This window comes from Gemella sanguinis ATCC 700632, assembly GCF_000701685.1.
GTDB classification, from domain to species: Bacteria; Bacillota; Bacilli; order Staphylococcales; family Gemellaceae; genus Gemella; species Gemella sanguinis.
This window is the reverse complement of record NZ_JNJO01000011.1, coordinates 1-51,017: the sequence shown is the minus strand read 5'-3', so window position 1 is coordinate 51,017 and position 51,017 is coordinate 1. Positions and strand designations below refer to the sequence as shown.

Here is a 51,017-nt window from a genome sequence, read left to right as displayed (position 1 = left end):
AGCATGAAGCCCCCCTCGAGATGAGATTTCCCACGGATATTAAGACCCCTTGAAGACGACAAGGAGAATAGGTTAGGAGTGTAAGTGTGGTAACACATTCAGCTGACTAATACTAATAGGTCGAGGACTTAATCAAGTGAAGTTCTTTTGGTTAAGTGGTTGACAAAGGAATAAATGATGATATAATAGATGTATGAAGTTTTCGTCTGGTGGCGATAGCGAAGAGGACACACCTGTACCCATACCGAACACAGAAGTTAAGCTCTTTAGCGTCGAATGTAGTTGGGTTTACGCCCTGCGAGACTAGAACGTTGCCAGGCTTCAGAGGTCTTTAGCTTATGCTTTAGACTTATAATTCCACAGTAGCTCAGTTGGTAGTAGCATCTGACTGTTAATCAGAGGGTCGTAGGTTCGAGTCCTACCTGTGGAGCCATTTTTTGGCCCGTTGGTCAAGTGGTTAAGACACCGCCCTTTCACGGCGGTAACACGGGTTCGAATCCCGTACGGGTCACCATTTGAACGGAGGTTTAGCTCAGCTGGGAGAGCACTTGCCTTACAAGCAAGGGGTCAGCGGTTCGATCCCGTTAACCTCCACCATTTTAAATATTTCGGGAAGATAGCGAAGAGGCTAAACGCGGCGGACTGTAAATCCGCTCCTTAGGGTTCAGTGGTTCGAATCCACTTCTTCCCACCATTCTATTATTGGGATATAGCCAAGCGGTAAGGCAACGGACTTTGACTCCGTCATTCCCCTGGTTCGAATCCAGGTATCCCAGCCATGAGCCATTAGCTCAGTTGGTAGAGCATTTGACTTTTAATCAAAGGGTCGAAGGTTCGAGTCCTTCATGGCTCATTAAATGAATAAAAGGCTATCTAATAGCCTTTTATATTTTTTGGCCCGTTGGTCAAGCGGTTAAGACACCGCCCTTTCACGGCGGTAACACGGGTTCGAGTCCCGTACGGGTCATCTTAACCAAGTCGTAACTTATGTTACGGCTTTTTTTTTATGTTTTCAAAAAATATAGCATATATAATTATATATGCTATACTTTTAATACATTTATTTTAAATTGTTTTTAGTAAAACTTAGCGGTAGTACTTCTTTAAAGAAGTTATACACTTCATAATTATTTTCAGATGTTCCTAGAATTAGTTCAAAGTTCTCATCTGCGAATTCGGCAATTACTTGTCTGCAAACGCCGCATGGAGGACAATATGTTTCTATATTTCCTTTTGGCCCACCAACTACAGCAATTTTTTTGAATTTAGTAATGCCTTCACTTACTGCTTTAAATATTGCTGTACGTTCTGCACAGTTTGTAGGTGTATAACTAGCATTTTCAATATTACAACCTGTATAAATTTCTCCGTCTTCAGTTAGAAGCGCTGCTCCTACTTTGAATTCAGAATAAGGAACATAAGAGAATTTTGTCGCTTCGATAGCTTTGTTAACTAATAATCTATTAATTTCTTCGTCTTTTTGGTTGTTATGAATACCTAGTAGTTCAAAGATAGTATCTGCAACACCTGCTTCGTCATTGTTCTTTTCAGTTGTATATTTCGCTATTTCTTTAAGATGAGGGTTTGCATTTTGCATAGCTACGCTATATTCTACTATTTTAAGCATAGCCTCATCATTTAAGTTATCTCCTATAGCTAACGTATTTTTTAGTGATATTTTGTATGCTTCTGATACTTGTTTTAAAGCATGTCCCTTAGTTGCATTTTTATCCATAATTTCAAGGTTATTGGAACCTGACGAAGTTACAGCAATATTTTCATTTTCTGATAATAGTTTTTTAGCCTTTTTTAATTTATCAAGGTCATTTGATATTCCAATTATTTTTATTGATGGATTATGCTCTTGGTTTAAGTAAAGTTCTATATTTTCTACTTCTGTAACATGTCCATTTTGTAGTCTTTTTTTTGATTCAGTTCTTAAATATTCTAAATCTGGAGTCGAACCTATAGAGCGTATAAGATCAGCATATGCTTGAATATCAGTTTCGATACTGTGAGTATATACAGTATTTTTTGTATAAAGTTGGTAGCTGATATCTAAACTTTTAAATATTCCTATCGTATAATATAAATCTTTTACTTGTATTGGAGTAATACTTATAATCTCTTTATTTTTATTGTAGACAACCCCTCCATTAAAACTAATAACATCACAGACAATATTATTTTCTTCAAGAGCAGGTGATGCTTCATAGTAAGCTCTTCCTGTTGCTACTACGAATTCAATGTTATTATTTTGAGCATATTTTATTAATTCTACATTTTTTTCAGGTATTTTATGTTCATTATTTAGCAGTGTACCATCCATATCACTAGCTATTAATTTAATCATATATTGTTTTAAGATACTAGAGAAGATCTAGTTCTTTCTCCTTTCCTCATATATAGTTAGATTATATCATAACTAGATAATTATTGTAACCTAAAGAAAAAATATATTAATATTAGAGTAATATTTCTACTATAATTTTATTATTTATGATAATATAAGAGTTAATCAAATTATTTATAGAGAGTGATTAGATATGGAATTAAAAAATATTATAAAAGATAATAATTTAGAAGAATTGTTTTCTAAAGTAACAATAGGAATAGAAAAAGAAGGACAAAGAATTTTAGAAAATGGTCATATTACAAAAACAGATCATCCTAAAGTTTTAGAACCTCGACATGAAAATCCATATATTCAAACAGATTTTGCGGAGTCTCAAATCGAGCTTATAACATCACCAGAAAGAAATGAGAAAGATGTTATTAGAGTTTTAAATGCTATTCATGAAGTAGCTTTAAAGAATATTCCCGAAGATGAGTATATATGGCCTCTAAGCATACCTGCTGTACTTCCTGATGATAAAGATATAAAAGTAGCTCAATTTGAAAAAGAATGGGATATTGTTTATAGAGAATACTTAGTTGAAAAATATGGTAAATATAAACAAATGGTATCAGGTATTCATTATAATTTTCAAATTGATGATAATTTTATGAAAAGTGTTGCCAATATTACAAATAACGATGTTGTTAATGTTAAAAATGATATATATATGAAATTAGCACGTCAATTTTTAAGATATCAATGGTTACTTGTATACCTATATGGTGCCTCACCATTTGCTGAAGATAAATATTTTACAGATGGAAAGAAACCTGAAGGCTTTGTGAGAAGCTTAAGAACAAGCAGATATGGGTATGTTAATGATGATGATATCGTAGTATCTTATTCTTCATTAGAAAAATATATTTCTGATTTAACGGGCTATGTTAAAGATAAAAAATTAATAGCCGAAAAAGAATTTTATTCTAGTGTTAGATTCAGAGGTGCTGAAACCGTAGCGGATTTACCAAAAAAAGGTATTAAATATATAGAATTTAGATTATTTGATTTAAATCCATTTGCTCCTTTTGGAATATTAGAAAAAGATGTTAGATTTATTCATTTATTTATAAAATCTTTAGTATGGATGGAAGAAGCAGATAAAAAAACTTCAGAATCTAAAGGAAAAGAATACAGTGAGAATATTGCCTTATCTCATCCATTTGAAATGCCAATCTACTTGGAAGAAGGTTTAGAACTTCTTGATAATATGAAAAACATGGTAAGAGAATTGAGCTTACCTGAAAGTGATATATTATTAATAGAAGAAAAAGAAAATGAATTAATAGACCCATCACTTACACTGGCTGCAAAAATAGTAAAAGAGTATGAAAAAGATGGTAATATAATAGAGTTAGGGGTTAGTCTAGCTAAAAAATATAAAGAAGAAGCTTTAAGAGAATATTATTCGTTAAGTGCATATAGTAACATGGAATTATCTACTCAAGCAGTAATTGAAGATGCTATAAAAAATGGTATAAAAGTAGATGTTATAGATGAAAATGATCAGTTTATTCGCTTAGAAAGTAATGGAACTGTAGAATATGTGAAAAATGGTAATATGACAAGTAAAGATACTTATATATCTCCATTAATAATGGAAAATAAAGTTGTAACTAAGAAGGTATTATCGGAAAAAGGATTCAGAGTTCCAGGTGGTTATGAAGTATCAACATTAGATGAAGCTTTATTAAAATTTGATTATTTAAAAAATAAACCTATAGTTATAAAACCTAAAAGTACAAATTTCGGATTAGGAATCTCTATTTTTAAACATGGTACAGACGATGTAGAAGACTTTTCAAAAGCTATATTGTTAGCTTTAAAAGAAGATAAGGATATTTTAATAGAAGAGTTTATAGATGGAACAGAATATAGATTCTTTGTTATTGAAGGTGAAACAAAGGCTGTTTTACTTAGAGTACCAGCAAATGTAGTAGGAGATGGAAAACATACAATTTCTGAATTGGTAGAGATAAAAAATGAAAATCCTCTACGTGGAGATGCTAAGAAAACACCACTTAAAAAGATAGAGTTAGGTGAGATTGAGAGCCTACAATTAAAAGAACAAGGGCTAAGTTTTGATACTGTTCTGGATGAAGGTCAAATAGCATATTTAAGAGAAAACTCTAATATTAGTACTGGTGGAGACTCTATAGATATGACTGATGAAGTAGATGATAGTTACAAAAAGCTAGCTGTAGAAATATCTGATGCTATGATGGCTAAAGTATGCGGGGTAGACCTAATTATTAAGGATATTAAACAAGTAGCTACAGATCAAAATTATGGAGTAATAGAAGCTAATTTTAATCCAATGATGATGATGCATATTTACCCTCATAAAGGTAAATCAAGAAGGTTATCTCTGGATGTATTGAGAATGTTATTTCCGGATAGAATAATAAATTAAAAAAGCTAAAATTTGATAATTGACCAAATTTGATATATAATAGCAAGTGAGGTATAAAATAGGAGGTAAGAAAATGAATTTAATTCCTACAGTAATAGAGCAAACTTCTCAAGGAGAAAGAGCTTATGATATTTATTCAAGACTTTTAAAAGATAGAATTATTATTTTAGGATCAGAAGTTAATGACCAAGTTGCTAACTCAATTACAAGCCAACTTTTATTTTTAGAAGCACAAGATAGTGAGAAAGATATTTATTTCTATATTAACTCTCCAGGAGGTAGTGTAACAGCTGGTTTTGCGATTTATGATACTATGCAACATATTAAATGTGATGTAGTAACAATTTGTATGGGTATGGCTGCAAGTATGGGAGCATTCTTATTAGCGGCAGGAACTATCGGTAAGAGATATGCATTACCAAATGCAGAAGTTATGATTCACCAACCATTAGGTGGAGCACAAGGACAAGCCACTGAAATTGAAATTGCTGCTAAACACATATTAAGAACACGTGAAAAATTAAACAAAATTTTAGCGGACAGAACAGGTCAAACAATTAAAGCAATTGAACGTGATACAGAACGTGATAATTACTTAAGTGCAGAAGAAGCTTGCGAATATGGTTTAGTGGATAAAGTAATGTATCCAGAAAATAATAAACCACAAAAAAAAGAAAAAGTAAAAAAAGCTGCTAAAAAAGCAACTAAAAAATCAGAATAATTCTAATTCAAAAAAAACTCTCTCAGATTTCTGAGAGAGTTTTTTATATTATATTTTCCAAATTTTACCTATTGCATTACGGAATTCGTAGTTATCCATAAAATATTCTACATTTCCGTTAAAATGACGTTTGAATTGAAGAACACTATAATCAGTAGCATCTTCAGAAGTGAACTCTTTAGAAGTTCCAAAGAAGTTGAAAATTTTGAAGTTATTTCTAATAGCATATTTTATCATAGTATACATTACTAAATATGAGCCATTAAATCTAGAGAATTCTTTTTTCATTCCTCCAGTGAAGTAAATAAGATCTTGTTTTGTTTCTATAAAACTTGCGCACGATAGATAAATAGTATTTCCATGCTCCTCTTTTAAAGAAGAGATTTTTGCTATTTTATCATTGTTAAAAGCAATTGATTCATCTATTCTAGCTATTTTATTCATAGTTTTTTCAGGATTTACTTTTCCACTTTCAAGTTTTTCTGTTAATTTAGTTTTTTCAGAATTGAAATCTTCAATTTCTTTATTTAGTTTAGAAATAAGTGAATCACAATCTAAGTAAGAAACCATAAGGTGAAGTTTATCACCTAATGCGGTTTTTAGATTTCTAAAGTACTCACTAGTTCTAATTTGGAAGTTGATTCTATCTTCTGTACTTTTGTTTATTGAATCAAAGATTGCAGCATCTTCATCATTAAAAATGTCGATTTCTTTTACAGTTATTCCTTCTTTTATAGCTTTGTTAATTGAACGTTTAGCCATTGTTGAAACAGTTTTTAATAGTGTATCTTCAGTAAGAGTTTCTTCTAGTTCTCTTGAATATATACAACGAGAAGCTAGAGTAGGGTTTGTAAATAAGTCATCATTAAGTGGTTTATACCCTAGTGAAGTTAATATTTTATCTGTTTCTATAGATTCTTTAGTAGTTTCAACATATTCGATATCTTTGTAAATACGTTCATTTAAGAATGGATTAACCCTTACGCAAAGAACACGGAAGTCTTTAGCGAAATATTTTTTTAACTCTGTCATATAAAATCTAACTAACTCAGTATTTGAATAATCCATTATTGGACCATGTTGAGCTGTTACTTTAAAGAAGAATTTTTTATAAGGGAAGTAAATAAATGTTGCATATGCTAACACTTCGTCATTTTCTTTTACAGCAAGTATTTTTGTTTTTAGGTTATTGAAATTTTGCATTTTACTATATACAGCAGCTTGTTGTAAATAGTAACGATCATTATTTTTTTCTTGAACCTTTTGTAGTTCGTCACTGCTAATTTCTGTAAATATCATTAATATGCTCCTTATATAAATTTTAATACATACCCATACGATTATATAACAAATAGAAGAAAAAAAAAAGTAATAACTATTATTTAAACTGCTTACAATAAATGATATAATAAGGATATAAATGTCTGGGAGGATAATTTATGAGAGAATATCAATTAAGAAATAAAAATTATAAAATTAGATATAATGATTTTCCTGGTGAAGGAATACCAATAATATTTATTCATGGATTAGGATGTGCAGGTTCTTTTGATTATGTTGAGATAGCAAATAGGAAAGAGTTCTTAGGTCATAGAAAAATATTAATAGATTTACTAGGAGCAGGTTATAGTGATAAACCTCTTGATTTTGAATACAAAGTTAAAAATCATGCGAAGTACTTAAGTGAATTTTTAGAAGATCTGAATTTAAATAAAGTTATATTATTTGGGCATAGTTTAGGAGGGGCTATCTCTATAGAACTTTGCGGTCTTTGTAAGGAAAAGATAGATCGATTAATACTAACAGAACCTAATTTAGATCCTGCGACTAAAGGAAGAACTAGTTGGGCTGTTGCTCAGTATACTGAAGAGAATTATAAGAGTAGAATAAGTAGCTTAATAGAATATTGTGCAAGTGGAAAGAATACAATGTGGGCAGCAACATTAAGAAATTGGTTGCCAGAGGCAGCATATCAAATATCAAGGGATGCTATAGAAGTTAGAGAAGTCCCTTGGCGTGATATGTTCTATAGTTATAAGATTCCTCGATTCTTTATCTTCGGTAGTAAAACATTACCAAGTGATGATTTAGAAGAGTTACCAAAGAATAATATAGAAGTAAAAATAGTAGAGAATGCTGGGCATTCTATGGCATGGGAAAATTCAGAAGGATTAGCTCAAGTAATATATGAATGTCTTAAATAAAGAAAAATAAAAAGTTTGGATACTTCCAAACTTTTTATTTTTATATTTTCTTAATTTTTAAATTACTTACCATTAAGTATGAACAGATTATTAGTAATAATAGGTTTATAATGCTTGGTAAGTTAAATAATGATATTATAGCTAAAACTGATCCACATGTTGTAATAGGTACACCTTGATAATAACCATCTTTCATTTTAGTAACATTAAATCGTGCTAATCTATAAGCACCACAACAAGCATAGATGGCACTAAGGATAGCTACTATCACTATTAATGTAGAAGTTGGTTTATCAATAGATACAAATTTTTCAAAAATTAGTATAGCAGGAGCTACACCAAAACTTACAACGTCACATAAAGAATCTAAATCATGACCGATGTCAGAAACGACACCAAGTTTTCTTGCTACAATACCATCGTATCTGTCTGCAAGCATTGCTAATAAAATAAAGACAGTTCCCCAAACATAATATCCATGTACAGTAACTAAGATTGATAAAAAGCCACAAAAGATATTACACAAGGTAAGATAATTCGGTATAAAATTTTTATTCATTAAGTTATCCTCCAATGATTGATATTATAATTATAGTACAAATTGAAAGAAAAGTCTAAAAAAAAATAAAAGTTACAATATGAAATTTATTAATTACTTTAATTTACATAAAAATTTTGCGAGAAGTGTTGTTTTTAAAAATATTACTTGATATAATGTATATGTAATTTATTATGGGAGGGGTATTATGTCGCTAAAATTAGATAAAGTTGATATAAAGAAAATTGCGAAAGAGTTAATATTTATTTGTCTTGGTTGTGCTATTTATTCATTTGCGATAATGCACTTTAATGTACCGAACAAACTTGCAGAAGGTGGAGGAACAGGTATTTCCTTGTTACTACTTTATGCATTTGGATTACCAGTATCAACTGGTACAATATTGGTTAATATACCATTATTAATTATTGGTTTTAAAATGTTAGATAGAAAAACTATGATATATACTTTATATGGTATTTCTATGTTAACTGCGTGGTTGAAATTTTTTGAAATATATAATGTTAATATTGATATTGGTGGAGATAAGTTATTAGCTTCTGTCTTTGGTGGTATTATCGCAGGTATTGGACTAGGAATAGTATTTTTAGTTGGTGGTACAACTGGAGGAGTAGATATTGTAGCTAAAATTATTCAACTTTATACAGGAAATTCAATTGGAAGAATTATTCAAGTATTAGACGGTGTTATTATAGCTCTTACGTTTGTAGCGGTAAAAAGTTTCCCAGCAATCTTATATACTCTTTTCTATATATTTATTAGTACTAAGTTAATAGACTATGTAGTTGAAGGTGGGGTATCTGGTAAAGGTGTAATGATTGTTTCACCAAAAATAGAAGAAATAACTAAAATAGTTCAAGAAGATATGGAACGCGGTTTAACGTATTTTAAAGGACAAGGTAGTTATACTAGAAAAGATATGGATATTGGTTATTGTGTTGTATCAAGAAATGAAATAAGTAGACTGAAATCGCTCGTTTTTGAGATTGACCCACGAGCCTTTGTAACCATAACAGAGGTTCATGATGTAATGGGCGAAGGATTCAGTTTTGATCAACCAAAGAAAATCAAAGTAGGTATAAAAAAAGATAAATAATAATAGGGAGTAACCTAATATATTATATTGTTAGGTTACTCTCATTATTTGAAAGGTATTAAGATGATAAAAAACTTTTATTTTAGAATAATATTAATAATAGGACTAACTACCGTATGTTGTTCATTTTTTGGGCAAACACTTCTATTTTTAATTAATATTAGTAAAAATTACTACCAATATTTAATTCTCTTAACACCGCTAGTGCTTCTTTTTGCAAAATATAGTAATAAGATAATTAAAACTCATGGAGTAGGTATGAAGTATTTTGTAGAAGCTGCTAATAAAGACAATGATAAGGTTAGCTGGTTTTTTCCTATTGTTCTTACTATAAATACTCTGCTTGCTCATGTATTTGGTGTAAGTGTGGGAAGAGAGGGTGTTGCAGTTCAATTAGGTGGAGCTATTGGAAAAAATATGACGACTAATGATTTAAGTGATAGACAAAAGAAATATTTTGTTCGTTTAGGGATGATTAGTGGTTTTGCAGCTCTATTTCAGACTCCACTTGCAGCAGTATTTTTTATATTAGAAATAATTGGGAAAAAGATAAGAGTTACTGCTAGTTCTATTTATGAGTTCGTTAGTTATATAGTTGCAGCATTTATTTCAGCAAAGCTATCTCATATTTTAGGTTTAGAGAAATTCTTTGTAGAAGTTAATGTTAGTAATAATGATATTAATTTAGTAAACATATTAAAAATAGCTTTTATAAGTATAACATTAATTTTTACCGGGATATTATTTGTTATTATTCAAAAAAAATCTAAAGTGGTTGTTGCTACTTACAAATATCTTACATGGGTTTTATTAGTATTATTTATAGTAATGAGCTTTATACTAAACTTTAGATATGCTTCACTAGGTACTAATTTAATAGACATCTCATTTAATGATTATAATAATATTAAAGCGTATGATTTTATTTTAAAATTAATATTAACGGCAATTTGTACAGCTATAGGCTTTAGTGGGGGAGAGGTTACACCGTTATTTGCTATTGGGGCAAGCAGTGGCGTTGTATTAGGAATATGGTTAGGGCTGCCTGTGTTAATGGTAGCTGGCTTGGGATATTGCTTAGTATTTTCTTCAGCAACAAAAACATGGATAACTCCTATATTTTTGGCTTTAGAAGTTTTTGGATATAAACTGATGTTAATAATGATATTACCAGCAGTACTATTGTACTTTATAAACAAAAAATACAGTATTTATAGTTAGTATATAAAAATACCAAGAGAAGTGTAGTTTTCTCTCGGTATTTTTTAGTTTATTGTAAATACTATTCAGGATTTATTTTTTTAGTGACCAACTTTCCTCAATTAATGGAATCATCTTTGTTAAAGTATCTTTATCACCTTCTATTGAAGTATAATGAATTTTACCATCGTCTGCTTTAAAAATATATGTAACAAAATATTTTCCAGTATTAGTTAAAGTATTAATAACATAAGCATCATAGCCACCGATTTTTGATTTAGTACCTGATATTTTTTCAAACATTTGACTACTCTGTTGCCTACTATATACTGAATTTGCTACTTGCTTAGGATCGATAGATGCATACTCTGCTTCAGATATTCCAAGTTGACTTGGACGGAAAATGTTTAATGTAACAACATTATACGCAGATGTATCACTAGATTGTATGTCATTACCACCATTTATATCTTTAAAATTAACCCAATCTTTAGGGACTTTAACATATCCGTACTCGTCAGAACCAATTACTTTAGTATCCTCTGCTTTGATACCTGTTGAAGATGAACTTTTATTTGATGAATCTGAATCTTTTTTATTAGCTTCTTCTTTTTTATTTTCATCTTTTTTCTTAGAGTCCTCTTGTTTATTTGACTCATTCTGTGTTGTCTGCTCTTTATTTTGGTCTTTATTTTCGTTTTTATTTGCTTGACAAGACACAAGTAGTACGGAACTTAATAATAACATTAGTATACCTTGTAATTTTTTCATATAGAAACCCCTTTCATTTGATTATAATTTTATTATATCATGTATATAAGAAAAATTATATATATTTATCAATATATATTAATAAATTATTAAAAAAGAACAGAATCAGTAAAGTCTGACTCTGTTCTTTTATTATAAACCTAGAAGTTTTAAAATTTCTCTTTTATATTTTAATTTTTGTTCATCAACATTTTCACCATTTAGTTGAACTTTTATTTCTGAAATAATTTCACCAGGTTTATTTTTAATAATATATATTCTGTCACTAAGTTCTATTGCCTCATCTATGTCATGTGTTATTAGTAGGGTTGTAAGATTAAACTTTTTACAAATATCTAAATACCAAGAATGTAATGATATCTTTGTTATTGCATCTAGGGCACTAAAAGGTTCGTCTAGTAAGAATAATTCTTCTTTAAACATATAAGTTCTTAAAAGTGCAACCCTTTGTCTCATACCACCACTTAATTCACTTGGATATTTATCTTTATAATCATAAAGATTAAATAGTTTTAAGTTTTTTATGGCTTCAGCTTCAGCCTCTCTTTTATTAACTTTTTTTATAAGAAGGGGAAGTATAATATTTTGAATTACAGTCTTATGTTCTAAAAGTAAATCTTTTTGAAGCATATAGCTGACTTTTCCTTTGAAATTAGAATCTCCTTGAATTTCTATAGTTCCAGATTGAAGTTCGTTGATACCTGCAATTAAATTAAATAAGGTAGTTTTTCCAACTCCGCTTCCACCTAGAATTGAAACAATTTCACCTTGGTCGACATGAATATTAATATTTTTTAATATACTATTATTTGGGTAATTGAAAGATAAGTTTTTTATTGTTAAGACACTCATTATTTTATGTAGTCATTGCTAAATCCTGTATTGTCTGCAAGTGGTTTTTCGATAATTTTGTTATCGTTAACCCAATGGTAAAATGCGTTCCATCTTTCAGCATCGAATTCTCCCCAATGCTCTTTATTTGAAGCATATTGTTGAGAGATATATTTTTGTGATGCTACTACGAAATCACGTTTTTCTTTTAGTTCCGGTGCATTTTTTATTAAAATATCTGCAGCTTCTTCAGGATGCTCCATAGCGTAGACATATCCTTTCTTAATAGCTTTAAGAACTTTTTTGGCTTCTTCTTTGTTATTTTTTAGATAGTCATTATTTGCGATAATTACTGGTGAATAGTAATCAAGTTTTTTATCAAAATCTCTTAAGTAGAAGAAGTTTGTTTCTAAATTCATACTTTCTGCTAATTTACCATCCCATGCATAGTAAATCCAAGCAGCATCAAAAACTCCGTTTTCAAGAGGTGTAATTGAGTTACTATCACTATTTGGTACTAACTCAATTTTATTATAATTTCCACCTTGTTTTTCAATTAGAGATTTAATCATAGCTAGTTCAACAGGATCATTCCATGTTCCATATTTTTTACCTTCTAAAGCTTTAGGATCAGTAATATTGTTTTTCTTAGGTGAAATGATACCTGAAGTATTGTGTTCAATAATAGCAGCTACAGCTGTAATTCCAGCTCCTTTAGAAAGTTTACTAGCCATTGTATCTTGATAATATATTCCAAAAGGTGCTTTATTATTAATTATTAAATCTGATGTGCTATCTTCTGGTGCTGGTTTAATATCAAGATCTATTCCTTCTTCAGCAAAATAACCTTTTTCTTTTGCGACATATAATCCTGTGTGGTTTGTATTAACTGCCCAGTCTAATACAAAGTCGACTTTTTTTAAATCTTTATTATTTGAACTATTATTAGCAGAACCACATGCTGTAAGTGTTACTGCAAGAATAATAGAAAATATACTAATTAGTATTTTTTTCATGATTTTCTCCTATATATTTCCATTTAATAAATTTTTTTTCGCTTAGTTTAACTAATTCTATACTTAGTAAACTTATAATAGATACCAATATAATAATTGCGAACATAGTATCGTATTCAAATAGTTTTTTTGCTTTAATCATATAAACACCTAGGCCTTCAAAACCTCCTAACCATTCAGCTACAACTGCAGCTATAAATGCATAAGAAACACTTACTCTAAGTCCTGCATAGAAGTAACTTAAGCTAGTTGGTATTTTAACATGCCATAGTATTTGTAATTTACTAGCATTCATAAGTTTTAATAATGTGATCATATCGTTATCACAATTTCTAAATCCATCTAATATACTAACGACAATAGGGAAGGTTGTAGTTAAAACTATTAAAACAATCTTTGGTGTTAATCCGTACCCAAGCCAAAGAACCAAAATAGGTGCAATAGCAATAGTAGGAATAGTTTGTGTTAGGACTAGTAGAGGATAAATAGCTTTATTAAATACTGGGATGCTGTCCATAATTAAAGCTAGAGTCCAAGCTATTATAATACCAAGTAGTAAACCGATAATAGCTTCTAGGAGGGTGATTTTACTGTGGAAAATTAATTGTTTATAATTTTTAATGAAAGACTGTACTATTTCTATAGGAGTAGGAATAATATACTTAGGAAGTAAATTTAAATATCCAGCCCCCTGCCAAATTATAATAAGAATAAGCATAGAAATAGCGGCAGCATATTTATTAATTAAATTTGCTAAGCTTTTCATCTATAGTTAAAATATTCCCGTAATTAATTTTCACATTAGCAAAAATATTTTTGCTATCCTCACCCGCAATTAGCAAACATTCTTTTAGAGTATCCAATAATTCATTGAACTCTCCTTCTATTACTGTTTCAAAAGGAGAAACAACGACATTAGAATGTTTATTCTGAAGATAATGAATAACATTATCTATTATTTTTATTTTTTCTTCATTTTGTTCGCTCAATGGAAGAATTTGTAATGCAATACTGCAATTTGACAAAATAAAAAACCTCCTTACAATTTTAAGGGGTCTAAGTTAGGTCTTAAAGAATACTACCTACGCTGGCATTACCCAGATCAGGTTCGGTCGAAATTTATAAATATTTCCTCTCAGACTGTTCACAGACTCCCGTATTTATGATTATATCATATACATTATTTAAATCAATAAATCTGTTTAACGATTTCAAGTTTAGAGTGTAGTTCGAAAAAAGAGATACAAGAAATATAGTATAATATAGTTATTATTTTTAGTTATGATTAATGTATATTTAATATAATTAGTAAATAGATTTAATAATTTACCTATATATACTTAGATTAAAAAGATATTTTTGATTTTTGACTAGATATGTGGTAGAATAAAAAATCATAATAATATAAAATTTAAGAGGGATAACGAAGTGAAATTTTTAAAAGAAATATTTGAATGGATTATAGTAGTTGTCGCATCTATAGCAATTTACTTAGTTTTAAGTACTTATGTAATAGCTCCATTTACAGTAAAAGGACATTCTATGGACTATACATTTGCTGATAATGACAAAGTTTTTGTTAATAAACTTAGTAAAAACTATGAACGTGGTGACGAAGTAGTATTCCATGCAAATGAAACAGATGATTATATTAAACGTGTAATAGGTGTTCCAGGAGACACTATTGAATATAAAGATGATGTATTATATGTTAATGGTGAAAAAGTGGATGAGCCTTATTTAACTCAAAAAATTAAAGAAGCTAAAGAATCAGGAACAGCACCATTTACACCAGACTTTAATATAGAGTACTTAAGTAGTACTAAATCAAAAACAGTTCCAGAAGGAATGTATTTTGTAATGGGTGATAATAGACAACATAGTACTGATAGTCGTGTCTTTGGATTTGTTAAAAAAGAAGCGATGATTGGTAAAGTAAGTCTAAGATACTATCCATTTAGTTCATTTAAGTTCTTCTAAAATTCAAAATATTTTAGTTGAATAAAATATGATGTTATGCTATCATAATATACGGGCACTCTAAAAGAGTGATAGAAGAAAACCACCCCCTACGATTTACGTAGGGGGTTTTATTTTTTATAAAGGAGATTAACATGACAAAGTATATTTTTGTAACAGGTGGAGTAGTATCATCATTAGGAAAAGGTATTGTAGCTGCATCAGTAGGTAGAGTACTTAAAAATAGAGGATTAAAAGTAACACTTCAAAAATTTGATCCATACTTAAATGTTGACCCAGGAACTATGAGTCCTTATCAACATGGAGAAGTTTTTGTAACAGAAGATGGAGCAGAAACAGATTTAGACTTAGGACACTATGAAAGATTTATTGATGTTAATCTAGGTCAATATTCTAACGTGACTGCGGGTCGTGTTTATTCATCAATTATTGAAAAAGAACGTCGCGGAGATTATTTAGGAGGAACAGTTCAAGTAATTCCACACGTAACAAATGAAATTAAATCACGTGTACTATTAGCTGGAGAATCAAGTGATGCTGATGTAGTAATTACAGAAATAGGTGGGACAACAGGAGATATTGAATCATTACCATTTTTAGAAGCAATTCGTCAAATTCGTAGTGACTTAGGTCGTGAGAATGTATGTTATATTCACTGTACACTATTACCTTATATTAAAGCAGCTGGTGAGATGAAAACAAAACCTACACAACAATCTGTAAAAGAATTACGTGGTTTAGGTATTCAACCAGATATTATTGTTGTAAGAAACGAACTTGCATTAACAGATGAATTACGTGCTAAAATATCTCTATTCTGCGATATTCCAAAACAAAATGTTATTGAAAGTCGTGATGTAAGTAATTTATATCAATTACCATTAAATCTAAAAGCACAAAAAATCGATGATATCGTTCTAAAACACTTCAATTTAACAGCTAAAGAGGCGGATATGGAAGAGTGGACATCACTTGTAGAACGTGTAGATAACTTAAAAGATGAAGTTAGAATTGCCTTAGTTGGTAAGTATGTAGAATTACATGATGCTTATATTTCAGTAGTTGAGTCATTAAAACATGCAGGGTATAAACACAATTCTAAAGTTAAAATCGATTGGATTCAATCAGAAGATATTACTGAAGAAAATGTTCATGAGTATTTAAAAGAAGCTGATGGGATTTTAGTTCCTGGTGGATTTGGAGATCGAGGTGTTGAAGGAAAAATCACAACTATTAAATATGCTCGTGAAAATAAAATACCATTCTTTGGAATCTGTTTAGGTATGCAACTTGCAGCTGTAGAGTTTGCAAGAAATGTTTGTGGATTAACTGGGGCTCACTCTTCAGAATTAGATCCAAATACACCGTACCCAATCATTAACTTACTTCCTGACCAAGAAAATGTAGTAGAAATGGGAGGAACTTTACGTCTAGGAAGTTATCCTTGTACATTAACAGAAGGTTCACAAGCGCATAAAGAATATGGTGAAATCAACATAACTGAAAGACACCGTCACAGATATGAATTCAATAATTTCTACCGTGAAAGATTAACTAATAAAGGATTAGTTCTATCAGGTGTTAGTCCAGATGGAAGATTAGTAGAAATAGTAGAATTACCTGAACACCCATGGTTTGTTGCTGGTCAATTCCACCCAGAATTCAAATCTCGTCCAGAAAAAGCACATCCATTATTCGCTGGATTTATTAAAGCAAGTTTAGAGAATAAACGCTAATTATGGATTTGTTTAATATAATAAATGAACTAGAGGCACGCGCAGATACTGCGCGTGCTCTCGATATGTCTAGGTATATGAAAAATAGATTTCCTTTTTTTGGTATTCAAGCTCCTATTCGAGATGAAATTTGCAAACCATATTTTAAAGATGCAAAAAAAGAAAAGAAAATAGATTGGGATTTTGTTGAGTATTGTTGGCAACATGAAAAAAGGGAATGTCAATACATTGCAGCACATTACCTAAAGAGTTTGCAGAAATTTTTAGAAATTACTGATTTTGAAAAATTAAAGAAATTAGTTATAAAGAAATCATGGTGGGATACAGTTGATATACTGGATAGAATTATTGGAAGCTTAATTTATCGTGATGAAACTTTAAAAAAGGAAATTTTAAAATGGAGTGTTGATGATAATATTTGGCTAAGACGTGTCGCTATAGATCATCAACTTTTACGAAAAGAAAAGACAGATACTAATCTTTTAGAAAAAATATTAGTTAATAACTTAAATCATACTGAATTTTTTATTAATAAAGCTATAGGTTGGGCTTTAAGAGACTATTCGAAAACTAATCCCCAATGGGTAAAAGATTTCATTGAAAAATACAAAAATAATATGGCTTCGCTAAGTATAAGAGAAGCTAGTAAATATATATAATAATAGAAAGAGAATACTGTTTAATATTATTGAGCAAGTGTTTCTCTTTTTCTTATTGTCTAATAGTGTTATACTATTAGTATAGCTGTTTGAGTCTTAATATTGGATAAAAATGCTTTTCAGATGAGTGTTTATTAATATATACAGTTTAAATGAATTATAAGTAAAGGTTGGTTTTAATAAATGAAAAAAGTAGTAATAGGGCTAGTAGTTGTTATATTATCTATAGCATTATTAGTAACACTGCCTTTTATGTTTAAAAGTAATCAGGAAGATTATATTGATTTCTCAAAAGTTTCAGAAAATGTCGATGATAATGGAAAAGATGATGATACATTGAGAATTGGTTTAATCTCTGTTGCTGGTGATAATAAAAGTTATATTTTAGAAAAAGAATTAGCTAATTATATTGGTGAAAAATTGAATAAAAAGGTAAAGTTGATACAGAAAAAAAGCTACAGTGATATTAATTTATTACTAAAAAATAATCAAATAGATGTGGCATTTTTATCTACTGGTGCATATTCATTATATGAGGATAAAGAATCGTTAGAACTTTTAGCAAGGCCGAATAGAGGTAAGGCATATTATCATCCAATAATAATTACCAAGAATGATTCAAATATAAATACAATAGAAGAATTGAAAAATAATAGTTTTGCTTTTGTAGATACTTATAGTTATTCAGGATATTTAGTATTTAATGATTATCTAAAGAAAAATGGAACAACAGCAAATAAATTTTTCAGTAATAGTTATTTTACACATAGTCATGAAGAATCTATAAATCATGTTATAAATGGAAGAGTATCGGCTGCAATAGTTGATGACTGGGCTTTGCAGTATATGAGTAGTAATTTTTCTGGAATAGAGAATAATATAAAAATTATTAAGACGTTTCCGGAAGTCGCGACAGGACCTGTAGTAACTCATAAAAACTATGAGGATAAAGAAAAAATCAAACAGATATTATTATCTATAGATAAAGATGATTCTATAAAAAACGTCTTATCACAGCTTCAGATAGAAAAGTATGAAGAAACAAAAGCTAGTGATTATCCAGATTTAATAAGTGAGGATTAAGTAAATGGCTAAGTTGAAAATAAGAAATAAGATTATTATATTCTTTGCGATAATCTATACAATATATTTAAGTATAATCTCAGTATATACATATGTTAATAATAAAAGCATATTGGAAAGTGCTTTGAAAGATAGAATTACTCAAACTTACTATCAGCTAGCTGGTGATATATCAGACGATATAAAAACTGAAAATACTTATGAAATATATCAAAAGATACATAGTGCTTCATCGAATAAGGAAGTGTCTTATATTATTATTTATGATAATGATAAAAATATTATAGGTAAAACTTTAAAAGATGTTCCAGAAAAACTTATGACGTTTAATGAAGGACAATTAAAAAATTATAAGAGTTATGGTAGTTCAAAAGGAGAGATATTAGAATACATTTCTCCTGTCGATGATGTTAATATTGGTTATATAAGAATAGGTTTTTATACTAAAGATATTTATGTGAAAACATATATGCAATTTATAAGAATTCTTGTTTTAAATATTGTTGTTTTTGTAATGTTGCTAATTGTTGCTTACTATATTTCAAAATTAATTGAACGACCAGTAAGAGATCTAACTTCTGTAACCGATGAAATAATTAGAGAAGGTGATTATAAGAAAAATATAGATAAAGATAATTATAGTCAGGATTTCCATGTATTAGTTAGTTCTATAAATGAAATGGTAGATAGTAATAAAAAGAATAAAAAGTTAAATAACTATTTATTAAATAAGGTTTTTAGGATTCAAGAAGAAGAAAGAAAAATGCTTTCTAGAGAATTGCATGATGAGGTAAGTCAATCACTCGCGAGTTTATTATTTTTATTAAGTAATTTAGTAGAAAAGGAAACTGATAAAGTGAAAAAAGATAGATTATTACTAATTCAATCAGAAATCGAAAATAGTTTAACAAATATTAGAAATATAGCAGTTAATCTAAGACCACCTAGTGCAGAGCTAAGCTTAGAAGAGGTAATAAGTAAATATATCGAAGATTATAAAAATTTATATGGTATCTCAGTTGATTTTTATAGTAATTATAAAGGTGGTAAAAATGACAATTTCGATATTACACTTTATCGAATAATTCAAGAGTCATTATCTAATATAAAACGACATTCTGGAGCTACAGAAGTAATTGTTAAGCTTTATGGTAATTCAGATTATATTATTTTGAGTATAGCAGATAATGGTATAGGATTAACAAAAGAACGTGTAGAATCAGCCAAAAAAGAAGGTCGACTAGGAATATTTGGTATCCAAGAGAGAATATTGGATTTTTCTGGAGAATTCAAGGTGCTTAATAATAAAAAGTACTCTACAATAATAATGTGTAAGTTTAAAACAGAGACAATAGAGGAGAAGTCTAATGAAAATACTATTGATTGATGATCATAAACTGATAAAAATGGGGATTAGAGTTTTGTTAGAAGACAATAAAAAATTTAGTTTAATTGATGATTGTGGGAGTAAAGGTGAATTTTTAGAAAGAATTAGCACTACTGAATATAATTTATTTATTTGTGATATTTCATTACCTGATGGAAGTGGTTATGATATATTGGAGATTATAAAAGAGAAAGATTTAGATGCTAAAGTTATTATACTAAGTATGCATGAAGATAAATCATATATAAAAAAAGCTTTTAAAATGGGAGCTTCAGGTTATGTAACAAAAAGTACTGCACATGAGGAAATTTTAAAAGCTATTGACGTAGTAATGGAAAAAAATGAAATTTACTTGAATGAAAAGTATGCTACAATTTTTTATGAATTATATAAAGCAGATAAAGAAATAGAACTTAGTGAACGAGAAAAAGAAGTCGGAAAATATATAGTTGAAGGGTATACTTTAACTGATATCGGAGAAAAATTGTTTTTAAGTGTAAAAACAGTTGACACATATAAAAAGCGACTTATGGAAAAAACAAATACTAAAAAACGAAGTGAGTTAGTTGAGTATTTAAAATCTAACTTAATGTTATAAAAATAAGAGGATCTCTATCAGATAATTTGATAGAGATCCATTTTTTATTAATCTTCTAATTGTTTTGATGTTTTCTTAAATAATGTTAAAGCAATGAATACGAATGCTAATACACAAGAAGCTATTAATGCGTAGAAACCTCCGTTCCATCCGAATACATCAACAAGTTTACCCATAACATAACCAGCACTTGCTGATCCAAGTAGGTAACCGAATAACCCAGTAAGACCAGTAGCTGTTCCTGTAGCAACACGTGGAACAAGGTCAGCAGCTTGAAGACCAATCATCATAACAGGTCCGTAGATTAAGAATCCGATAGCTACTAGACAAATGTTATCTACAAGTGGATTACCTGGAGGGTTTTTCCAGTAAACGAACACTGCAATAAGTACTCCTGTTAAGAATAATAACATTGGAGGAGCACGGTGTCCTTTGAATACTTTATCACTTAAGTATCCACTTGCTAACATTCCGAAGATACCAGCATATTCATATAAGAAGTAAGCCCAGCTTTGTTTATCAACAGAGAAGTGTTTTACTTCTTTTAGGTAAGTAGGAGCCCAGTCGATAATACCGTAACGTACGAAGTATACGAATACGTTAGCAACTGCGATAGCCCATAAGTATTTGTTATTAATAATGTATTTAAAGAAAATATCTTTTGCAGATAAAGTGTGAGCAGACTCAACTTTTTCTACGATTTTTTCTCCTCTCCATTCATCAACTGGAGGTAAACCTTCAGACTCTGGAGTATCTTTCATTAAGTAGAACATAATAATTGCTAAGATAATAGCGATTATTGCTGGTAAGTAGAATAGTGATTGCCATGCACCAAAAAGAGAAAGTCCTAATAATGCAAGAGGCCCGATTAATCCACCACCAAGGTTGTGAGAAACGTTCCACCAGCTCCACCAAGCTCCACGTTCTGAAGTAGAGAACCAGTTAGTCATAGTTTTTGCTCCAGGAGGATACCCCATACCTTGGAACCAACCATTAAGTGCTGAAAGGACAATCATAAATGTTAATGAAGAAAGCACTGCAGGTACTAGACCAAAAATTAAGCTGACAGCAGCAGAAGCAACTAATCCAATAGTAATAAAGTACTTAGGATTACTTCTGTCTGAAACGTTACCCATAATAAATTTACTGAAACCATAAGCAAGAGATAGTGCAAGTGAAACTTTACCTAAATCAGCTTTAGTGTAACCGTATTGATCAATTAAATAAGGGATAGCAAGTGAGAAGTTTTTTCTAATTAGATAGTACGCTGCGTATCCAATGAATACTCCTGAGAATACTTGCCATCGAAGTCTTTTATACTCAGCATCAGTACGAGAACTGTCGATTCTCGGTTTTGGTGCTGAAGCTTTTAAAAACGAAAACATATAAATTTCTCCTTCACTTCAATAATTTAGTATATTAAATTTTTTGTTAGAAGGAATGACGTCAATCTTCTTGAATAAATTTTTTACTTTATTTTATAAAGTATGTAACTTATAAACCTTATTATATATAAATGAAAAGCGTCTGTAAATGTTATTATGTAAAGTTTTTATATTTTAGAAAATCCCCTACACCTGTTGTAGGGAAATTTCTTACAAAATAACTATTGATAATTAAATATAAAAGAATTATAATTGATTAATCAATAGTTGACAAGTCAATTAATTATTTTTTAAAAAAGGAGTATAGCATGGATGTTAAGGAATGTATAGAATTATTGTATAATTTAAAAAATTTAGATAAAAAATTGCTAGATTTATTTGAGAAAAAAATAGGTATTAGTTTAACAAGATTTCAAATTATAAAATATCTACATGAAAGTTCTTTTAGCACATCAAAACAAATTTCACAAAGTCTTGAAATAGATGCAGCGGCAGTGACTAGACACATAAAAATATTAGAAAAAGAAGGTTATGTAATTAAAAGACGTAATGAAAATAATAATAGAGAAGTCTTAGTAGAACTTTCTGAAAAAGCTCATGAAGAAATAAGACGTTGCGAAAGAGAAACAACTGTTCAAGATATTATCGGTAATGAATTTACTGAGAAAGATTTAAAAGACTTAGTCAGCCTATTAAAAAAATTTAATGAAAATTTCAAATAGAAGAGGTATAAATAATGAGTATATTATCAACAATATTAGTAACGTTAGTTGCAATGTTATTTTTCTATATAATGTATTTAGAAACATTTGCAACAGATTCTGAAAGTACAAGTAGAGTATTTAATATTCCGCAAGAGGAATTAAGAAATGCAAGATTAAATACATTATTTAAAAATCAAGGTATTTACAATGGTTTATTAGGAGTAGCTTTGTTATATGGGGCATTTCTATCTAAAAATCCAGTAGAAATAGTTGCAATGTTATTAATATATATTATTTTGGTAGCTATATATGGTGGTTTAACTAGTGATAAAAAGATTATTTTAAAACAAGGTGGATTACCAATATTAGCACTTCTTTCATTATTATTTTAGTTTATAAAGGGGCAAGATTAATATGAACAATACAGCAGTAATAATAGGATCTACAGGGGCAGTAGGAAAAGAAATTTTAAATGAAGTATTAAATCAAGATTATTATAACAAAGTTTATATACTAGGAAGAAAATCAATAGAGAAATTTCCTGACAATGATAAGTTAGAAAAAATAGTTATTGATTTTGAAAATCTAGATTTTAATACAGATATTTTAAATAATTCAGATGTTTTTGCTGCATTAGGAACAACAATAAAAATTGCAAAAACAAAAGAGAATCAGAAGAAAATAGATTTAGATTATACAGTTAATTTTGCTAAGTTATGTGAAGGTAAAGTAAAAAGTTTTAATGTCGTATCTGCCTTAGGGGCTACAAGTAAATCTAAGAACTTTTATACTTCTATAAAAGGAAAATTAGAGGATGAATTGTCAAAATTAGATTTGGGTATTTTAAGAATATATCGACCTTCTTTATTAATAGCTAAGCGAGATGATAAGAGATTAGTAGAGGAATTATTCATGAAGGTAGCACCGATTTTTAAAAAAATTCTTGTAGGAAAATTTGAAAAATATAAACCTATCGAGGTAGAAATTCTAGGTAAGGCAATTGTGGATAATGCAATAGGCAACAAAAGAGAAGGGGTATATCATTACTCTGATTTTAAAATATCTTAAAAGACTCAATAAATTCTATAATACTAATATTTCAGTAACCTAAAGTTATGTTGTGATGATAACTTTGGGTTATTTTTTTAAAAAATTTAATCTTTATTTTATATTCATAAAACTCATATACAATTAATTTATCAAAAGAAATAAACAAAAAATATAAGTTAACTTTATTGTTTGCTGAATCTATGGTAAAATAAATGTATAAAAGTGAGAGGAGACAGAGAGAATGAAAAAAGGATTGACAGTATTTGCAATAAGTACATTATTATGTGGTGGATTAGCAATAGCAGATGGGGGACATCAAGCTTTTGCAAAAGGTGGTAAGGGGAGCTCTTCTAGCAGCTCATCTCATAGTAGCTCAAGAGGAAGTTCGTCACATGGCTCATCATATGGAAGTTCAAGAGGTAGTTCATCACATGGATCATCATATGGAAGTTCAAGAGGAAGCTCGTCACGTGGTTCATCATATGGTAGCTCAAGAGGAAAATCATCATACGGCTCATCATATGGAAGTTCAAGAGCGAAATCATCTCGTGGGTCTTCGTATGGAAGCTCAAAAAGAAGTTCATCAAATGAATCGTTATTTGATAGCTCAAGAAGTTTAACTTATGGAAAATCTAGAGGACGTTCATCATTTGGCTCATTATCTAATAGAAGTTCAAGAGTGGGTACAAGTTCAAAAACAAATAATAGAAATAGGTATTCAAATGGAATAGCAACTAGAACTTCTAATTTACACAATAATTTAAGTAATAGATCATTTGGTTCATCAAGAAATATTACAAAGTCAAGATTTGGTAAAACAAGAGCTTACGGAAAAACAACATTTACTAATTCATCGAATAGAAATACAAAAAATATAGGAAGTAATAACATTGTTACTAAGAACTTTAGAAGTAATTTTGTAACAAGAAGGGGAGCAGGATTACATAAAAATAGAACTAGATTTGGAACTGGAAATAATGTAGTAATTTCTAATAGAACACTTCAGAATAATAGACAAAATATAGCACAGCTAAATACTGTTAGTCCAAATGTTAATAAGTTTAGAAGTAACTTTGTAACAAGAAGGGGAGCAGGGTTACATAAAAATAGAACTAGAAATAATATAGTAATTTCTAGTAAAACATTGCAGAATAACAGACACAATCAAACACAACTAAATGTCGTTAGTCCGAATGTTAGTAAGTTTAGAAGTCGTATATTTAGAGGGCAAAATATGACTTTCTACAGAACAAATAATAATCAATTGATTCAATTACCAAACGAAAATTAATAAGGATATAAACCTGAAATAAATTATCAAGATTTATTTCGGGTTTATTATTTATATATAGATGGGTAGTATTTTAAAAAAAATTATAATGACTAAAAATTCTAATATGATTATAGATAATTTCCAAAAATTTACAGAAAAAATTTTCATAATATAAATGATAACTTTGTAAAGTCTCTAAAATATTATATAGATAATATAAATAGTAAGTGTATAAATATAATTTATCGTATTAAACTAAGGTGTATATTTAAAAATCTTTAGAAAGTGTATTAAAGATAAAGAATATGTTTATATTAAAATAATAATTGTTAATTGAAAAGAGATAGAAATTATATAGTGAAAATTTTCAATGTACAAGTAATGATAATAATTATCGAAATATAATATTAAACAAGAAAAATTGCTATTGATATAGAATTTTATTTATGATATAGTATTTCTCAAAGTTAACTAATAGTGATTATTTGTTAGCTAATTTATTATAAAGGAGAACAAACATATGAAGAAGGGATTAAGTGTATTTGCATTGGCGGCTTTATTATTTGGAGTAGGTGCAGTAGCGGACAGTAATCATGAAGTTCAAGCAAAATCTCATTCAAAAGGAGGTAGTGTTAAGAGAGCAAAAGCTACACCAGTTCGAAGAGCTGTAGCAAGACCAGTAGCAAGAAGAGCTGTAGCAAGACCAGTAGCAAGAAGAGCTGTGGCAAAACCGGTAGCAAGAAGAGCTGTAGCAAGACCAGTAGCAAGAAAAGTGGTTGCAAAACCGGTAGCGAGAAAAACTACAACAAGACCAGTTGTAAGAAAAGTAACACCAACAGTAAGAAAAACTGCGACAAGATCAGTTGTAAGAAAAACAACACCAACAACAAGAAAAACTGCAACAAAATCAGTTGTAAGAAAAACAACACCAACAGCAAAAACAGCAGTAGCAAGAAAAGCAACAACAGCTAAAAAAGGAACAAAAACAGTAGTAGCAAACAAAGCAACAGCGGCTAAAAAAGGAATAAAAACTGCGGTAGTAAACAAAGCAACAACAGCTAAAAAAGGAACAAAAACAGCAGTAGTAAACAAAAAAACAACAGCTAAAAAAGGAACAAAAGCAGCAGTAGCAAACAAAGCAACAGCGGCTAAAAAAGGAACAAAAATAGCAGCAACAAACAAAGCGACAGCGGCTAAAAAAGTAACAAAAACTGCAGCAGCAAATAAAGCAACAGCGGCTAAAAAAGTAACAAAAACTGCAGCAATAAATAAAGCCACAGAAGCTAAAAAAGTAACAAAAACTGCAGCAACAAACAAAGCCACAGAAGCTAAAAAAGGAAAATTTAAATTACCATTACATGGGAATTATTGTGGTCCAGGACATGGTGATTTAACTAAAAATCCTAAACCGGTTGATACATTAGATGCTATTTGTCGTAAACATGATATTGGATACAAAAAAGATGGATATTTTAGTAGAAAAGCTAATGCTGAATTTGTTAAAGATGTAGCTAAAAACTTTAATAAAATGAAACCTGCTGAAAAAGTAAAAGCAGCAATCTTTTCAGCTGGATTTATAGCTATGAATAATACACCATTACGTGAAGTATCAACAATTATTGGTCGTATTACTGGTAAATAATTTTATTTAGTCTTTTTTCAAAGCACCCTTTAAGAAGGGTGCTTTTTATATACGCAGATTTAGTTATATAATTCTACATAAAACAAAAAATAATAATCATTATCAATAAAATGCTAGTAATATTTTGTATATTGTAATAAAATAGAAAGTAAAGATTTATATAAATAGGAGTGGAATTTAATGAAAAAAGAAGCGGGTCATAAGTTTTTGAAAAAATTAGGAAAAACAAAATTGCGTCCTGGAGGAGTTAGAGGTACAAACTTTCTTTTAGCTCATGCAGCATTTAAAGAAGGAGATGTAGTTTTAGAAGTTGCATGTAATAAAGGAGTTAATTTAATTGAATTAGCTAAAAAATATCCAAAAACAATTTTCGTAGGTATAGATGTTGATAAAGAAGCGATACAAGAAGCTAATGAAGAACTAGCTAAATATCAATATCAAAATATTAAATTTTTAAAAGCAGATGCCTTTAGAATGAAGTTTCCTGATAATACTTTTGATTATATTGTTAATGAAGCTATGCTGACAATGTTTAGCAATAAGAGTAAGGAAAGAGCTTTAAAGGAATATCTTAGAGTATTAAAACCAGGTGGGTTACTTTTAACACATGATATTGCTTTAGTAAATAATTATGAAGAAACGAGAAAACAACTGTCGGAAGCAATAAATATTAGTGTATTTCCTCTACCACAAAATGAATGGAAAGAGTTATTCTCAGAAATAGGATTTACTACTGTTAATTTTCTACAGGATGAGTTAACTCTTATGGACCCTAAAGGAATGATTACAGATGAAGGTCTAACAAATACTTTAAGAATATTAAAAAATGGTTTAAAATCAGAAAATAGAGCTCAATTTATTAAAATGAAAACTACATTTAGTAAATTAGAAAAAGATTTAAATTTTATTTGTTTTGTAAATAAAAAAGCGTTATAATAAAAATACAAGTATTTAAAATTAAAGGAGAAATGACATGGAAGTAGGAACAATTTTTCAAGATAAAGGTTTATTAAAAAAACACGATCGCTTTAAACTAGTTAAAAAAGTAGGGAAAAAAGGTGATTTAATTCAAAAACATAATCATCCAGAAGCGCTAGTAGTATTCACTGTAGTAAAAGGTGAGGTAGAAGTTCATTTAAATGACAATGAAGTTCATAAAGTAGAACCTGGTAAAGTTCTTCACTTTGATGGAGACAACTATATAAACGCAGAGTTTTTAACAGATGGAGAAGTGTTTGTTACTTTGATAACTAAGTAAACCCAAAAATAGTATAACTATAATTTTTATATGTTTTTATACAATCTAAATTACTTTAGGGAGGAAAATATATGTTAAATCAAGTTATACTAATAGGAAGACTAGTAAAAAAACCAGAGCTCAGAGAGAGTGAAAATGGAAAGAACTATTTAAAAGCAACTCTAGCTGTACAATCAGATTATAGAAAAAAAGATGGTGAATACGAAACTGACTTTTTAGAATTTACAGCATTTGGAAAAGTTGCGGAAAATACAGCTAAATATTGTGATAAAGGTAGTTTATTAAATGTCATTGGAACATTAAGTAACAATGTTTACAAAGATAAAAATGGTGTTAATCATTATCAAATGTCAGTTATTGCTACTAAAATCTCATTTTTAAGCAAAGGTAATAAAAAAGAAGAAAAACAAATAGAGGATGTATTTGTTTTAGGTCAATAAGGATAAAAGTAATTTAGATTGTTAGAAATCTTTAATGTAATTAATTGCATTAAAGATTTTTTTGTAAGGGGTAACATTTTTATATTTACTAACTTAAAAAAAGATAGTAAAATAATTAGTGTAGACAAATAATCTTAAATACAAGGAGTATCAATTTTGAAGAAGTATAAATTATCAATATTTTTAGCTAGTGCTGTATTAGGAGGAGTTGGGGCAACTTATTTAGCTGCTGAAACAAATCATGCGGCAGCAGCAGAAGTAAAAACAGAAGTAGTGGCACCTGCTAATACTAATGCAACTAGTGGAACACCAAATACAGGAGCAGCTAACACGCAAGCAACAACACCTAAAGAGGTTGCTAATATTGGTGAAATTCAAGGAGAAAGTCACCAAAGCCCACTAGTTGGTCGTGAGGTAATAGTTAATAATGTAGTTGTTACTAAAACAGATAGATCAGGGTTTTATGTACAAGATAAAGTTTCAGATAATAACCCAAAAACATCAGATGCATTATATGTTGCGTCAAAAGATAAAGTGAAAAGTGGAGATTTATTAAAAGTTCAAGGAACAGTAAAAGAAGGGTATTTAGAAGAATATGCTGTTAGATCAGGGCAGACTTTTAAAGCGCCTGTAGGTAGCCTAACTGTAACTCAAATTATTAATGCTACTATTACTAAATTAGGAGTGGCTGCTTTACCAGATGCAGTGGAATTCTCTGAAAAAATACCTAAAGACACTGTAGATAAAACACCAACAAAATATAATCCTGAAAATGAAGCTTTAGATTATTTTGAAAGCTTAGAAGGAATGCGTGTTAATATTAATAAACCTAAAATTTTGGGGCCACAATATAAAGGTGATATCTATGTATTACCAGGTAACTATAATGGACAAAAATTAAACAATATTGGTGGAGTAAATCTTCGTCCTGGTGTTCAAAATACCGAGACAATAGCTATTGAAGTTGGGAAAAATGTGGTAGCAAAAGCTAAAGATTACTTTGATGAAGATATTACAGGGGTGTTTACATATAGATATAAAACATATAGAATTGATCCATACAAAGTACCGAAAGTACAAGATGGTGGTTTAAAACGTGAAGTATCAAAAATATATCCAGCAGAAGACAAGTTAACTATTGCTTCATATAATATTGAAAACTTTTCTGCAAATAGCAAAGGAAGAGACGAAACACCAGAAGAAAAAGTAGATAAAATTGCTAAGTCATTTATAAATGAAGTTCATAGCCCAGATATTATTACATTAATTGAAGTTCAAGATAATAATGGTGGAGTAAATGACGGAACTGTAGAAGGTGTTAAGAGTGGAGAAAAACTAGCTGATAGAATTAAAAGTTTTGGTGGACCAGAATATAAATATACTGAAGTAGCTCCAATTGATGGAAAAGATGGAGGGAAACCAGGTTCAAATATTAGGGTTGCATACTTATACAATCCTAAAAGAGTAACTCTTATCGGAAAAGATAAGGGTGGAAGTGAAGAAGCTGCACGTTTTGTAGATGGACATTTAGAAAAAAACCCAGCAAGAATTGATCCAACTAATATAAACTTTGAAAAAGTAAGAAAATCATTAGCTGCTGAATTTGATTTCAAAGGTGAAAGAATAGTAGTTATTGCAAACCACCTAAAATCAAAATTAGGGGATGATGCAGTATATGGATCTAATCAACCAGCAGTAGAAAATACTAAGGCACAACGTGTAGAACAAGCAAAAATTTTAAATGCATTTGTTAGAGAGGGATTACGTCAAAATCCTAATTTAAAATTTGTTTTAACAGGAGACTTTAATGACTTTGAATTCTCTGATACAGTGAAAACAATCGTAGGTAATGAGCTTGTGAACTTAATGGCGGAACATGAAGCAGGTGATAGATACTCATACTTCTATCGTGGAAGTAACCAAAGTTTAGATAATATACTAGTTTCTAAAAATATTAAGGATAGAGTATTATTCTCACCAGTACATATTAATGCATCATTTATGGAAGAGCATGGTAGAGCCTCTGACCACGATCCAGTAGTTGTTCAAATAGACTTTAGTAAATCTGAAGAAGTAGTTAGTCCAGAAGTAACTCCTAATAAACCAGAAAATACACAAGGTAATACATCTCCAGCAGTACAAAATATAACAAAATTAAGTGCTGTTAATCACAAAGGTGAAGTTAAAATTAATTCACATTCAAATAAAAAAGAAGTATTACCAAAAACAGGTCTAGATTCATCTAGTTCATTTGGTTTAGGAATATTTGGTGTAATTGCGGCATTCTTCTTAGGTAGAAAAAAACGTAATAATTAATATAATAAAAGATATTTATAAACAAACTAAAAATCAACTCTATTTAATGGAGTTGATTTTTTTATAAATAAGGTTATTAGGAGTATAATTAATAGAGAAAAAACTAGAAATATGATAAAATTTTATAGTTAATCAAAATAATGATTGAGGAGTTTTAATCATGAAAACAATGTTATTTATTGATGGTCTTGAAGTATTTGCTAATCACGGATTATTTGAAGAAGAAAATAAATTAGGGCAAAAGTTTATTTTTGATATTGAGTGTGAATTGAATTATAAAAAAGCATTATTTAGTGACGAAATGACAGACAGTGTTAGTTATGCTGATATAGCTGATGTAGTAGTTAAAACTGCTACTGAAGACACATTTAATCTACTAGAGCGTTTAGCAGGTGAGGTACTTAAAAATATTTTTGATAGATTTCCTGAAATCAAAAATATAAAATTAAAAATTAATAAACCAGCAGCGCCTGTAAGACATCATTTTGAAAAATGCGGTGTAGAAGTAAAAACATCTCGTGAGGAGTTCTATAGATTATAATGATTATTTTAGCATTAGGAACCAATATAGAACCGAGAGAGCAATATTTAAAGGATGCACTAAGAAAACTTGAAGAAAATAATATAAAAATCATATTAAAAAGTAGTGTGTATGAGACTCCTGCTTGGGGAGGAGTAGCTGATCAAAACTTTTTAAACATGTGTATTGAAGTAGAGAGTAATTTAGATGCCTATGAACTGCTTGATACAATTCAAAAGATTGAATTGGAGTTAGGTAGAGTGCGTAAAGAACATTGGGGAAATAGAACTATTGATATTGATATAATTACATTCGATGATTTAGTATTTAATGACGAAAGATTGATTGTTCCCCATAAATATATTCATGAAAGAAATTTTGTGTTAGCACCGTTAGTAGAGATGTATGGTGATATTGAAATATCAGGGATGAATATTAAAAAATCATTAGAGAAAATTACAGAACCGATTAGAATTTTTAAAAGTAAATTATAAGATGAAAGGATAAAGAATGTTTAAAATTAGAGAAATAGAAATTCCTAATAGAGTAGTGCTAGCACCGATGGCTGGTGTTTGTAATGCTGCTTTTAGGCTTACTGCAAAAGAATTTGGTGCAGGATTAGTATGTGCGGAGATGGTTAGTGATAAAGCTATTTTATTTAATAATAAAAAAACAATGAACATGCTTTATATTGACCCAAGAGAGCGTCCATTAAGTTTACAAATATTTGGTGGAGAGATTGATACTCTAGTAGAGGCGGCAAAATATGTTGATAAAAATACAGAAGCGGATATTATAGACTTAAATATGGGGTGTCCAGTACCAAAAATTACAAAAGTTGATGCTGGTAGTAAATTATTATTAGATCCAGATAAAGTTTATAAGGTAATTTCGAGAATAGTTGATTCAGTATCTAAGCCAGTAACCGTGAAAATGAGAATGGGTTGGGATGATGAACATATTTTTGTAATGGATAATGCTCGTAATGCTGAAAGAGCAGGAGCAAGTGCAGTAGCTATTCATGGTAGAACAAAAGTTCAAATGTATAGTGGAAAAGCAAACTGGGATGTTATTCGCGATGTAAAAAAAGAATTAAAAATCCCCGTAATTGGTAACGGAGATGTAACAACTCCAGAATTAGCAAAGAAAATGTTAGACGATACAAACTGTGATGCAGTAATGATTGGTAGAGCGGCATTAGGGAATCCATGGATGCTATACCGTACAGTTAAATATTTAGAAACAGGTGAATTAACACCAGAACCAACACCAAGAGAAAAAATTGATGTTTGTCTACTTCACTTAAGAAGACTTATGGAAATCAAACCAGAAAAAGTAGCTGTTCATGAGATGAGAAAACATGCAGCATACTATATGAAAGGTATTAAAGGTGGAGCAAAAGTAAAAAAAGAGCTTAATTACCTAAATACATATGAAGAGATGGAAAATCTGTTTGGTGAATTTTTAGATTTCTTAGAGTCTAATGAAAAACCTCAAAAGAAAGAAATAATACTTTAATTATAAAGTGGATATCAAAAGAATCTAGTCATTATTAATTTAATATGTTATAATTATCGTAGAAAAAATTGAGATAGGACGGGGAACAATGGTAAGAAAATCAAAAGTAATAGCAACTTTAGGACTTAACACTGATAGTATTTTAGAAGATATTATCACAAGTTCTGTAGATGCAGTTTTAATTGATACGTATTATGGTTCTGAAGAGGAGAATGTAGAACGTATTAAAAGAGTAAAAGAATTAAGAGAAAAATTAAATAAAAATACAGCGATTATATATGATATAGATCATATATATGCACAAAGCAAATACAAACTTATAAAAATTGATGAAAATAACGTTGATTTTGCGTGTGCTAACGATGTTGATTTTATTGCATGTCCATTTGTAAGTAATTTGGATGAAATTAAAAAGGTTAAAGATATACTGGAAAAAAATAATAAAAAAGATATTGGATTAATAGTAAAAGTAGACTGTAAAGAAGCTTATGATAACATTGATGAGATTATAAGTTTTGCAGATTCAATTATGATTAATCGTGATGAATTAGGGGTAGAAGTACCATACCAAGACTTACCTAATGTTCAAAAAGAAATCATAAGAAAAGCAAATGACAATACTAAAGAAGTAATACTAACAACTCAAATGTTACACTCTATGATATATAATCCACGACCAACAAGAGCTGAAGTATCTGATGTTGCTAATGCGATTATAGACGGAGTAGATGCAGTGATGTTAATAGAAGAAACTGCGATAGGGAACTATCCAAAAGAAGCTTTAGAAACTATTGATCGCATTATAAAATATGTTGAATCTCAAAATTCACTTACAGAAAATGATGTAAAAAATAGTGATCAAAAAATGAGTATAGCCCACGCTATTTCGATATCTACAAAACATATTATTGATTCTCTAGATGTGAATAATATTGTAACTTATACTAAGTCAGGTTCAACAGCGAAATTCATAGCGAAATATAGACCAAAAGTACCAGTTTTAGCCGTTGTACCAACAAAAGAAAAAGCTAGAAAATTAGCTTTAACTCGTGGAATAACAATATTTATTGAACCTAAAACTTTAATGATGGACGAAATGTTAGAAAATGCTGCTCTTTATTCAAAAGAATCAGGACTAGCTAAAGAAGGAGATTATATTCTAATAACTGCTGGGCAACCAGATTTAGGAAAAGAAAATACTCCACCGACAGACTTCGTAAATGTAAGAAGAGTATAAAAATAAAACCAGTTAGAAATTTCTAACTGGTTAATTTTTTTTATCATTTTTAAGAGCGAAGTAACTAATTATAGTACATATTAACATAAGTATGGTAGTTATATAAAAAGGTGTAATATATTTTTCTAACCTGAATATTTCAGGAAGTTTAGTTAGTGCTACAGGTGTTAAAATAACTCCAATATTTCCACCGACTAAAATAACACTTGTAGCAAAGTTTATATATTTATTCTCTAACTTTTTAGAAATATAAAAGAAATTAAAAGACATAGTACCAACAAAGCTAATACCTATTAAAATAGCTCCTATGGTAAACAATATTGAACTCTGGAAGATTGCAAAAATAAAACTACCACAAGTCATAAATAATAACATGATTGAAAGTGTTAAATTTTTAAATTTCTTAACTAATTCTCCAAATAAAAATCCTGAAAATATACCACTAATAGCAAGTATTGTTAGTAAATTTCGTGAAACCTCTGGATGTAGATGATATTTTTCAACAAGTAGAGTTGGAATTTTTATAGTAGCTCCCATATATGAAATACCAACTAAAAGTGTTAATAGAGTTAAGATGATTGTTTCTTTATGGAATTTTATACTGATTTGTTTACTCTCATTATTTTTAGGGTTTGGAACAAATATTAAAAATAAAATGAATATTGGCATTGCAAGAGCATAAACTAAGAATGTATATTGCACACCATATATAATTAAATAGCCTGAAATAAATGTAGTTAGTGCTTTACCAATATTTAAAAATGCAGTACGCATTCCTATCATAGTTCCACGAGTATCTTCATCAAAAAAGTCACTAATCATACTAATTGATAAAGAATTGAATAATCCAATTCCAGCACCAAGAAGTAATCTACTAATAAAAACAATTTTAAAATTTGTTGTAAAAACTGGTACTAAACCAAAAATGAAAATTATAGCTAGACCAAGTAGTACTGTATTTTTTTTGCCAATTCCTTTAATAATAAAATTACTTAATAGCACAAATACTGTAATCATCATAGCTGGAATAGTAGCTAACGATTCAACAGAAGCTAATCCTATATTAGGATTTTGAGCGTTATATAACCTGTATAAATTAGGTATGACAGGTGATATAGCAAGATGTGACATAAGTAAAATAGAGACACTAAGTAAAGAAAATTTCGCTAATGAATTTAATTTCATTGTCTTCTCCTTTGTAAATATTCTCTTAGGTTTACTAAGAGTAAAAATCTCGCATTATACAAGTATAAAGAATATTATAAAAAAGTGTCAAGAGATGAGAATTAAATAGTATCAATATTTTTTTAAAGATCATAGAAATAACTAGAGATTAAATATCCTTGCCAATAAGTATATTATCAGATAAAATATAATTAATAATAATTTTGAGAGGTTTTGATAAAATGGCAAAAGTAGAAATTAAAAGAATAGTTATGGATATGGTAGATGAGAATTGCTATATTATCTATAAAGATGGACGTGGACTTATTGTTGATCCAGGAGAAGGGTTTGAAAGAATACAAAAAGCAGTAGAAGAATTAAATGTAAAGATTGAAGCAATATTATTAACGCATGCTCATTTTGATCACATTATGTCTTTAGATGAATGTAGAAAATATTATAATGTACCTGTATATATTTCTGGTCATGAGCGTGATTGGTTAAGTAATCCAGATTTCAATGGAGCAACATCATTTAGACTAAGAAGAGCACCTATAACAGATCCAGCAGAATTTGAATTTGAAGAAAACAAAAAGTATGAATTAGCAGGTATGGAATTCACTGTATTACCGACACCTGGGCATTCACCTGGTGGAGTTTCTTTTGATTTCGGGAAATTTATAGTAGTAGGAGATGCTTTATTTAGAAGTGGATTTGGTCGTTATGATTTATATGGATCAGATTTTAAAGCTTTAAAAAACTCATTAGGAAATGTACTTTTCAAATTAGATGGAGCTAAAATAGTTTATCCAGGGCATGGTGATGAAACCACTATAAAACGTGAGCGTGATTTAAATCTTATTGGATATTAAGATTTAAAATGATTGACAAATTACTTAAAGTATATTAAAATCTAATATGCTGATAAAAGAAATATAAATACTTATCAAGAGTGAGTGAGGGATAAGGCCCGATGAACTCCGGCAACCTAATCAATTGATTAAGGTGCTTTCCTTAGCAAAGTTTACTTTGAACGATGAGGTATATAAAAAGACCTTGTCTATGGATAAGGTCTTTATTTTATTTTAAATAAAGATATTAAGGATTAAGAAGATAGTTTTGTATTGATGTCAGACGCTAAAATATTTAAGGAGAAAACAATGAGCAAAACATATTTATTTACATCAGAGTCGGTAACAGAAGGACATCCAGATAAAATAGCAGACCAAGTTTCAGATGCTATTTTAGATGAGATTTTAAAACAAGATCCATATGGACGTGTAGCTTGTGAAACATGTGTTAATACTGGACTTGCCGTATTAATTGGAGAGGTATCTACAACAGCAAATGTTGATTTCCAACAAGTAGTTAGAGATACTGTAAATGAAATAGGATATAACGATCCAACAAAAGGTTACTCTGGTGATCATATTTCAGTATTAGTAGGGTTAGATAAACAATCACCTGATATTGCATTAGGTGTTGACAACTCTTTAGAAACTAAACAAGAAAAAGAAGAAAATGAGGTTGGAGCTGGAGACCAAGGTTTAATGTTTGGATTTGCAACTAATGAAACTCCATCATATATGCCTTTACCAATTTACCTAAGTCATAAACTTTCTAAACAATTAGCAGAAGTTAGAAAAAATGGTACATTAACATACTTAGGTCCAGACGGAAAAGTTCAAGTAACAGTTGAATATGATATCAACCATAAAGTAAAAAGAATTGATACAATAGTTGTTTCAACTCAACATGCAGAAGAAATATCTCAAGAACAAATTCATGCAGATATTAAAAAATATGTAATCGAACCTTGTTTAGATAAAGAATTATTAGATGAAGATACTAAATACTTTATTAACCCAACAGGAAGATTCGTTATCGGTGGACCAGTAGGTGATGCAGGTCTAACAGGACGTAAAATTATAGTAGATACATATGGAGGGTTCTCTCGTCATGGAGGAGGAGCTTTCAGTGGTAAAGATGCTACTAAAGTGGATAGATCTGGAGCATATATGGCTAGATATATTGCTAAAAATATTGTAGCAAGTGGAATTTGTGATAAAGTAGAAGTTCAATTAGCTTATGCAATTGGTGTAGCACACCCAGTATCAATTTTTATTGAAACATTTGGAACTTCAAAAGTAGACGAAGGTGAAATTGTAAAAACTATTAAAGAAGAGTTTAGATTAACACCAAATGGTATTATTGAAACTCTTGATTTAAGAAGACCAATCTACAAAAAAACTGCAGCTTATGGTCACTTTGGTAGAGAAGATGAAGATTTCACTTGGGAAAAAACAGATAAAGTAGAATCATTCAAAAAATTATTAAAATAATAAAAAGCGTTAAAGAAACGGATTAAAATTTTTAATTCGTTTCTTTTTCTTATAATACGTTGTTGGTTCGGGGTATAGTTTATTTTTATTGCAAATTATCACAAAATGTTGTTTAATATAAATGAGGACAAGTAGTGAAAAATATATGTATAATTTGTGGAGGGACATTATGAATTTATACGAAAAAATTGGAGAAGAAAATATTGATCTATTGGTTAGTTATATGTATGATGACATAATTCCTAATGACGATAGAATAAACTTATTGTTTACTGATGGGTTTGAGAATATAAAAGTAGAACAAAAAAAATTCTTTAGATTATTTTTAGGAGAGCCGGGACATTCAGTTTTTGCAACTCCAGAACTAAGAAAAAAACATCTAAAATTACCAATATCAATTAATGAAGCAAAATATTGGTTTGAAGACTTTGAATTAGCATTATCTAGATTAGACATAGATCCAGCAATAAAAAGATTTTTAAGCCAAAAAATTAATTCATTAGCAACTCAAATGATAAATACAATATAGAAAAAAGGAATTAAAGTATTATACTTTAATTCCTTAATTTATTATGCAACTATTTCTTCTTCGTTACCTTTGGTAAAAATCTCTCTTAGGAATTCAGGACTAGCTAGCGAGATGATTTTTATTGTTGATTTAATGTTGTATAAGAATGCTTCATCTTTGTGTATTCTGTTCGCAGAGATAGCTCCTTGAATACTAGTAAACAACCATTCACTGATTGGATTACATAGGTCTTCAGGTAAATTTCTATCAAATAGACCATCAGCAAGTAGTAAACGCCAATTTTCAAGTATATCACTACATTTTTCTGCTATTAAAGGAGATAGTTCTGATGTCTCCATCGCAAGTAGAGTTAATGAAAAACCACTTCTTTTACAAGCTTTTCCTTTTGAAATAAATAAATCAAAAACAGCTAGTAAATATTCCTCTAAAGTCCCTAACTTAGGAGAAATTGATTTAAACTCTTTTTTAACGTTACAATTGATTTTTTCTAGAGCTTCTAGATAAATTTCATCTTTTCCTTTTGGGAAATAGTAATAAACGCTACCTTTAGGGGCTTTAGCTTTTTTAATTATATCCTGAACACTTGTCAGAGAATACCCCTTAGTTCAAACGTTTTGGACAGTTGTTAATATAATGTTTTCTTTAACTTTATTATTAAGTGTCATGTCGCATTCACTCCCTTACATTGAATTCTATTTTTATTATACAATATTTATATACAAAAAATCAATATTATATAACAATTTTTTTTCATTAATTTTTTATTTGAAACTAATTATGGCAGCAATGAAAACGTAATAATAATAGGATATTTACTGTTAATTCTGTATAAATAAATATTGTTTTCAAATGTGTATTATAAGAAAAATGAAAAAAACTATTTTACATATTTTTTGATTATTGCTTGAGTAAAATAAATACTAAAATAATAAAAAAAAATTCGTTTGAAATATATAACCGCATATTTGAATAAATAGTGAATTTATAGTAAAATATAACATGATATTTATTAAGGAGACTGCTATGTTTAAAAAGAAATTATTTCAATTATGTGTTGAATTAACAAATGGGGATTTAAGTTCAAAAACATTAAAAAAATTAACTAAATCAAATTTAAGTAGATTGCTTATTCAACCATTTGCAAAAACATATAATATTAATACTGATGAAATTTTAGATGAATTAGATGATTTCAAAAACTTAAATGACTTTTTCATAAGAAAACTGCGTCCAGATGCACGTCCTATAGATCAAAATGAGGATAGCTTTGTAAGTCCAACGGATGGTGTAATTTCAGAAGTAGGTGTTATTAGCGACGATAGAACATTTGTTGTAAAAAATCAAACTTATAATGTTCAGACTCTTGTTGGAGATAGTGAGTTAGCTGATAAATATAAAGATGGAACATATATGATTATATATTTGAGTCCTAGAAACTATCATAGAATTCATTTCCCAATGAATTCTCAAATAAGAGATGCTTATAGTTTAGGAAAATACTCTTATCCTGTAAATAAAATGGGGTTAGAGTTAGGTGATAATATATTAAGTTATAACTACCGACAAGTATACAGACTGAATGGGAAAATTAACTATACTCTTATTCCAGTAGGTGCTCAAAATGTGAATTCTATAATTCCTACATATGATGATATTTATGTAAAAAAAGGTGAGGAATTAGGATATTTTGAATTTGGTTCTACAGTAGTCCTGTTATTTGAGAAAAATAATATTATTTTAGAGGATAATTTAAAAGATAGAGAAATTAAAATGGGGGAAAAAATAGCTACAATCTTGTAGTTAATATGTGATTAAGTATGTTATTAAAAAAATTTTTTTTACCAGATGATTTTATAGAAAAGTATGAATTTATCGATGTAGAATACATGAATATGCATAATAAAAAGGTTATTATTTCAGACTTGGATAATACACTAATTTCATGGGATAGTAAGAAAGATACGAAAGAGCTAAACAGATGGCTTAAAAAAATGAGAAGAGCTGGATTTGATATTATAGTTGTATCTAATAATACAGAAGAGCGTGTCCAAGAATTTTGTAGACAATTAAATTTACAATATGTAGCGGGTGCTAAAAAACCATTAACTTTAGGTTTTAAAAAAGCATTAAGAAAGATGAATAGAAAACCAGAAGAGGCTATAGTATTAGGAGATCAAGTATTAACAGATGTTTTTGGTGCGAAAAGTTTAGGGGTTATGAGCGTACTAGTGAAACCTATTTCTAAAACTGATGCATTTAAAACACGAGTAAACAGATTCTTTGAAGCATTGATTATTAAAAATTTAACTAGAAGAAAAGCATTTCCTAAGATGAAAAAACTTGGATATAAACTGACTCATAAGAAAGAAAGTAGTGGAGGTTATATTGGATAATAAAATTTATTGTATTGGCTGTGGAGTAGAAATACAAAGTGAAGATCCTAAAAAACAAGGATACCTTCCAAAAAATGTTGTAGAAAAAAGTGAAGATAGTCAGCTAGTTTGTAAAAGATGTTTTAGATTAAAAAACTATAACGAGGTTTCTGATGTAGAACTAGGTGCTGATGATTTTTATCAATTGATTAAAAGTTTATCAAAAAAAGATGCATTAATAGCAAAAGTTGTAGATATCTTTGACTTTTCTGGTAGTTGGATAGAAGATGTAGTCGATATTGTTGGAAATAATAAAGATATTGTTTTAATTGCTAACAAATTAGACTTACTACCAAAATCTGTAAAACAAAACAAAATTAAACAATGGTTATTTAAAGTTTTAAAAGAAAAAGGTATTAAAGTAAAAGATATACTTTTAGTTAGCGCTATAAAAAATCAGGGTGTTGAAGAGGCGGCAGCCCGCTTAGATCAACTTAGAAACGGAAAAGATGTTTATATTATAGGTGCGACAAATGTAGGAAAATCTACTTTTATTAATAAACTTATTGAACTAACATCAGGTGATAAAAATGTTATTACAACATCACACTTCCCTGGAACGACATTAGGTATGATTGAAATACCTTTAGATCGTGCTACAAGTATATATGATACACCAGGTATTATACTTGATTATGATATTGCTCATTACCTAGATGCAAAAAGCTTAAAACTAGTAATGCCTAAAAAAGAAATTAAAGCACGTGTTTTCCAATTAAATGCAGAACAGAGCTTGTTCTTTGGAGGAATGGCGAGAATGGATTTTGTTAAAGGAGAAAGACAGAGTTTTACACTGTATGCTTCGAATTTAGTAGAAATTCACAGAACAAAATTAAGTAATGCTGATGCATTATTTGAGAAACATTTAGGACAAATGTTAAAACCACCATTTGAAGATAATATCTCTATTTTTGGGAAACAAGTTAGAAAGAGTTTTAAAATTGACAATAGAAAAACGGATATAGTCATTTCAGGTTTAGGATGGATTACTGTAAATAGTGATAGTGGATGTGAAATTGATATTTTAGTACCTGAAGAAATAGAAGTTTTTGTAAGAGAGTCAATAATTTAATAGTGTAGATAAGAAATCTATAAATATAAGAAATGAGGATATAATGTTAAAAGGAAAACAAAAAAGACAATTAAGATCATTAGCTCATCACTTATCACCAATATTTCAAGTTGGTAAGTCTGGGGTGACTAGTGAGATGATTCAAGGGATAAGAGACGCCTTAGAAAAAAGAGAATTAATAAAAGTTAGTATTTTACAAAACTGTGAAGAGGATAAAGATGTAGTGGCGGAACTTCTATCTGAAAGAACATCTTCAGAGTTAGTCCAAGTAATTGGTCATACAATTGTATTATACAAACAGAGCTCTAAAGAAAAATATAGAAAAATAGAGTTGGTGAAGTAGTATGGCAATAGCTCTTTATGGAGGAAGTTTTGATCCAATACATATTGGGCATCTAATCACTGCCACAAATGCAGTAGAAAATTATAATTTAGATAAAGTAATTTTTATTCCTTCTCATATTACTCCATTAAAAGATCGTAACTTAGAAGCTAGTGATGTAGATAGATATGAGATGATTCAACGAAGTATCAAAAATAATCCTAAGTTTATTGTTAGTGATTATGAGATAAACAATGATGGGGTAAGTTATAGTTATAATACTGTTAAATACTTTAAAGATACCTATCAAGATGAAAAAATATATTTTATTATTGGAACAGATAGAGCAAAAGATTTGAAAAAATGGTATAATATAGAGGAGCTTTCAAAACTTGTAACTTTTATATTCGTTGCTCGTGACGGTGAAAAGTTAGAAGATATAGTTGGAAAAGATGATTTTTATAAAGGGATAGATTATGAAATAATGATTTCACCTATAATAGAAATTAGCTCTAGTTTAATCAGAAATAGGATTAAACAAAATAAAAAAATTGATTATATGGTTACAGATAATTGTAAATCATATATTGAGGAGTTGAGTTTATATGGAATTTCAAGAAATTAAAGATAGAGTAAAAGAAATATTACCAGAAAAAAGATATGAACATACATTAAGAGTAGTAGAAGTAGCTAAACATTTAGCAAAAGTTCATGGAGCAAATGAAGAAAAAGCAGCTTTAGCAGCTTTAGTTCACGACGTATGTAAACCTATGGATGAAGAATTAATGAAGAAATATGTTATTCTTCACAACCTTGATGTAAAATTACTAGATTATCCAGTTGAAGTATTACATGGACCAGTAGGTAGTGCGTTTATAGAAGAAGAGTTTGGAATTGCTGATGAAGAAGTAAAATTAGCTGTTGCTAATCATACTTTTGGAAGAAAGCATATGACTCTTTTAGAAAAAATAATCTTTATTGCGGATTATATTGATCCAGCTAGAAAACACCCACATTTAAATGAAGTAACAGAAGTTGCAGAATATGATTTAGATGAAGCGGTAAGATTAGCTGCTAAATATACTTTAGTTTACTTAATTGATAATGATGAAAGAATATACCCATCATTATTAGAGTGCTATAACTATTATAATATTAAAAATTATAGAGTTGGATTCAAAGAAAAAAATAAAGAGAAAATCTTATCAGATGAAAAAACTATAACTATTAGAAATAAGAGTGAAGCACACTTCAAAAAAGGTGATTTACTAGAAGCAACAACTTATGAAGATCCAGATACAGTATTTGCGACATTAGAAGTTGATTTAGTAAAACCTGTAACGCGGGATACTTTAACAGAGCGTTATGCAAAATATTATGGAGTTACTTTAGATGAATTAATAGATAAACTAGCAAAAAGATATCCAGAAGATGATGTTCTTTATGTAGTAATGTTCCATATTATTAAAAAATAAAATAAAATAAAGAAAGAGGATGAAAATGGAAGTAGAAAATTTATTAAAAATCGTTGTAGATGCATGTGATGATAAACATGGTTATGACATTGTTGCATATGACTTAACTAATGCAGGCGTTTTATACGACTATTCAGTAATTTGTCATGCATCAACAAGCAGACAAGTAGAAGCAATTGCTCAAGAAGTAAGAGAAAAAGTTTTAGAAAGTGGAGCTACTATTTATAGTACAGAAGGTTTAAGAGAAGCTAAATGGATTCTTATGGACCTTGGAGATGTTGTTGTAAATATTATGACAAGAGATGACAGAGAGTACTATGAACTAGATGCACTATTTGAAAAATATCCTTTAAAAGGTGTTTAATATGTACGAAAATTTAAGTATTGTTTATGATAAATTGATGGATGTTGATTACGATGCTTATAAAAATATTATTAGTCAAGAATTAGGAGATAAAAAAGATCTTCTAGTTCTTGATTTAGGTTGTGGTAGTGGTACAATGTTACCTGCTTTAACAGAATATGGTCAAGTATTCGCGGTTGATAATAGTGAACAAATGCTAGCTTTAGCAAGCAGAAAAGTACCAGAGTGTAATTATTTCGCTATGGATTTATTAGAAATATCTAATTTAGGATATGAATTTGATTTTGTTCTTAGTGCCTTTGATGTTTTCAACTATCTTGAAGATTTTGAAGATTTTAATGAAGGATTAAAAGGAGTTTATGACTCATTAAAAGTAGGTGGAAAATTTGTCTTTGATCTTCATACTCCTAAAAAAATTAGAGATATGATTAATAATCAAGTGTTTGGTTATGAAGATGAAGAGATTAGTTATCTATGGTTTACCTATGAGACTGATAGAGAGTTAGAGGTAGAAAGTGAATTATCATTTTTTGTAAAAGAAGATAGCGGATTATATAGAAAGTTAGAACAATTCCATAGTCAACGAACATATGAAGTAGATGCTATTTTTAATTCTATAAAAAGTATAGGGTTTAAGATAAATGATTATTTCTGTGATTTTAACAAAAACAATAAAGATTTTGATAGTTCAGATAGAATAATTTTTATTTTGGAGAAATAGGTATAGTTTTTGATTTGATAAAGGATTATGAGTACAGTGTATGCATATTGGTCCATATGATAATGAACCTGAAACTGTTGAACTTATGCACGAACTTATGAAAAAAGAAGGCTATGAGTTGGATATATCAGATAAGAGATTTCATCATGAAATATATATTTCAGATGTTAGTAAAACTGCACCAGAAAAGGTAAAAACAATAATTAAACATCCAATTAAAAAAAATAATAAAACAGCTCAATTCAGATTATAATTTGAATTGAGTTTTTTTATGAATTGACATAGATAATTTAACATAGTATGATAGTTACAGATGTAGATAAAAATTAAAATTAAGGAAGATGTTACATGGAGATAAATATTTCAGAAGCAGAATGGGAAGTAATGAGAGTTGTTTGGAGTAATAACCAAGTAACAAGTAAACTAGTTATAGAAATCCTAAAAGAAAAAAAATCTTGGTCGGTATCTACAATAAAAACTTTACTTTCTAGATTAGTAGAAAAAGATATGCTGCAAACAGAAAAAATAGGAAATAAATTTTTATATAGTGCAAAATGCTTAGAAAATGACTGTTTAGAAGTATTAACAAGAAACTTTATAAGAAAATTCTGCTCTAAAAAAACAAAAAATATAATTAAATATGCAATTGAAGAAAATAATTTAAGTAAAAGTGATATAGATGAAGTAATTCAATTATTACAAAAAAAACGTAAATCAGCAAAAGAAGTTACCCCTTGTAATTGTATCAAGGGACAATGTACTTGTGGAAATCATAAAGAATAAGAGGTTAATTATGGATTTAAATGGAAAAAGAATTTTAATAACAGGAGCATCAAGTGGTTTAGGACGTGAACTAGCTTACCAATTTTCTCGAAAGGGAAATGTAGATCTAATTCTAGTGGCAAGAAGAAAAGAAGCGCTTGATAAGGTTGCTAAAAAATGCGAAACCCTTGGAAAAGTTACGGCTGAGACTTATTCGGTTGATATGAGCTCGCAAGAAGAAGTAGAAGGATTATTGCAAAATGTTAGTGAAATAGATATTCTTATAAACGCAGCAGGTTACGGACTAATGAAGGATTATTATGAGTTTAGTGATCATGAAGTAGTTAAAATGTTTGATACGAATGTTATAGGAACAATTCAATTGACTAGTGAGATTGCGAAAGAGATGCAAGAAAGAAAAACAGGTAGTATTGTGACGATAGCCTCTTTAGCAGGAAAGATAGCTACTCCGAAAACATCTGTATATTCTGCGACTAAGTTTGCATTAATTGGGTATTTCAATGCATTAAGATTAGAAATAAAAAAGGATAATGTGCATGTAATGACAGTTAATCCTGGACCGGTAGCTACAAACTTCTTTAATATAGCTGATAAAGATAAAACATATATAAAAGCACTAGGAAATAAATCATTAACACCTAAACTTGTGGCTTCTAAAATTATTAGAGGAATAGAAAGAGAAAAACGAGAAGTGAATTTACCATTCATATATACTTTAGGGGTGAAAATAAGCCAGTTATTCCCTAGACTTAGTGATAGAATATTAATGAATATGTTTAAATAAAAAATTTGAAACTTGCTTTTTATTTTCAAATTTGCTATAATAATAAAATGCTAGGTGGGGAGTTAGCGGTGCCCTGTACTTGCAATCCGCTTTAGCAAGGCTGAATACCGAGATGCGGGTAGAATAGGGAATGTCGAGTCTAACACGTAATGTTGAGACTGAGGCTCCTTACGACGCAGTACTTATGAACCATGTCAGGTCCGGAAGGAAGCAGCATTAAGTAAGTCTTCTGTGGGTGTAAGTTTTAGTCAAGGTTGAGTTGGCGATTAGACTAACGGTTTTTTAATCTATTCAAGTCTCGGTTGCATCTTATTATAAATCGATAACATCTAAAAGTATTAGCTTTTGGATTTTTTTTATGTAGAAGTTAAGTGAAGGAAAAATATATGAAGGAAGAAGTTATGTATCAAGGTGAAAATATAAAAGAACGTGGAAAGATTTTCATTAAATTACTTTTACCAGTATTAATTTATCAGGTAATATCCTATTCATCAGGAATGATAGGAACATTTATGGCTGGGCACTATAGCCCAACAGACCTTGCAGGTGTTAGTATGGGAGTTAATATTTGGAACCCTGTAATGTATACATTGAATGCAATAGTTCTTGCAATAGTTCCAATAGTTTCACATTTAATCGGGAAGAAAAGAGAAGAAGAAATACCAGTAATGGTTAGACAATTTTTATATATAGCAGTACTTATCAGTATTATTCTAGTAATAGCACTTAATACATTAGCTGCTCCTATTGTAGATAGTTTGGGGATGGATGCCAAAATAGCGACTATAACTAAAAATTATTTGTATTATGAAAGTTTTGGAGTGTTATCTATATTTTTATATGTAGTATTGCGTTCATTTATGGATAGTTTAGGATTAACGAGATTGTCGATGATTATGATGATAATTTCTGTACCGGTAAATGTTACTTTAGCATATGGATTTATTTTTGGTAAATTTGGTATGCCTGAATTAGGTGGTGCAGGTAACGCGATAGCTGTGTCATTAACATACACTGTGCTATTTTTTATAGCTCTTTTTTTAACTTTAAAACATCCGAAAATTAATAAATATAAAATATTTAAAAAAGAGGGTATTAGGTTTAAATATTGGGGTGAAATTTTTAAATTAGGTATTCCAATTGCGATAGCTACGGCATTAGAAACAGTAGTATTTTCTACATTGTCACTTATGGTATCCCGTTTTGATACAACGATTATAGCATCGCATCAAGCAGCGCTAAACTTTTCTGGCTTCTTGTATAGTTTACCTGTAAGTGTAGCGAATACGGCAACAATTATTGTAGCATATCATGTAGGTGCTAAAAATTATAAACTTGCAAAGAGTTATACGGCTTTGAGTGTGGCTCTTGGAGTTATTTCTTCAGGTGTTGCTGGATTAATAGTACTTCTTTTTGATACTCAAATACCTTACTTATATAGTACTGATAGTGGAGTGATAGATTTAACTGCACACTTATTAATATTTGCTATAGGATTTGCACTGTGTGATTCATTTGCATCTGCCTTAGCAGGTGTACTACGTGGTTATAAAAAAGTAGTTCCTATATGTCTAGCAATGTTTGTCGGATATTATATTGTAGGGATTCCAGTAGCGTATTATCTAGTTTTTACTAAAGGTGTAGGTATTGATGGATTATGGATAGGATGGATAATAGGTCTTGCTGTATATGCATTAGGAGTTTTAGGATACTATTTAAATCTTAGTAGAGGTATAAGTAAAAAACTTAATACAGCTAAGTAAATAAAAGATTTTGTAATAATATTATTATTGCAAAATCTTTTTTATTATATTCCTTGACTATATTTTTTAAAAACTATATAATATGATTATCGAAACTAGATTGTAAGGAGAAGAGAATTTGAAAAAAGTTTATCCGAAATGGTCTGAGTTACCTACTATTGATTTATATCTAGACCAAGTATTACTATATGTAAGTCAGTTAGATAGTTCATCAATCGTTGATGATGATAAAGGCTTAACAGCTGCGATGATAAATAATTATGTGAAAAATGGTCATCTAGATAAACCAATAAAGAAAAAATATAGTCGTAGACAATTAGCAAGATTAATAGTTATTACATGTTTAAAAAATGTATTTGCTATTCAAGAAATTAGTAAAACTATAAGTAGTTTAACAAAAGATGGCGATTCTGAAGCTATGTATGATAACTTCGTTATGTGTATGAATGAAGAGAAAAGAGAAGGTTTACCAGATGTAATAGTTTCAGCTTGTGATACTGTTAGATTATATAAAAAAACTCATGATTTAGTAGAAAAATTAAAATAAGATAATACCTGGAGGTAAATTATGTCGTGGAAGATAGTTGTAGACACTGCCTGTGATTTTAGAGAAATACCAAATAAAGCAGAAAATGTTGTCTATGAAAGGGTACCATTTACGCTTCAAATAGAAGATAAAATATATATTGATACATTGGATATGGATATAGATGAAATGATGAAAGCAATGTATGCTAGTTCGGAACCAGCTAAATCTGCTTGTCCTAGTCCAGATGCATTTTTATCAGCATATAGAGGAGCAGAAAATATAATAGTTTTAACTTTAACTGGAGGATTGTCAGGTAGTTACACTAGTGCTATCGTTGCCCAAAAAATGTTAAAGGAAGAAGATGAAAATGTCAACATTCATGTAATTAACACTCTTTCAGCGGGAGGACAAAATGATTTATTCCTTCTCAAGATAAATGAATTAATAAAAGAAGGATTATCATTTGATCAAGTAGTAGCAAGAATGAATGAATACCAAAAAAATACGAAGCTTATTTTTGCATTAGAAAAAGTAGATAATTTAGTGAAAAATGGTCGTTTATCTAAACTTGCTGCAGCTGTTGTAGGATTATTAAATATGCGTATGGTAGGAGAAGCTAGTAAAGAAGGAACATTGCATCTATTACATAAAGTTCGTGGGGAGAAGAAAGCTGTTGCTGCTGTTGTTGATGAGATGATTAAAGCAGGGTACAAGGGAGGAAGAGCAGTTATCACGCACAGAAATAATGAGAATATTTGCAAAAAAATAGAAGAGAAATTATCTGAGAAATTTTCTAATATAGAGTTTATCTCAGTACCAACTTCTGGAATCTGTAGTTTTTACGGAGAAGAAGGTGGAATACTTTTAGGATATGAAATATAATAAATAACCGAGATAGTTTAGCTATCTCGGTATTTTTATTATTTAGTATAAACTGAAACTCGTTCTTTAATATTAGAGTTTGCTTCGATAATGTCTAATATTATAATTATTAATATATAGTCTAAAAAAATTTTAGTTTTTTGAAATATAATATTACTTATATACTCCAGATATATCATATAAATAGAAGGAGTAGTGAATTGATTTAAATTAATAAAATACTATAATTATTTATAAATATGAATTTTTTTTATTATAAATGGTATAATATTATTAATAAAACTAGAAAAATGGAGGAGAATTAATTATGGTAAAGAAATTGAATGGAAAAGATATTAGTAGTGAGCAATTACTAAAGAAACGCTATATTGAAAAAATTGGAAATATTAAAAATTCTTTAGAATTATTTGAAAAATTTAGCCCATGGAATGATAATAATTTAGAAAAATTAATAGATAGTTTTTTTGAAGCAGTAAAAAAAGATAGTGATGGATTTTCTTGGTTAAATGTAGAAAAAGGTTTGCCTAATAGTTATGAAAAGAGTATTAGATATGGTATTCCAAACCACATAAAAGGTAATGTAGATGAGGCATCACTATTTTTTTGTTTAGTTAATCCCAATATTGCTGCAGTAAAAACAAATAAAGAAAAAGGTATTGGGACATATTATAATAGAGCAAAAAAAAATAGAGAGTTTAGATGAATCTTTGCGAGTTCTTGATGCTGAAGGTAAAGTGATTAAAGATAAGGAATACTTGAAGAATCATATAGTTGATATCAAAGAAAACAGTAGTATTCTATATAATGAATTAAAAATTGTAAGAAAAACTCGTTCTAAAAAAGATGGTTATTATTTAGAACATTATTTACCACATTTTATAAAGGAGTATTTAAATAAAAAGGGTACTTTTAAAGGGGTAATTGAAAATGCTTGTGATAAGGAGTGGGATAGCCTAGAGGAAATGTCAAAAAAAATAGCAAATCTTGAATCTTTTCCCTTCAGAAGTCAAAATCCAAATTTTGTAAAAGGGAGTAGTGGAGAAAATAACTTTACAAATCTTTTGATTAAATCAAATTCAAAGGTCAGTTTGTTAAGCGCAAGGGTCGTTATTTGGCGTATATTTCGCTATATCCAAACAAATGGTTCTATTAAGCCAGTATTTATTTTTAGAAGATTTAATACATTTTGGTTGCCTTCTATAACGAAAGTTTTGGAGAATGATTTAAATTTAACTTCAAAAGAGACAAACAAGATTATAGAATATCTACATGAAGAGTATTTTTTAACTGTTAGAAAACAAGAATTTGATGGTAGAACAGGCTTTTTTGGAAGAAATTTTTGTAGAAATAATGAAAAAATAAGTGATATTTGTTTTGAAGAATTAGTTAAAGAAACTTTGGGAAATATTTCAAGTGGAAAATAAATATAAATTATTATAGTTAACTATTATCTACTTTAATACTATTTGAAAAAATTAAAAATAACCAACTTTTTGTTCTGACCCCAAAAAGTTAGACTTAGGATAGCGTAGTAGTTGTAATGACTGCTACGCTATCTTTTTATATTTATACAGTCATATGTTTTATTCTATATTGCTTAGGACTTAACCATCCTAGTTTCTCTTTTATTCTCTCTTCATTATAATATTTTATATATTTTTCAATAGCTAATTTTAGCTTTCTATAACTATCATATGTAGTTCCATAATATATCTCTTGTTTTAATATCCCAAAGAAATTCTCCATTACCGAATTATCTAGACAATTTGCTTTTCTAGACATACTTTGGTATATACGTTCTTCTTTTAATCTTTTCGAGTACGCCTTCATTTGATAAGCCCACCCTTGATCAGAGTGAAAAGT

Annotated in this window: 55 protein-coding genes, 7 tRNA genes, 2 rRNA genes, 1 other RNA gene and 2 riboswitches; of the genes, 53 read left to right on the top strand and 12 right to left on the bottom strand. The window is 29.3% G+C overall.

Annotation, left to right across the window (positions count from 1 at the left end; genetic code table 11):
- The 9 genes from T369_RS0106220 to T369_RS0106180 form a co-directional block, all read left to right on the top strand.
- Positions 1–136: ribosomal RNA gene (locus T369_RS0106220) — 23S ribosomal RNA — on the top strand; the annotation flags it as partial.
- A 69-nt stretch (positions 137–205) separates the two neighbouring features.
- Positions 206–320, top strand: a 5S ribosomal RNA gene (rrf, locus tag T369_RS0106215).
- Positions 321–356: 36 nt separating this feature from the next.
- Positions 357–433 (top strand) — tRNA-Asn (locus T369_RS0106210).
- Positions 434–439: 6 nt separating this feature from the next.
- Positions 440–514 (top strand) — tRNA-Glu (locus T369_RS0106205).
- A gap of 7 nt (positions 515–521) precedes the next feature.
- Positions 522–597, top strand: a tRNA-Val gene (locus T369_RS0106200).
- 13 nt (positions 598–610) lie between these two features.
- Positions 611–694 (top strand) — tRNA-Tyr (locus tag T369_RS0106195).
- 9 nt (positions 695–703) lie between these two features.
- Positions 704–779: transfer RNA gene (locus T369_RS0106190), tRNA-Gln, on the top strand.
- Position 780: 1 nt separating this feature from the next.
- Positions 781–853: transfer RNA gene (locus tag T369_RS0106185), tRNA-Lys, on the top strand.
- Positions 854–895: 42 nt separating this feature from the next.
- Positions 896–967, top strand: a tRNA-Glu gene (locus T369_RS0106180).
- Between the two features lie 93 nt (positions 968–1,060).
- Here T369_RS0106180 and T369_RS0106175 read toward each other — a convergent pair.
- Positions 1,061–2,353: a cytidine deaminase gene (locus T369_RS0106175; protein ID WP_031553123.1), complete on the bottom strand. Its 1,293-nt coding sequence runs from the start codon at positions 2,351–2,353 to the stop codon at positions 1,061–1,063.
- 193 nt (positions 2,354–2,546) lie between these two features.
- Between T369_RS0106175 and gshAB the strand changes: the two genes are divergently transcribed.
- Both gshAB and clpP read left to right on the top strand, forming a co-directional pair.
- Positions 2,547–4,808: a bifunctional glutamate--cysteine ligase GshA/glutathione synthetase GshB gene (gene gshAB / locus T369_RS0106170; protein ID WP_031553120.1), complete on the top strand. Its 2,262-nt coding sequence runs from the start codon at positions 2,547–2,549 to the stop codon at positions 4,806–4,808.
- A gap of 73 nt (positions 4,809–4,881) precedes the next feature.
- Positions 4,882–5,529, top strand: a complete 648-nt coding sequence (gene clpP, locus T369_RS0106165) for an ATP-dependent Clp endopeptidase proteolytic subunit ClpP (RefSeq protein ID WP_006364855.1) — start codon at positions 4,882–4,884, stop codon at positions 5,527–5,529.
- Between the two features lie 48 nt (positions 5,530–5,577).
- Here the strand turns inward: clpP and T369_RS0106160 are convergent, their stop codons facing one another.
- Complete coding sequence (locus T369_RS0106160) at positions 5,578–6,828, bottom strand: peptidoglycan bridge formation glycyltransferase FemA/FemB family protein (protein ID WP_031553116.1); 1,251 nt, start codon at positions 6,826–6,828, stop codon at positions 5,578–5,580.
- A gap of 140 nt (positions 6,829–6,968) precedes the next feature.
- On the opposite strand from T369_RS0106160, the gene T369_RS0106155 reads away from it, so the two are divergent.
- Entirely contained in the window at positions 6,969–7,733 is a 765-nt protein-coding gene (locus T369_RS0106155; protein ID WP_031553113.1) for an alpha/beta fold hydrolase, read from the top strand.
- Positions 7,734–7,773: 40 nt separating this feature from the next.
- On the opposite strand, the gene pssA is transcribed toward T369_RS0106155, so the two are convergent.
- Positions 7,774–8,292, bottom strand: coding sequence for a CDP-diacylglycerol--serine O-phosphatidyltransferase (gene pssA / locus T369_RS0106150; protein ID WP_031553109.1), 519 nt, complete (start codon positions 8,290–8,292; stop codon positions 7,774–7,776).
- Positions 8,293–8,479: 187 nt separating this feature from the next.
- Between pssA and T369_RS0106145 the strand changes: the two genes are divergently transcribed.
- Positions 8,480–9,388, top strand: a complete 909-nt coding sequence (locus T369_RS0106145; RefSeq protein WP_031553107.1) for a YitT family protein — start codon at positions 8,480–8,482, stop codon at positions 9,386–9,388.
- A gap of 63 nt (positions 9,389–9,451) precedes the next feature.
- Positions 9,452–10,609, top strand: coding sequence for a chloride channel protein (locus tag T369_RS0106140; protein WP_035496465.1), 1,158 nt, complete (start codon positions 9,452–9,454; stop codon positions 10,607–10,609).
- A 72-nt stretch (positions 10,610–10,681) separates the two neighbouring features.
- Here T369_RS0106140 and T369_RS0106135 read toward each other — a convergent pair whose 3' ends face one another.
- The 5 genes from T369_RS0106135 to T369_RS0106115 form a co-directional block, all read right to left on the bottom strand.
- Positions 10,682–11,359 carry a hypothetical protein gene (locus T369_RS0106135; RefSeq protein WP_031553101.1) on the bottom strand — a complete coding sequence of 226 codons (678 nt, stop codon included), beginning with the start codon at positions 11,357–11,359 and terminating at the stop codon, positions 10,682–10,684.
- A 132-nt stretch (positions 11,360–11,491) separates the two neighbouring features.
- A complete protein-coding gene (locus T369_RS0106130; RefSeq protein WP_031553098.1) occupies positions 11,492–12,211 on the bottom strand; it encodes an ABC transporter ATP-binding protein in 720 nt (239 codons plus the stop codon).
- Positions 12,211–13,206 carry an ABC transporter substrate-binding protein gene (locus T369_RS0106125; RefSeq protein ID WP_031553095.1) on the bottom strand — a complete coding sequence of 332 codons (996 nt, stop codon included), beginning with the start codon at positions 13,204–13,206 and terminating at the stop codon, positions 12,211–12,213. The genes T369_RS0106130 and T369_RS0106125 overlap by 1 nt, the downstream gene beginning before the upstream one ends.
- Complete coding sequence (locus tag T369_RS0106120) at positions 13,187–13,972, bottom strand: ABC transporter permease (protein ID WP_031553092.1); 786 nt, start codon at positions 13,970–13,972, stop codon at positions 13,187–13,189. The genes T369_RS0106125 and T369_RS0106120 overlap by 20 nt, the downstream gene beginning before the upstream one ends.
- Positions 13,947–14,231, bottom strand: coding sequence for a thiamine-binding protein (locus T369_RS0106115; RefSeq protein WP_031553089.1), 285 nt, complete (start codon positions 14,229–14,231; stop codon positions 13,947–13,949). The genes T369_RS0106120 and T369_RS0106115 overlap by 26 nt, the downstream gene beginning before the upstream one ends.
- A gap of 37 nt (positions 14,232–14,268) precedes the next feature.
- Positions 14,269–14,372, bottom strand: a riboswitch (TPP riboswitch).
- Between the two features lie 262 nt (positions 14,373–14,634).
- Here T369_RS0106115 and lepB point away from each other — a divergent pair.
- The 6 genes from lepB (at position 14,635) to T369_RS0106085 (ending at position 20,649) form a co-directional block, all read left to right on the top strand.
- Positions 14,635–15,186: a signal peptidase I gene (gene lepB, locus T369_RS0106110; RefSeq protein ID WP_031553086.1), complete on the top strand. Its 552-nt coding sequence runs from the start codon at positions 14,635–14,637 to the stop codon at positions 15,184–15,186.
- Positions 15,187–15,320: 134 nt separating this feature from the next.
- Positions 15,321–16,922: a CTP synthase gene (locus T369_RS0106105; protein ID WP_031553083.1), complete on the top strand. Its 1,602-nt coding sequence runs from the start codon at positions 15,321–15,323 to the stop codon at positions 16,920–16,922.
- A 2-nt stretch (positions 16,923–16,924) separates the two neighbouring features.
- Positions 16,925–17,581, top strand: a complete 657-nt coding sequence (locus T369_RS0106100) for a DNA alkylation repair protein (RefSeq protein WP_031553080.1) — start codon at positions 16,925–16,927, stop codon at positions 17,579–17,581.
- A 183-nt stretch (positions 17,582–17,764) separates the two neighbouring features.
- Positions 17,765–18,664 (top strand): phosphate/phosphite/phosphonate ABC transporter substrate-binding protein, encoded by a 900-nt coding sequence (gene phnD, locus T369_RS0106095; protein ID WP_031553077.1) that lies wholly within the window; start codon positions 17,765–17,767, stop codon positions 18,662–18,664.
- A 4-nt stretch (positions 18,665–18,668) separates the two neighbouring features.
- Positions 18,669–20,051 (top strand): sensor histidine kinase, encoded by a 1,383-nt coding sequence (locus T369_RS0106090; RefSeq protein WP_031553074.1) that lies wholly within the window; start codon positions 18,669–18,671, stop codon positions 20,049–20,051.
- On the top strand, positions 20,032–20,649 hold the full coding sequence (locus T369_RS0106085) for a response regulator transcription factor (RefSeq protein ID WP_004633039.1): 618 nt from the start codon (positions 20,032–20,034) through the stop codon (positions 20,647–20,649). The genes T369_RS0106090 and T369_RS0106085 overlap by 20 nt, the downstream gene beginning before the upstream one ends.
- A 47-nt stretch (positions 20,650–20,696) precedes the next feature.
- Here the strand turns inward: T369_RS0106085 and pgtP are convergent, their stop codons facing one another.
- On the bottom strand, positions 20,697–22,034 hold the full coding sequence (gene pgtP, locus T369_RS0106080; protein ID WP_006364838.1) for a phosphoglycerate transporter protein PgtP: 1,338 nt from the start codon (positions 22,032–22,034) through the stop codon (positions 20,697–20,699).
- A 308-nt stretch (positions 22,035–22,342) separates the two neighbouring features.
- On the opposite strand from pgtP, the gene T369_RS0106075 reads away from it, so the two are divergent.
- The 13 genes from T369_RS0106075 to T369_RS0106010 all read left to right on the top strand — a co-directional run bounded on the left by T369_RS0106075 (position 22,343) and on the right by T369_RS0106010 (position 33,992).
- Entirely contained in the window at positions 22,343–22,756 is a 414-nt protein-coding gene (locus T369_RS0106075) for a MarR family winged helix-turn-helix transcriptional regulator (protein ID WP_031553069.1), read from the top strand.
- 14 nt (positions 22,757–22,770) lie between these two features.
- Positions 22,771–23,130: a DUF1304 domain-containing protein gene (locus T369_RS0106070; protein ID WP_031553067.1), complete on the top strand. Its 360-nt coding sequence runs from the start codon at positions 22,771–22,773 to the stop codon at positions 23,128–23,130.
- 22 nt (positions 23,131–23,152) lie between these two features.
- Positions 23,153–23,806 (top strand): NAD(P)H-binding protein, encoded by a 654-nt coding sequence (locus tag T369_RS0106065; protein ID WP_031553065.1) that lies wholly within the window; start codon positions 23,153–23,155, stop codon positions 23,804–23,806.
- Between the two features lie 223 nt (positions 23,807–24,029).
- Positions 24,030–25,079 carry a hypothetical protein gene (locus tag T369_RS09415; RefSeq protein WP_031553063.1) on the top strand — a complete coding sequence of 350 codons (1,050 nt, stop codon included), beginning with the start codon at positions 24,030–24,032 and terminating at the stop codon, positions 25,077–25,079.
- A gap of 502 nt (positions 25,080–25,581) precedes the next feature.
- Complete coding sequence (locus T369_RS09275) at positions 25,582–26,703, top strand: phospholipase A2 family protein (RefSeq protein WP_051618980.1); 1,122 nt, start codon at positions 25,582–25,584, stop codon at positions 26,701–26,703.
- A gap of 180 nt (positions 26,704–26,883) precedes the next feature.
- Positions 26,884–27,639, top strand: a complete 756-nt coding sequence (locus T369_RS0106045) for a class I SAM-dependent methyltransferase (protein ID WP_031553060.1) — start codon at positions 26,884–26,886, stop codon at positions 27,637–27,639.
- A 37-nt stretch (positions 27,640–27,676) separates the two neighbouring features.
- The gene (locus T369_RS0106040) at positions 27,677–27,961 is read left to right on the top strand and encodes a cupin domain-containing protein (RefSeq protein ID WP_031553056.1); all 285 of its coding nucleotides are present in this window, start codon (positions 27,677–27,679) and stop codon (positions 27,959–27,961) included.
- A gap of 71 nt (positions 27,962–28,032) precedes the next feature.
- On the top strand, positions 28,033–28,401 hold the full coding sequence (locus T369_RS0106035; protein WP_031553054.1) for a single-stranded DNA-binding protein: 369 nt from the start codon (positions 28,033–28,035) through the stop codon (positions 28,399–28,401).
- Positions 28,402–28,557: 156 nt separating this feature from the next.
- Positions 28,558–30,717: an endonuclease/exonuclease/phosphatase family protein gene (locus T369_RS0106030; protein WP_031553051.1), complete on the top strand. Its 2,160-nt coding sequence runs from the start codon at positions 28,558–28,560 to the stop codon at positions 30,715–30,717.
- A 160-nt stretch (positions 30,718–30,877) separates the two neighbouring features.
- A complete protein-coding gene (gene folB / locus T369_RS0106025) occupies positions 30,878–31,258 on the top strand; it encodes a dihydroneopterin aldolase (protein ID WP_031553048.1) in 381 nt (126 codons plus the stop codon).
- A complete protein-coding gene (gene folK / locus T369_RS0106020) occupies positions 31,258–31,731 on the top strand; it encodes a 2-amino-4-hydroxy-6-hydroxymethyldihydropteridine diphosphokinase (RefSeq protein WP_031553045.1) in 474 nt (157 codons plus the stop codon). Before folB ends, folK begins: the two co-directional genes overlap by 1 nt.
- A gap of 16 nt (positions 31,732–31,747) precedes the next feature.
- Complete coding sequence (dusB, locus tag T369_RS0106015) at positions 31,748–32,755, top strand: tRNA dihydrouridine synthase DusB (protein WP_031553042.1); 1,008 nt, start codon at positions 31,748–31,750, stop codon at positions 32,753–32,755.
- Positions 32,756–32,843: 88 nt separating this feature from the next.
- Positions 32,844–33,992, top strand: coding sequence for a pyruvate kinase (locus tag T369_RS0106010; RefSeq protein WP_031553039.1), 1,149 nt, complete (start codon positions 32,844–32,846; stop codon positions 33,990–33,992).
- Between the two features lie 30 nt (positions 33,993–34,022).
- On the opposite strand, the gene T369_RS0106005 is transcribed toward T369_RS0106010, so the two are convergent.
- The gene (locus T369_RS0106005; protein ID WP_031553036.1) at positions 34,023–35,177 is read right to left on the bottom strand and encodes an MFS transporter; all 1,155 of its coding nucleotides are present in this window, start codon (positions 35,175–35,177) and stop codon (positions 34,023–34,025) included.
- A gap of 221 nt (positions 35,178–35,398) precedes the next feature.
- On the opposite strand from T369_RS0106005, the gene T369_RS0106000 reads away from it, so the two are divergent.
- The 3 genes from T369_RS0106000 (at position 35,399) to T369_RS0105990 (ending at position 38,027) form a co-directional block, all read left to right on the top strand.
- Positions 35,399–36,028, top strand: a complete 630-nt coding sequence (locus tag T369_RS0106000) for an MBL fold metallo-hydrolase (RefSeq protein WP_031553034.1) — start codon at positions 35,399–35,401, stop codon at positions 36,026–36,028.
- Positions 36,029–36,096: 68 nt separating this feature from the next.
- Positions 36,097–36,199: riboswitch (SAM riboswitch) on the top strand.
- Between the two features lie 117 nt (positions 36,200–36,316).
- Entirely contained in the window at positions 36,317–37,498 is a 1,182-nt protein-coding gene (gene metK / locus T369_RS0105995) for a methionine adenosyltransferase (RefSeq protein ID WP_031553031.1), read from the top strand.
- 169 nt (positions 37,499–37,667) lie between these two features.
- Positions 37,668–38,027 (top strand): truncated hemoglobin, encoded by a 360-nt coding sequence (locus T369_RS0105990; RefSeq protein WP_031553028.1) that lies wholly within the window; start codon positions 37,668–37,670, stop codon positions 38,025–38,027.
- Between the two features lie 41 nt (positions 38,028–38,068).
- On the opposite strand, the gene T369_RS09600 is transcribed toward T369_RS0105990, so the two are convergent.
- Positions 38,069–38,617: a TetR/AcrR family transcriptional regulator gene (locus T369_RS09600; protein WP_411431474.1), complete on the bottom strand. Its 549-nt coding sequence runs from the start codon at positions 38,615–38,617 to the stop codon at positions 38,069–38,071.
- A 433-nt stretch (positions 38,618–39,050) separates the two neighbouring features.
- Here T369_RS09600 and T369_RS0105980 point away from each other — a divergent pair, with 433 nt between their 5' ends.
- From T369_RS0105980 to T369_RS08860, 17 genes are all read left to right on the top strand, one after another.
- On the top strand, positions 39,051–39,827 hold the full coding sequence (locus tag T369_RS0105980; RefSeq protein WP_006364813.1) for a phosphatidylserine decarboxylase: 777 nt from the start codon (positions 39,051–39,053) through the stop codon (positions 39,825–39,827).
- Positions 39,828–39,844: 17 nt separating this feature from the next.
- Entirely contained in the window at positions 39,845–40,420 is a 576-nt protein-coding gene (locus tag T369_RS0105975) for a YqeG family HAD IIIA-type phosphatase (protein WP_006364812.1), read from the top strand.
- Positions 40,413–41,531: a ribosome biogenesis GTPase YqeH gene (gene yqeH / locus T369_RS0105970; protein WP_031553022.1), complete on the top strand. Its 1,119-nt coding sequence runs from the start codon at positions 40,413–40,415 to the stop codon at positions 41,529–41,531. Before T369_RS0105975 ends, yqeH begins: the two co-directional genes overlap by 8 nt.
- 43 nt (positions 41,532–41,574) lie before the next feature.
- The gene (yhbY, locus tag T369_RS0105965) at positions 41,575–41,874 is read left to right on the top strand and encodes a ribosome assembly RNA-binding protein YhbY (protein ID WP_006364810.1); all 300 of its coding nucleotides are present in this window, start codon (positions 41,575–41,577) and stop codon (positions 41,872–41,874) included.
- A gap of 1 nt (position 41,875) precedes the next feature.
- Positions 41,876–42,478, top strand: a complete 603-nt coding sequence (gene nadD, locus T369_RS0105960) for a nicotinate-nucleotide adenylyltransferase (RefSeq protein ID WP_031553019.1) — start codon at positions 41,876–41,878, stop codon at positions 42,476–42,478.
- Positions 42,459–43,328, top strand: coding sequence for a bis(5'-nucleosyl)-tetraphosphatase (symmetrical) YqeK (gene yqeK / locus T369_RS0105955; RefSeq protein ID WP_031553016.1), 870 nt, complete (start codon positions 42,459–42,461; stop codon positions 43,326–43,328). The genes nadD and yqeK overlap by 20 nt, the downstream gene beginning before the upstream one ends.
- Positions 43,329–43,353: 25 nt before the next feature.
- On the top strand, positions 43,354–43,692 hold the full coding sequence (gene rsfS, locus T369_RS0105950; protein ID WP_031553013.1) for a ribosome silencing factor: 339 nt from the start codon (positions 43,354–43,356) through the stop codon (positions 43,690–43,692).
- A 1-nt stretch (position 43,693) separates the two neighbouring features.
- Positions 43,694–44,413, top strand: a complete 720-nt coding sequence (locus T369_RS0105945; protein WP_031553010.1) for a class I SAM-dependent DNA methyltransferase — start codon at positions 43,694–43,696, stop codon at positions 44,411–44,413.
- Between the two features lie 40 nt (positions 44,414–44,453).
- Positions 44,454–44,666: a GyrI-like domain-containing protein gene (locus tag T369_RS0105940; RefSeq protein ID WP_031553008.1), complete on the top strand. Its 213-nt coding sequence runs from the start codon at positions 44,454–44,456 to the stop codon at positions 44,664–44,666.
- Positions 44,667–44,761: 95 nt separating this feature from the next.
- Entirely contained in the window at positions 44,762–45,196 is a 435-nt protein-coding gene (locus tag T369_RS0105935) for a CopY/TcrY family copper transport repressor (protein ID WP_006364804.1), read from the top strand.
- 10 nt (positions 45,197–45,206) lie between these two features.
- Positions 45,207–45,980 (top strand): SDR family NAD(P)-dependent oxidoreductase, encoded by a 774-nt coding sequence (locus T369_RS0105930; RefSeq protein WP_031553006.1) that lies wholly within the window; start codon positions 45,207–45,209, stop codon positions 45,978–45,980.
- 45 nt (positions 45,981–46,025) lie between these two features.
- An RNA gene (gene ffs, locus T369_RS09105) (signal recognition particle sRNA large type) lies at positions 46,026–46,290 on the top strand.
- A 76-nt stretch (positions 46,291–46,366) separates the two neighbouring features.
- A complete protein-coding gene (locus T369_RS0105925; protein WP_006364802.1) occupies positions 46,367–47,743 on the top strand; it encodes an MATE family efflux transporter in 1,377 nt (458 codons plus the stop codon).
- A 118-nt stretch (positions 47,744–47,861) separates the two neighbouring features.
- On the top strand, positions 47,862–48,290 hold the full coding sequence (locus T369_RS0105920; protein WP_031553002.1) for a DUF1836 domain-containing protein: 429 nt from the start codon (positions 47,862–47,864) through the stop codon (positions 48,288–48,290).
- A 21-nt stretch (positions 48,291–48,311) separates the two neighbouring features.
- Positions 48,312–49,154 carry a DegV family protein gene (locus T369_RS0105915; protein ID WP_031552999.1) on the top strand — a complete coding sequence of 281 codons (843 nt, stop codon included), beginning with the start codon at positions 48,312–48,314 and terminating at the stop codon, positions 49,152–49,154.
- Positions 49,155–49,461: 307 nt separating this feature from the next.
- Positions 49,462–49,857, top strand: a complete 396-nt coding sequence (locus T369_RS09410; protein ID WP_210727762.1) for a hypothetical protein — start codon at positions 49,462–49,464, stop codon at positions 49,855–49,857.
- Positions 49,811–50,578: a hypothetical protein gene (locus tag T369_RS08860; RefSeq protein WP_210727761.1), complete on the top strand. Its 768-nt coding sequence runs from the start codon at positions 49,811–49,813 to the stop codon at positions 50,576–50,578. The genes T369_RS09410 and T369_RS08860 overlap by 47 nt, the downstream gene beginning before the upstream one ends.
- A 142-nt stretch (positions 50,579–50,720) precedes the next feature.
- Here T369_RS08860 and T369_RS0105905 read toward each other — a convergent pair.
- Positions 50,721–51,017, bottom strand: a 297-nt coding sequence (locus T369_RS0105905) for an IS3 family transposase (protein ID WP_155835430.1), incomplete at its 5' end; no start/stop codon positions are given.

What these genes read in the sequence shown, in the direction of transcription:
- T369_RS0106085 (WP_004633039.1), top strand. Translation starts at nt 20,032, where the DNA reads ATGAAAATACTATTGATTGATGATCATAAACTGATAAAAATGGGGATT.
- T369_RS0106160 (WP_031553116.1), bottom strand. Translation starts at nt 6,828, where the DNA reads ATGATATTTACAGAAATTAGCAGTGACGAACTACAAAAGGTTCAAGAA.
- T369_RS0106005 (WP_031553036.1), bottom strand. Translation starts at nt 35,177, where the DNA reads ATGAAATTAAATTCATTAGCGAAATTTTCTTTACTTAGTGTCTCTATT.
- folB (WP_031553048.1), top strand. Translation starts at nt 30,878, where the DNA reads ATGAAAACAATGTTATTTATTGATGGTCTTGAAGTATTTGCTAATCAC.
- metK (WP_031553031.1), top strand. Translation starts at nt 36,317, where the DNA reads ATGAGCAAAACATATTTATTTACATCAGAGTCGGTAACAGAAGGACAT.
- T369_RS0106040 (WP_031553056.1), top strand. Translation starts at nt 27,677, where the DNA reads ATGGAAGTAGGAACAATTTTTCAAGATAAAGGTTTATTAAAAAAACAC.
- T369_RS0106045 (WP_031553060.1), top strand. Translation starts at nt 26,884, where the DNA reads ATGAAAAAAGAAGCGGGTCATAAGTTTTTGAAAAAATTAGGAAAAACA.
- rsfS (WP_031553013.1), top strand. Translation starts at nt 43,354, where the DNA reads ATGGAAGTAGAAAATTTATTAAAAATCGTTGTAGATGCATGTGATGAT.
- T369_RS0106065 (WP_031553065.1), top strand. Translation starts at nt 23,153, where the DNA reads ATGAACAATACAGCAGTAATAATAGGATCTACAGGGGCAGTAGGAAAA.
- dusB (WP_031553042.1), top strand. Translation starts at nt 31,748, where the DNA reads ATGTTTAAAATTAGAGAAATAGAAATTCCTAATAGAGTAGTGCTAGCA.
- T369_RS0105975 (WP_006364812.1), top strand. Translation starts at nt 39,845, where the DNA reads ATGTTATTAAAAAAATTTTTTTTACCAGATGATTTTATAGAAAAGTAT.
- T369_RS0106140 (WP_035496465.1), top strand. Translation starts at nt 9,452, where the DNA reads ATGATAAAAAACTTTTATTTTAGAATAATATTAATAATAGGACTAACT.
- T369_RS0106035 (WP_031553054.1), top strand. Translation starts at nt 28,033, where the DNA reads ATGTTAAATCAAGTTATACTAATAGGAAGACTAGTAAAAAAACCAGAG.
- pssA (WP_031553109.1), bottom strand. Translation starts at nt 8,292, where the DNA reads ATGAATAAAAATTTTATACCGAATTATCTTACCTTGTGTAATATCTTT.
- T369_RS0106070 (WP_031553067.1), top strand. Translation starts at nt 22,771, where the DNA reads ATGAGTATATTATCAACAATATTAGTAACGTTAGTTGCAATGTTATTT.
- T369_RS0105980 (WP_006364813.1), top strand. Translation starts at nt 39,051, where the DNA reads ATGTTTAAAAAGAAATTATTTCAATTATGTGTTGAATTAACAAATGGG.
- T369_RS0105925 (WP_006364802.1), top strand. Translation starts at nt 46,367, where the DNA reads ATGAAGGAAGAAGTTATGTATCAAGGTGAAAATATAAAAGAACGTGGA.
- clpP (WP_006364855.1), top strand. Translation starts at nt 4,882, where the DNA reads ATGAATTTAATTCCTACAGTAATAGAGCAAACTTCTCAAGGAGAAAGA.
- phnD (WP_031553077.1), top strand. Translation starts at nt 17,765, where the DNA reads ATGAAAAAAGTAGTAATAGGGCTAGTAGTTGTTATATTATCTATAGCA.
- pgtP (WP_006364838.1), bottom strand. Translation starts at nt 22,034, where the DNA reads ATGTTTTCGTTTTTAAAAGCTTCAGCACCAAAACCGAGAATCGACAGT.
- T369_RS0105935 (WP_006364804.1), top strand. Translation starts at nt 44,762, where the DNA reads ATGGAGATAAATATTTCAGAAGCAGAATGGGAAGTAATGAGAGTTGTT.
- nadD (WP_031553019.1), top strand. Translation starts at nt 41,876, where the DNA reads ATGGCAATAGCTCTTTATGGAGGAAGTTTTGATCCAATACATATTGGG.
- T369_RS0105930 (WP_031553006.1), top strand. Translation starts at nt 45,207, where the DNA reads ATGGATTTAAATGGAAAAAGAATTTTAATAACAGGAGCATCAAGTGGT.
- T369_RS0106000 (WP_031553034.1), top strand. Translation starts at nt 35,399, where the DNA reads ATGGCAAAAGTAGAAATTAAAAGAATAGTTATGGATATGGTAGATGAG.
- T369_RS0106075 (WP_031553069.1), top strand. Translation starts at nt 22,343, where the DNA reads ATGGATGTTAAGGAATGTATAGAATTATTGTATAATTTAAAAAATTTA.
- T369_RS0106135 (WP_031553101.1), bottom strand. Translation starts at nt 11,359, where the DNA reads ATGAAAAAATTACAAGGTATACTAATGTTATTATTAAGTTCCGTACTA.
- folK (WP_031553045.1), top strand. Translation starts at nt 31,258, where the DNA reads ATGATTATTTTAGCATTAGGAACCAATATAGAACCGAGAGAGCAATAT.
- T369_RS0105915 (WP_031552999.1), top strand. Translation starts at nt 48,312, where the DNA reads ATGTCGTGGAAGATAGTTGTAGACACTGCCTGTGATTTTAGAGAAATA.
- T369_RS0106010 (WP_031553039.1), top strand. Translation starts at nt 32,844, where the DNA reads ATGGTAAGAAAATCAAAAGTAATAGCAACTTTAGGACTTAACACTGAT.
- T369_RS0106090 (WP_031553074.1), top strand. Translation starts at nt 18,669, where the DNA reads ATGGCTAAGTTGAAAATAAGAAATAAGATTATTATATTCTTTGCGATA.
- T369_RS0106105 (WP_031553083.1), top strand. Translation starts at nt 15,321, where the DNA reads ATGACAAAGTATATTTTTGTAACAGGTGGAGTAGTATCATCATTAGGA.
- T369_RS09275 (WP_051618980.1), top strand. Translation starts at nt 25,582, where the DNA reads ATGAAGAAGGGATTAAGTGTATTTGCATTGGCGGCTTTATTATTTGGA.
- T369_RS0105945 (WP_031553010.1), top strand. Translation starts at nt 43,694, where the DNA reads ATGTACGAAAATTTAAGTATTGTTTATGATAAATTGATGGATGTTGAT.
- T369_RS0106155 (WP_031553113.1), top strand. Translation starts at nt 6,969, where the DNA reads ATGAGAGAATATCAATTAAGAAATAAAAATTATAAAATTAGATATAAT.
- T369_RS0105990 (WP_031553028.1), top strand. Translation starts at nt 37,668, where the DNA reads ATGAATTTATACGAAAAAATTGGAGAAGAAAATATTGATCTATTGGTT.
- T369_RS09410 (WP_210727762.1), top strand. Translation starts at nt 49,462, where the DNA reads ATGGTAAAGAAATTGAATGGAAAAGATATTAGTAGTGAGCAATTACTA.
- T369_RS0106120 (WP_031553092.1), bottom strand. Translation starts at nt 13,972, where the DNA reads ATGAAAAGCTTAGCAAATTTAATTAATAAATATGCTGCCGCTATTTCT.
- T369_RS0105940 (WP_031553008.1), top strand. Translation starts at nt 44,454, where the DNA reads ATGCATATTGGTCCATATGATAATGAACCTGAAACTGTTGAACTTATG.
- yhbY (WP_006364810.1), top strand. Translation starts at nt 41,575, where the DNA reads ATGTTAAAAGGAAAACAAAAAAGACAATTAAGATCATTAGCTCATCAC.
- T369_RS0106130 (WP_031553098.1), bottom strand. Translation starts at nt 12,211, where the DNA reads ATGAGTGTCTTAACAATAAAAAACTTATCTTTCAATTACCCAAATAAT.
- T369_RS0106145 (WP_031553107.1), top strand. Translation starts at nt 8,480, where the DNA reads ATGTCGCTAAAATTAGATAAAGTTGATATAAAGAAAATTGCGAAAGAG.
- yqeK (WP_031553016.1), top strand. Translation starts at nt 42,459, where the DNA reads ATGGAATTTCAAGAAATTAAAGATAGAGTAAAAGAAATATTACCAGAA.
- gshAB (WP_031553120.1), top strand. Translation starts at nt 2,547, where the DNA reads ATGGAATTAAAAAATATTATAAAAGATAATAATTTAGAAGAATTGTTT.
- T369_RS0106175 (WP_031553123.1), bottom strand. Translation starts at nt 2,353, where the DNA reads ATGATTAAATTAATAGCTAGTGATATGGATGGTACACTGCTAAATAAT.
- T369_RS0106100 (WP_031553080.1), top strand. Translation starts at nt 16,925, where the DNA reads ATGGATTTGTTTAATATAATAAATGAACTAGAGGCACGCGCAGATACT.
- T369_RS0106125 (WP_031553095.1), bottom strand. Translation starts at nt 13,206, where the DNA reads ATGAAAAAAATACTAATTAGTATATTTTCTATTATTCTTGCAGTAACA.
- T369_RS09415 (WP_031553063.1), top strand. Translation starts at nt 24,030, where the DNA reads ATGAAAAAAGGATTGACAGTATTTGCAATAAGTACATTATTATGTGGT.